The sequence below is a fragment of the Gordonia sesuvii genome, from assembly GCF_036350415.1.
GTDB classification, from domain to species: Bacteria; Actinomycetota; Actinomycetes; order Mycobacteriales; family Mycobacteriaceae; genus Gordonia; species Gordonia sesuvii.
In genome coordinates this window covers 1-41,445 of sequence record NZ_JAZDUF010000013.1, presented here as the reverse complement: position 1 = coordinate 41,445, position 41,445 = coordinate 1, and the positions used below count along the sequence as shown (strand labels likewise).

The 41,445-nt window shown below is 67.1% G+C and carries 42 protein-coding genes, 1 tRNA gene and 2 rRNA genes; 14 read left to right on the top strand and 31 right to left on the bottom strand.

Features of this window, described 5'->3' with window-relative positions; translation table 11 throughout:
* Nucleotides 1-240: 240 nt before the first annotated feature.
* On the bottom strand, nucleotides 241-1,068 hold the full coding sequence (locus VZC37_RS24570) for a shikimate 5-dehydrogenase (protein WP_330437409.1): 828 nt from the start codon (nucleotides 1,066-1,068) through the stop codon (nucleotides 241-243).
* A gap of 67 nt (nucleotides 1,069-1,135) precedes the next feature.
* Here VZC37_RS24570 and VZC37_RS24565 point away from each other — a divergent pair, with 67 nt between their 5' ends.
* Both VZC37_RS24565 and VZC37_RS24560 read left to right on the top strand, forming a co-directional pair.
* Complete coding sequence (locus VZC37_RS24565; RefSeq protein WP_431309493.1) at nucleotides 1,136-1,525, top strand: SRPBCC family protein; 390 nt, start codon at nucleotides 1,136-1,138, stop codon at nucleotides 1,523-1,525.
* A 139-nt stretch (nucleotides 1,526-1,664) separates the two neighbouring features.
* On the top strand, nucleotides 1,665-3,002 hold the full coding sequence (locus VZC37_RS24560; protein ID WP_330437407.1) for a glycoside hydrolase family 183 protein: 1,338 nt from the start codon (nucleotides 1,665-1,667) through the stop codon (nucleotides 3,000-3,002).
* A gap of 9 nt (nucleotides 3,003-3,011) precedes the next feature.
* On the opposite strand, the gene VZC37_RS24555 is transcribed toward VZC37_RS24560, so the two are convergent.
* Complete coding sequence (locus VZC37_RS24555) at nucleotides 3,012-5,381, bottom strand: Tex family protein (protein ID WP_330437406.1); 2,370 nt, start codon at nucleotides 5,379-5,381, stop codon at nucleotides 3,012-3,014.
* Nucleotides 5,382-5,537: 156 nt separating this feature from the next.
* Here VZC37_RS24555 and VZC37_RS24550 point away from each other — a divergent pair, with 156 nt between their 5' ends.
* Entirely contained in the window at nucleotides 5,538-7,157 is a 1,620-nt protein-coding gene (locus VZC37_RS24550; RefSeq protein ID WP_330437405.1) for an FAD-dependent monooxygenase, read from the top strand.
* A gap of 35 nt (nucleotides 7,158-7,192) precedes the next feature.
* Here VZC37_RS24550 and VZC37_RS24545 read toward each other — a convergent pair whose 3' ends face one another.
* From VZC37_RS24545 to VZC37_RS24535, 3 genes are read right to left on the bottom strand one after another with little or no spacing between them, the layout of a single operon-like run.
* A complete protein-coding gene (locus VZC37_RS24545; RefSeq protein WP_330437404.1) occupies nucleotides 7,193-7,387 on the bottom strand; it encodes an AMP-binding enzyme in 195 nt (64 codons plus the stop codon).
* Nucleotides 7,388-7,434: 47 nt separating this feature from the next.
* The gene (locus tag VZC37_RS24540; protein ID WP_330437403.1) at nucleotides 7,435-8,229 is read right to left on the bottom strand and encodes a hypothetical protein; all 795 of its coding nucleotides are present in this window, start codon (nucleotides 8,227-8,229) and stop codon (nucleotides 7,435-7,437) included.
* A 54-nt stretch (nucleotides 8,230-8,283) separates the two neighbouring features.
* Nucleotides 8,284-9,270 carry an Acg family FMN-binding oxidoreductase gene (locus VZC37_RS24535; RefSeq protein WP_330437402.1) on the bottom strand — a complete coding sequence of 329 codons (987 nt, stop codon included), beginning with the start codon at nucleotides 9,268-9,270 and terminating at the stop codon, nucleotides 8,284-8,286.
* A gap of 305 nt (nucleotides 9,271-9,575) precedes the next feature.
* Between VZC37_RS24535 and VZC37_RS24530 the strand changes: the two genes are divergently transcribed.
* The 3 genes from VZC37_RS24530 (at nucleotide 9,576) to VZC37_RS24520 (ending at nucleotide 10,925) form a co-directional block, all read left to right on the top strand.
* On the top strand, nucleotides 9,576-10,148 hold the full coding sequence (locus VZC37_RS24530) for a recombinase family protein (RefSeq protein ID WP_330437401.1): 573 nt from the start codon (nucleotides 9,576-9,578) through the stop codon (nucleotides 10,146-10,148).
* The gene (locus VZC37_RS24525; protein WP_330437400.1) at nucleotides 10,145-10,357 is read left to right on the top strand and encodes a hypothetical protein; all 213 of its coding nucleotides are present in this window, start codon (nucleotides 10,145-10,147) and stop codon (nucleotides 10,355-10,357) included. The genes VZC37_RS24530 and VZC37_RS24525 overlap by 4 nt, the downstream gene beginning before the upstream one ends.
* Nucleotides 10,358-10,433: 76 nt before the next feature.
* Nucleotides 10,434-10,925, top strand: coding sequence for a GNAT family N-acetyltransferase (locus VZC37_RS24520; protein WP_330437399.1), 492 nt, complete (start codon nucleotides 10,434-10,436; stop codon nucleotides 10,923-10,925).
* 13 nt (nucleotides 10,926-10,938) lie between these two features.
* Here VZC37_RS24520 and VZC37_RS24515 read toward each other — a convergent pair whose 3' ends face one another.
* Nucleotides 10,939-11,094 carry a DivIVA domain-containing protein gene (locus VZC37_RS24515; protein WP_330437398.1) on the bottom strand — a complete coding sequence of 52 codons (156 nt, stop codon included), beginning with the start codon at nucleotides 11,092-11,094 and terminating at the stop codon, nucleotides 10,939-10,941.
* A 40-nt stretch (nucleotides 11,095-11,134) separates the two neighbouring features.
* Nucleotides 11,135-12,265 (bottom strand): epoxide hydrolase family protein, encoded by a 1,131-nt coding sequence (locus VZC37_RS24510; protein ID WP_330437397.1) that lies wholly within the window; start codon nucleotides 12,263-12,265, stop codon nucleotides 11,135-11,137.
* 68 nt (nucleotides 12,266-12,333) lie between these two features.
* On the opposite strand from VZC37_RS24510, the gene VZC37_RS24505 reads away from it, so the two are divergent.
* The 3 genes from VZC37_RS24505 (at nucleotide 12,334) to ppsA (ending at nucleotide 16,635) form a co-directional block, all read left to right on the top strand.
* Complete coding sequence (locus VZC37_RS24505) at nucleotides 12,334-13,299, top strand: helix-turn-helix transcriptional regulator (RefSeq protein ID WP_330437396.1); 966 nt, start codon at nucleotides 12,334-12,336, stop codon at nucleotides 13,297-13,299.
* Nucleotides 13,300-13,402: 103 nt separating this feature from the next.
* A complete protein-coding gene (locus VZC37_RS24500; RefSeq protein ID WP_330437395.1) occupies nucleotides 13,403-14,242 on the top strand; it encodes a pyruvate, water dikinase regulatory protein in 840 nt (279 codons plus the stop codon).
* 11 nt (nucleotides 14,243-14,253) lie between these two features.
* Entirely contained in the window at nucleotides 14,254-16,635 is a 2,382-nt protein-coding gene (gene ppsA, locus VZC37_RS24495; RefSeq protein WP_330437394.1) for a phosphoenolpyruvate synthase, read from the top strand.
* A gap of 58 nt (nucleotides 16,636-16,693) precedes the next feature.
* Here the strand turns inward: ppsA and VZC37_RS24490 are convergent, their stop codons facing one another.
* From VZC37_RS24490 to VZC37_RS24480, 3 genes are all read right to left on the bottom strand, one after another.
* Nucleotides 16,694-17,560 (bottom strand): alpha/beta fold hydrolase, encoded by an 867-nt coding sequence (locus VZC37_RS24490; RefSeq protein WP_330437393.1) that lies wholly within the window; start codon nucleotides 17,558-17,560, stop codon nucleotides 16,694-16,696.
* Between the two features lie 84 nt (nucleotides 17,561-17,644).
* Nucleotides 17,645-18,067: a nitroreductase family deazaflavin-dependent oxidoreductase gene (locus VZC37_RS24485; RefSeq protein ID WP_330437392.1), complete on the bottom strand. Its 423-nt coding sequence runs from the start codon at nucleotides 18,065-18,067 to the stop codon at nucleotides 17,645-17,647.
* Nucleotides 18,068-18,134: 67 nt separating this feature from the next.
* The gene (locus VZC37_RS24480; protein ID WP_330437391.1) at nucleotides 18,135-18,767 is read right to left on the bottom strand and encodes a class I SAM-dependent methyltransferase; all 633 of its coding nucleotides are present in this window, start codon (nucleotides 18,765-18,767) and stop codon (nucleotides 18,135-18,137) included.
* A gap of 158 nt (nucleotides 18,768-18,925) precedes the next feature.
* Here VZC37_RS24480 and VZC37_RS24475 point away from each other — a divergent pair, with 158 nt between their 5' ends.
* The 4 genes from VZC37_RS24475 (at nucleotide 18,926) to VZC37_RS24460 (ending at nucleotide 21,183) form a co-directional block, all read left to right on the top strand.
* Nucleotides 18,926-19,180 (top strand): FitA-like ribbon-helix-helix domain-containing protein, encoded by a 255-nt coding sequence (locus tag VZC37_RS24475; RefSeq protein WP_330437390.1) that lies wholly within the window; start codon nucleotides 18,926-18,928, stop codon nucleotides 19,178-19,180.
* Nucleotides 19,177-19,590, top strand: a complete 414-nt coding sequence (locus VZC37_RS24470; RefSeq protein ID WP_330437389.1) for a type II toxin-antitoxin system VapC family toxin — start codon at nucleotides 19,177-19,179, stop codon at nucleotides 19,588-19,590. The genes VZC37_RS24475 and VZC37_RS24470 overlap by 4 nt, the downstream gene beginning before the upstream one ends.
* Nucleotides 19,591-19,957: 367 nt before the next feature.
* Complete coding sequence (locus VZC37_RS24465) at nucleotides 19,958-20,248, top strand: transposase (RefSeq protein WP_330437388.1); 291 nt, start codon at nucleotides 19,958-19,960, stop codon at nucleotides 20,246-20,248.
* A complete protein-coding gene (locus tag VZC37_RS24460; RefSeq protein ID WP_330437387.1) occupies nucleotides 20,245-21,183 on the top strand; it encodes an IS3 family transposase in 939 nt (312 codons plus the stop codon). Before VZC37_RS24465 ends, VZC37_RS24460 begins: the two co-directional genes overlap by 4 nt.
* A 145-nt stretch (nucleotides 21,184-21,328) precedes the next feature.
* Here the strand turns inward: VZC37_RS24460 and VZC37_RS24455 are convergent, their stop codons facing one another.
* Complete coding sequence (locus tag VZC37_RS24455; RefSeq protein WP_330437386.1) at nucleotides 21,329-21,874, bottom strand: hypothetical protein; 546 nt, start codon at nucleotides 21,872-21,874, stop codon at nucleotides 21,329-21,331.
* Between the two features lie 243 nt (nucleotides 21,875-22,117).
* Between VZC37_RS24455 and VZC37_RS24450 the strand changes: the two genes are divergently transcribed.
* Nucleotides 22,118-22,330 (top strand): tyrosine-type recombinase/integrase, encoded by a 213-nt coding sequence (locus VZC37_RS24450; protein WP_330437385.1) that lies wholly within the window; start codon nucleotides 22,118-22,120, stop codon nucleotides 22,328-22,330.
* A 274-nt stretch (nucleotides 22,331-22,604) separates the two neighbouring features.
* Here the strand turns inward: VZC37_RS24450 and VZC37_RS24445 are convergent.
* The 20 genes from VZC37_RS24445 to VZC37_RS24350 all read right to left on the bottom strand — a co-directional run.
* Nucleotides 22,605-22,678, bottom strand: a tRNA-Pro gene (locus VZC37_RS24445).
* Between the two features lie 75 nt (nucleotides 22,679-22,753).
* Complete coding sequence (locus VZC37_RS24440; RefSeq protein WP_330437384.1) at nucleotides 22,754-23,017, bottom strand: GlsB/YeaQ/YmgE family stress response membrane protein; 264 nt, start codon at nucleotides 23,015-23,017, stop codon at nucleotides 22,754-22,756.
* Nucleotides 23,018-23,059: 42 nt separating this feature from the next.
* Entirely contained in the window at nucleotides 23,060-24,502 is a 1,443-nt protein-coding gene (gene der, locus VZC37_RS24435; protein WP_330437383.1) for a ribosome biogenesis GTPase Der, read from the bottom strand.
* Complete coding sequence (gene cmk, locus VZC37_RS24430; protein WP_330437382.1) at nucleotides 24,499-25,197, bottom strand: (d)CMP kinase; 699 nt, start codon at nucleotides 25,195-25,197, stop codon at nucleotides 24,499-24,501. The genes der and cmk overlap by 4 nt, the downstream gene beginning before the upstream one ends.
* Nucleotides 25,194-26,198 carry a pseudouridine synthase gene (locus VZC37_RS24425; protein WP_330437381.1) on the bottom strand — a complete coding sequence of 335 codons (1,005 nt, stop codon included), beginning with the start codon at nucleotides 26,196-26,198 and terminating at the stop codon, nucleotides 25,194-25,196. The genes cmk and VZC37_RS24425 overlap by 4 nt, the downstream gene beginning before the upstream one ends.
* Before the next feature lies 1 nt (nucleotide 26,199).
* Nucleotides 26,200-26,940, bottom strand: a complete 741-nt coding sequence (gene scpB / locus VZC37_RS24420; RefSeq protein WP_431309492.1) for an SMC-Scp complex subunit ScpB — start codon at nucleotides 26,938-26,940, stop codon at nucleotides 26,200-26,202.
* Nucleotides 26,937-27,806 carry a segregation and condensation protein A gene (locus VZC37_RS24415; protein ID WP_330437380.1) on the bottom strand — a complete coding sequence of 290 codons (870 nt, stop codon included), beginning with the start codon at nucleotides 27,804-27,806 and terminating at the stop codon, nucleotides 26,937-26,939. Before VZC37_RS24415 ends, scpB begins: the two co-directional genes overlap by 4 nt.
* Complete coding sequence (locus VZC37_RS24410; protein ID WP_330437379.1) at nucleotides 27,803-28,741, bottom strand: ParA family protein; 939 nt, start codon at nucleotides 28,739-28,741, stop codon at nucleotides 27,803-27,805. The genes VZC37_RS24415 and VZC37_RS24410 overlap by 4 nt, the downstream gene beginning before the upstream one ends.
* 119 nt (nucleotides 28,742-28,860) lie before the next feature.
* Nucleotides 28,861-29,787 carry a site-specific tyrosine recombinase XerD gene (xerD, locus tag VZC37_RS24405; RefSeq protein WP_330437378.1) on the bottom strand — a complete coding sequence of 309 codons (927 nt, stop codon included), beginning with the start codon at nucleotides 29,785-29,787 and terminating at the stop codon, nucleotides 28,861-28,863.
* A gap of 11 nt (nucleotides 29,788-29,798) precedes the next feature.
* Entirely contained in the window at nucleotides 29,799-30,455 is a 657-nt protein-coding gene (locus tag VZC37_RS24400; protein WP_330437377.1) for an NUDIX hydrolase, read from the bottom strand.
* The gene (gene pyrG, locus VZC37_RS24395; RefSeq protein WP_330437376.1) at nucleotides 30,452-32,203 is read right to left on the bottom strand and encodes a CTP synthase; all 1,752 of its coding nucleotides are present in this window, start codon (nucleotides 32,201-32,203) and stop codon (nucleotides 30,452-30,454) included. Before pyrG ends, VZC37_RS24400 begins: the two co-directional genes overlap by 4 nt.
* A gap of 165 nt (nucleotides 32,204-32,368) precedes the next feature.
* Nucleotides 32,369-33,304, bottom strand: a complete 936-nt coding sequence (locus VZC37_RS24390; protein ID WP_330437375.1) for a copper transporter — start codon at nucleotides 33,302-33,304, stop codon at nucleotides 32,369-32,371.
* 3 nt (nucleotides 33,305-33,307) lie between these two features.
* A complete protein-coding gene (gene steA / locus VZC37_RS24385; RefSeq protein WP_330437374.1) occupies nucleotides 33,308-34,495 on the bottom strand; it encodes a putative cytokinetic ring protein SteA in 1,188 nt (395 codons plus the stop codon).
* 108 nt (nucleotides 34,496-34,603) lie between these two features.
* Nucleotides 34,604-36,385 carry a DNA repair protein RecN gene (gene recN / locus VZC37_RS24380; protein WP_330437373.1) on the bottom strand — a complete coding sequence of 594 codons (1,782 nt, stop codon included), beginning with the start codon at nucleotides 36,383-36,385 and terminating at the stop codon, nucleotides 34,604-34,606.
* 2 nt (nucleotides 36,386-36,387) lie between these two features.
* Nucleotides 36,388-37,401 (bottom strand): NAD kinase, encoded by a 1,014-nt coding sequence (locus VZC37_RS24375; protein WP_330437372.1) that lies wholly within the window; start codon nucleotides 37,399-37,401, stop codon nucleotides 36,388-36,390.
* 17 nt (nucleotides 37,402-37,418) lie between these two features.
* Nucleotides 37,419-38,354: a TlyA family RNA methyltransferase gene (locus VZC37_RS24370; protein WP_330437371.1), complete on the bottom strand. Its 936-nt coding sequence runs from the start codon at nucleotides 38,352-38,354 to the stop codon at nucleotides 37,419-37,421.
* 13 nt (nucleotides 38,355-38,367) lie between these two features.
* Nucleotides 38,368-38,682, bottom strand: coding sequence for a hypothetical protein (locus VZC37_RS24365; protein ID WP_330437370.1), 315 nt, complete (start codon nucleotides 38,680-38,682; stop codon nucleotides 38,368-38,370).
* A 13-nt stretch (nucleotides 38,683-38,695) separates the two neighbouring features.
* The gene (locus tag VZC37_RS24360; RefSeq protein ID WP_431309491.1) at nucleotides 38,696-40,837 is read right to left on the bottom strand and encodes an HAD-IIA family hydrolase; all 2,142 of its coding nucleotides are present in this window, start codon (nucleotides 40,835-40,837) and stop codon (nucleotides 38,696-38,698) included.
* 155 nt (nucleotides 40,838-40,992) lie between these two features.
* Nucleotides 40,993-41,109: ribosomal RNA gene (gene rrf / locus VZC37_RS24355) — 5S ribosomal RNA — on the bottom strand.
* A gap of 103 nt (nucleotides 41,110-41,212) precedes the next feature.
* Nucleotides 41,213-41,445 (bottom strand): 23S ribosomal RNA (locus VZC37_RS24350); the annotation flags it as partial.

Genomic DNA, 41,445 nt, shown 5'->3' with positions numbered 1-41,445 from the left:
GCCACGACTCAACCCTCTACTCTGAGACACGGACATCCTTCTTTCTGTGCATTGGGACACCAAGCCCGTCAACCACAGCAAGAAGGATGTCCCTCCAGCAACAACCTCCACGCCCTATTACTAGGAGCCCGCGAACGAAGTGAGCGTGCGTCACGAAGGGCAACCCTTCGTGACACTCGGCTAGCGCCTCGTTCCTCAGGGACCGGGGTGACAGACCCGGGCGACAGCCGATCTCGCTCATCAGGGCCCGGGGGGAACGTCCCTCGAGAACTCGGAAGCCCGCGCCACCTGCTCGGGGGTGATCACAACGCCGGTGTATCTCTCGAACTGCCGGGCCGCCTGCAGCGCGATCACCTCAGCACCCGTGATGACCCGTTTGTCCATCTCGCGGCCCACACGGATCAGGGGCGTCTCCGCCGGGAATGCGACGACGTCGAACACGACCTCGGCGGCATCGACCTGTGCGTCGTCGAACGACAGCGCGTCCTCATCGGCACCTCGCATGCCCAGCGGCGTCACATTCACCAGGACCGACGTCCCGGGTTCCGGATCGCCGGTGACGTGGGTGTAGCCGTACTTCTCCGCCAGCGCAGCCCCGGCCATCTCGTTGCGGGCGATCACCGTCACGTCGTCGAATCCGGCTCCGCGGAAAGCCGCGACGACCGCTTTGGCCATGCCCCCGGAGCCCCGGATCGCCACCGACGCGGCGTTGTCGAGCTCGTGCGTCGCGATCAGTGCCGCCACCGCCTCGTAGTCGGTGTTGGATGCCGTCAGTCGCCCGTCGTCGTTCACGATGGTGTTGACCGATTCGATCGCCGAGGCGGACTCCTCCATCTCGTCGACGAGCGGAATCACCGCTTCCTTGAACGGCATCGAGACCGAACAGCCCCGGATGCCCAGCGCCCGCACACCACGGATCGCCCCCTCGATGTCGTCGGTGGTGAAGGCCTTGTAGACGAAGTTCAGCCCCAACTCGTCATACAGGTAGTTGTGGAATCGGGTCCCGATGTTCGACGGTCGGGCCGCGAGCGAGATGCACAGCGTCATGTCCTTGTTCAGGATCGGCATGAGGTCAACTCTAACGCGTGCCCCACAGGCGGTCGCTCGAGAACGGTAGCCTCGGGCGATGGGTGAGATGCGCAGCCGACATATATCTGTGGTGATCCCGGCGGCGCCGTCCGTGGTGTACGAATACGCCTCGGCTCCAGAGAATCTCCCGGCATGGGCGGCGGGGCTGGCATCGGGTGTCACCCGCGACGGCGACTCCCTGATCACCCAGTCGCCGATGGGCGAGGTCCGCGTTCGATTCGCGCCTGCGAACGCGTTCGGGATACTCGACCACGCCGTGACCCTCCCGGACGGCACCGTCGTCGACAACCCGCTGAGGGTGATCGCGCATCCGGACGGTGCCGAAGTCGTGTTCACCGTCCGTCAGCGTGACCTCTCCGACGACGCGTTCGACGCCGACTGCGCGGCGGTACAACGGGACCTGGAGACCTTGCGCAACGCGGTCATCGGCCGCTGACGACCACCGCTCACCCGCGACCGGTGAGACCAGATCGTGACCGCGGCCGACTTCGGTTCGCGCGAACCATCAGTCACAATGACCTCACCAGTCACATGCGTCACACCACCACTTCGGAGGTACCGTGCGGGGTCGTCTCATGCGTACTGCCCGACTCACCCTTGTCGGTGTCGTCGGGCTCTCGGCCTGCGTGCTCGGCACGACGCTCGGTGCAGGCGTGGCAGCGGCGGCGCCCTGCGGCAACGGCGGATTCGGGTCGAGTGTGCCCGACACCGGATCACTGGGTTCGAGCGGTTCGCTCGGTTCGACGGGCTCGACCGGTTCACTCGGCAGTTCCGGAGTCCCCAACATCGGCCCGCAGGGACCGTTGCCACCGTACTTCGGGGTCAGCACCCGCTCGGTCGCCTGGGTCACCGGCCCGCTGAGCCCGAACCGGACGTTCAGCCGCTTCGGTATCAGCGGCACCGACCTCGGCGTGAGCTGGGACAACGGGCGCGGACAGACGCTGATGGCATTCGGCGACACGTTCGGAGACTGCAACGCCCTCGGTCAGCAGTGGCGGCACAACGTCTTGCTGCGCACGAATGACGACCGTCTGGCCGACGGTATCCGGGTACCCGACGGGGTGGTCGGCGACCCCTCGTCCGGCACCGTGATCGCTCCGGGCGAGCCGAACTACGCGCAGGAACTCATTCCCTCGGTGGGCATCTCCGCCATCGAGGTGACGACGATCCCGACCGCCGCGATGTCGCTGCCACGGGGCGACGGATTCCGGCAGTACATCAACTACATGTCGGTGCGATCCTGGGGGTCGGCCGGCAACTGGATCACCAACTTCTCCGCGATCGCCCATTCCGACGACAACGGCCAGACGTGGCAGACCGACCAGAACACCATCCGCATCAACTCACCGATCTCGCTGGCTCTGCCCGCGGCGCTGCCCGATGTCGAGTACAACAACGGCAAGTTCCAGCAGAACGCCTACGTCCGCGGGCGGCCGGACATGGCCGATCAGCGCGACTACGTCTACCAGTTCGGCACACCCAACGGCAGGTTCGGGGCCGCGTTCCTCGCCCGCTTCAGACCGGCCGACATCCTCGACCTCGACCGCTACGAGTACTGGGGAGGCGAGGCGCTCGGTTGGGTCGGCCTGGCCGAGATGCCCGATGTCGAGTCGCGCGTCGTGCAGCAACCGGTCACCGAGCTGTCGGTCGCGTGGAGCCCCTATCTGGACAAGTACGTGATGCTCGACGGCGACAACGGAATCCGGATGCGCACCGCCGATCGACCCGAAGGACCGTGGAGCGCACCCCGATACCTGGTCGTGCCCAACACCATCGTCGTCTACGGCCCGATGATGTTGCCGAACTCCCCCGCACTGCAGGGCGACTCCCCCGAGCTCTACTTCAACGCGTCACGGTGGAGCGACTACAACGTGATGCTGCTGCGTTCCGATCTCAGCCGGGTGCCGCGCTAACGGGACCCGTCACCGCCCGAAGCCGGCGTCGCGCAGCGCCTGCGCCATCGAACCGTTCGGCCGGCTTCGGCTGCCCTGGCCCGACTGGCGGCCGCGTTTGGTCGACCGGTTGCCACGCGCATCGTCGCGCGGCGCGCGGCTGGTTCGCTTGTCCCCGTTCTTCTTCGACGCCGAACGCTTGGCGTCGGCGCCCGGCTCGTCATCGAGTCGCAGGGTCAGTCCGATGCGCTTGCGGTCGACGTCGACATCGATCACCTTGACCCGGACCACCTGCCCCGACCGGACCACCTCATGCGGATCGGACACGAACTTGTCCGACATCGCCGAGACGTGGACCAGTCCGTCCTGGTGCACACCGACGTCGACGAAGGCCCCGAACGCGGCGACATTCGTCACGACACCCTCGAGGATCATCCCCGGCTTCAGGTCGGCCACCTTCTCCACCCCGGCCGCGAAGGTCGCGGTCTCGAACGCGGGACGCGGATCGCGGCCCGGCTTCTCGAGTTCGGCGAGGATGTCGGTGACGGTCGGGACACCGAAGCGATCATCGGCGAAGTCCGCCGGACGCAAACCCCGCAGGGACGTGGCGTCACCGATCAGCTCCGTGATCGCCAATCCCGACCGGTCGAGGATCCGCCGCACCACCGGATAGGCCTCGGGGTGTACACCCGAGGCGTCCAGTGGGTCGTCGCCACCACGTATCCGGAGGAATCCGGCGCACTGCTCGAAGGCCTTCGGTCCCAGGCGGGGTACGTCGAGAAGCCCGGTACGGCTGCGGAACGGCCCGGTGCTGTCGCGGTGGGCGACGATCGCCGCGGCGAGCGCGGGGGTCACCCCCGACACCCGGGACAGCAACGGCACCGACGCCGTGTTCAGGTCCACGCCCACCGCGTTCACCGCATCCTCGACGACCGCATCCAGACTGCGGGCGAGAGTCCCCGCGGTGACGTCGTGCTGGTACTGGCCGACGCCGATGGACTTGGGATCGATCTTCACCAGTTCGGCCAACGGATCCTGGAGCCGCCGGGCGATGGACACGGCGCCGCGCAACGACACGTCGAGCTGCGGGAGTTCCTTCGACGCGTATTCCGAGGCCGAGTACACCGACGCCCCGGCTTCGCTCACGACCGCCTTGGCGGGCGCCCGCGCGCCGGCCTTACGGATCTCACCGATCAACTCCGTTGCCAGCGCGTCGGTCTCGCGTGACGCCGTACCGTTGCCGATGGCGACCAGTTCCACGTCGTGGCGCGTGATGAGAGCACCCAGCGTGGCCTTGGCCTGGTCCCATTGCTTCTGTGGTTGGTGCGGGTAGACGGCGCACGTGTCGAGCACCTTGCCGGTGCCGTCGACCACCGCGACCTTCACCCCGGTGCGGAATCCGGGGTCCAGACCGAGGGTGGGGCGGGTCCCGGCCGGAGCCGCGAGCAACAGGTCCTTGAGGTTCGTCGCGAACACGGCGACCGCGTCGGCCTCGGCGCGCCGCCGGAGGGCGACGCGCGCCTCGATCGACGCCGACACCATCAGCTTGGTGCGCCACGCCCACCGGGCGGTGGTGGCCAGCCACGGCGTCGCGGCACCGGAATGTGCGGCGTCGATGCCGAGTGTGGCCGCGACCATCGCCTCGTAGGCCTCGTCGTCGCCGCCGTCGAGGGTCAGCGTGAGCGCCTCCTCCTTCTCTCCGCGCAGCACGGCGAGCACCCGGTGCGACGGCATCGAGTCCAACGGTTCGGTGAAGTCGAAGTAGTCGCGGAACTTCTGTGCGGCGGGCGACGCCGCCGCGGCCTCCGAACGTGGGGCCGTGCGGACCGATCCGTCCGTCCAGAACTTCTCGCGGATGGCCCCCACCAGTTCGGCGTCCTCGGAGGCCCGTTCGATGATGATCTGGCGCGCGCCGTCGAGGGCGGCGGTCGCGTCGGCCACCTGGTCGTTCACGAACTCCCCGGCCGCCTCGTCGGGCACGAGGCCCGGATCGGCGAGCAGCCGATCCGCGAGCGGCTCGAGCCCGGCTTCGCGGGCGATCTGCGCCTTGGTGCGGCGTTTGGGTTTGTACGGCAGGTAGATGTCCTCGACGCGGGCCTTGGTGTCGGCGGTCATCAGGGCCGCACGCAGCTCGTCGGTGAGTTTCCCCTGCTCGTCGATCGATGCGAGGACGGCCTCGCGGCGCTCGTCGAGTTCGCGCAGGTAGCGCAGGCGCTCGTCGAGGGTACGCAGCTGAGCGTCGTCGAGGCTGCCGGTGACCTCTTTGCGATAACGCGCGATGAACGGCACGGTCGAACCGTCGTCGAGCAGGCGCACGGCCGCGGCGACCTGCCCCTCCCCGACCGACAACTCCTCGGCGAGGCGTGCGTTGACGGACTTCACTGCTGGGCTCGCATTCACCCGGAGGACCCTACCGAAGTCTGCCGACACGTCCCGGAGGCAGCACCGACGGGTGTCGAACGACCCCACCGGAGCCGGTCTGACGAAGTCCACACGCCGCATGACCTGCGCAGCGATAATCGACAGGTACACCAGGGCCTGCCGAGAGGTGTGACGATGAACGACGTCGATGTACTCATAGCGGGCGCCGGACCCATCGGCCTCACCGCCGCAATCGAACTGCGACGACACGGTGTGCGGATCCGGATCGTGGACCCACTCGTGGAGCCTCCCCAGTACGCGAAGGCCGTCGGCATCCAGCCGCGGACACTCGAGATCTTCGAGGGCATGGGAGTGCTGCGTCAGGTCCTGGACGCGGGGCTCGAGATGCGCGGTCAACTCATGTACGTCAACGGCACCGAGGTCGCCCGCATCGACCTGGAGATGCCCGCCGATGTCCCGTTCCGGTTTCATTGCCTCCCGCAGTATGCGACCGAACGGATTCTCGCCGAGCGCCTCGACGATCTCGGCACCACCGTCGACCGCGGCACCCGACTCCTCGGCTTCGACCACGACGCCGACGGGGTGACCGCCACGCTCGACGGCCCGCAGGGTGAGGAGACGATCCGCTGCGGCTATCTGGTCGGCTGCGATGGTGCGCACAGCACCGTTCGCAAGGGACTGGGCCTCACGTTCGAGGGTGCCGCGTTCGAGGAGCAGTACATGCTCGGCGACGTCGCGGTGGACTGGTCAGCGCCGCGGGGCTACAGCATCCGGTCGACGCATCAGACCGACGGCGTCACCGATGATGGGCTGGTGTGCATCCCGCTTCCGGGGCACCGGCGGTATCGGATGTCGATGGTGGTACCCGACGAATTGGCGTCCGCACCGTCGACGGCATCGGGCGACGGTGTCGCGCACGGCTTCGAAGGCACCCGCAAACCCGGGCTCGAACACATCCAGGCGGTCGTCGATCGACTCGCCCCCGAGCCTGCCACGGTCTCCGACCTCCGGTGGTCATCGGTTTTCCGTATCAGCCACCGCATCGTCGACTCCTATTCGCGGGGCCGGGTTTTCGTCGCCGGCGATGCCGCACACATTCATCCGCCGACGGGCGCCCAGGGCATGAACACCGGCATCCAGGACGCGCACAACCTGGCGTGGAAGCTCGCGCTCGCGGTCGACGGCCTCGCCGCCGACGATCTGCTCGCGACGTACGACGCCGAACGGCGTCCGGTCGGTGAAGAGGTCGTGGGCCGCACGGTACGCAACGCCCGGGAGGGCGTCGGCGCCGACTCGTCGGATCCGTCCTACGTCATGCGCCGCGAGGGTCAGCTGCTGATCAGCTACGCGGACAGTCCGATCGTGGCCGCGCCGAGCGATTCCGGCGGGCCACAGCCCGGTGAACGGGCACCCGATGCGAGCGGCCTGACCCGCGAGGTGATCAGCTTCGACATCCGCCTGTATTCGCTGTTGGATCGGCGTGATCACACTGCGGTGCTGTACGCCGACGCCGACGCCGGTCCGGCGGAGGTCGTCGAATTCGAGGATCTCGCCGACCGACTACGGCAGGCCGGACGAGATCGGGTGGGCGTCTATATGGTCGCCTCACCCGAGGCGCAGGTCGGGTCGACCGCGTTGCCGTTGATCCGTGACAGCGCCGGCCTGTTCGCCGCCGGGTATGTGCCGGCCAGCTCGTCGATCTTCATCGTTCGGCCGGACGGCTACCTCGGGTATCGGGGCCCGACGGCCGACGCCGCGTCGGCGCTCGACCATCTGGCCCTGACGTTTCGCTGACACTGCCGGCGACAACGGCCGTGCGTCGTCCGGAGTCAGGCGCGGACCACCTCGGAGATCATGTCGCGCACCGTTCCCTTGACGACCTTTCCGACACTGTTGCGCGGCAACGCATCCACCACGTGGATCTCTCGCGGCACCTTGTAGCGCGCCAGTCGTGACCGGCAGAACGTCTCCATTTCCGCGGCATCCAGTGAGGCTGTGCGGTCGCACGGCACTTGTGCCCTCATGTGGGCGAACGCACACATGGGCCCGAGTCGGAACAGCGGACCGTCGGTCAGTCCGACGCTGGACGTGTGACGTCGTCAGCTCCCCCGGTACGGCGCAACCGGTCCAGGAGGTCGTCGAAGTCCGTGACGGACCCGAGGTCCGATGTCCGCCGCGGAGACGACGCGAGGTCGACATCCGATGACGCGTCGACTGAGGCCACCGCTCTGATCAGTCCCGCCGTGGCCGCGAACAGGTCTGCCCCGGGTCCGCCGACCTGCTGGTAGGTCTGGAGCAGCTGGTCCTCCGGCTCAAGTTCTCGTACCTCGGCCGCGCCGTTGACCTTGGCGACCAGGCTCACACCATCGGCAGTCAGATTCACCGTGCGGCCGAGCCAGTGCGAGGCGTCCTTCCCGATAAACGACGAGGCCGCACCCGTCGCGCCGGCCACGAGTTTCACCGCGTCGTCGAAGCCGAGATCGTGACCCGCCTGCCTTTTCGCGTAGGAATCGTGTGCGGCTGTGCCGGTTCGGATCACCAGCGCGACCCCGCCGACGACGTGGCGATAATCCGGGATCGCTGTCGCGAGCAGCTTCTCGGCGAAGGTCACGACCGGGTTCACCAGTGGGGCGAGCTCCGCGTGGTCTCGCGGCCGCACGACCAGATCACGCCGGTTATCCGGCTGTTCGATGATGACGGCGGGATTGTCCACGGTGGTGTCGCGCAACTGTTCGTCGAGGGATCGCGACGGACGCACGGTCGACTGGATGTACATGGCCCTCCTGGCATCCCACGTCGGCGCAGCAGCGTCGCCGGTCCGCATCGGCCCCGCTCGGCAGGTCATCGCAATTGTGGCGACCTGCATCGAGCCGACGCAAGTGCCGGCTCGACTCATGTCACCGCGGGGTGGTGAACTCTCCTACCGGGCGTCGTCGACGAGGGTGTCCTCGATCGGACGCCGCGGCGAGAGGGGCAGCTCCGGCGCGCCGGCCATCGGCCGACCCACCCGCAGGATGATCTGCGGGAAGTCGTTGCCGTCGAGCACGGTCTCTCTGATCTCGTCGCGAAACTCCGCGATTTCCAGCGGCTCGGTCACCGGACACGTCGCCAATCCCGAACGCGTTGCCGCGAGCAGTATCTCGCTTGTGGCCTGTCCGGCCCGCAACTGCGCCGCGCGGTCGTCGAGTGCCGATGCGATCACGATCAGGTCACCTGTCGCGCCGTTCGACGCCTCGACGTCCGACGCGCCTCCCGCAAAGGCGCGGGCGGGCAACTCCGCGTCCGGGGCGGACCGCACGACGCTGGGCCCCGGGACTCCTTCGTCGGATGACCGCAATCCACTCCAGGCGGCGAGTTCGATCTGATAGGCCGCGTCCTCCGCGTGAACAGCGGCCGCGCGGTGTGCCGCCCCCGTCAGACATGCCCGCCGGGCCTCATCGGTCACCCGAATCGCCGACACATCGTGGTGTGCGGCCCGCGCGATCAGATCGGCCACCAGATCGCTCGCCACTGGCCGGTTGTCGTATCCACGCCGGTCGGTGCGACGCACGCCGATCGCCTCGGCCAGCGATCTCTCGTCCTCGGTCGGCGCATGGAGCGTCGCGAAGGTGACCCGGGCGATGTGCCGAGGATCGAAAGTCCTGGGGAACGGGCGAATATCTGCTCGTCTCCCCTCGAGTGCCAGTGCGAGTTGCAGATGGTGCAGAGCGGCACCGAGACCGACGGTGGCATCCCGACCATCCGGATCAGCGTGGCGCAGTGCGACGTCGGTCTCGATGAACAGGTCCACCGCACTGTCGGTTCGACGCCACAGCCACGGCTGAGTGTTGTGCGCCGACGGAGCACGGTTCGCGATGGTTATTGCCCGCGTGAGCATGTCGGCATTGGTCGCCGCCGATTGCGCCATTCTGATCATCACCTTTGACGAGTTCACCGTCCACCCTTCCATGTCACACGCCCACGAAACAGGGACTTTCGGCATGTTCTCGGCCCAGCCGACAAGGGGCGCGATTCTCACATTTCCTACCATCTCGAAACACGAGTGGACCTGATAACGAGATGATCTCTGCACGTATGGGCCGCCACTTCGCGGCACTATGGACTACATCGATCTCGATATCTCACAACTCGCTGGCGATCGGGCACCATATTTCGCGACATTATGAGATATCCTGGCCGCATGGAAGCGCAGTTCCGGTCGGCGATGCCGACATGATGCTCGGCTACGCCCGTGCCGGCACGGAGACCCGATCGGTCGAGAACCAGATCGATGCTCTGACCGGAGCCGGGGTCGATCCCGAGCGGATCTACAGCGACGTGTCCACCGAGAGCGCGGCCGCGCACGAGCGTCCGGGATTGGCTGCCCTGCTGGGTTATGCACGACCGGGCGACACCACCGTCGTCGTCGGGATCGACCGACTCGGCCGCACCACCCCCGAGGTGCTGGCGACAGCGCGTGATCTCGCCACCAGACAGATCGGCCTGCGGTCATTGCGCGAAGGTCTGGACACCGACGACACAGCCGGCGCGATGATCGTCGGAGTGCTCGCGTCGCTCGCCGAACTGGACCGGGAAATCGGGCAGTCGCGGCGCAGGTCCGCCACCGCCTCCCGCGAGACCACCACCATGCCCGTGGGGCGCCCCCGGGCGCTCGACGGAGACCAGGTCGCGATTGCGGAACGGATGCGCGCCGACGGCCTACCGGTTCCCTCCATCGCCGCAGCCCTGGGAGTCAGTCGTGCGACGCTCTATCGCACACTCGCCGAAAGGCGTTCGGCCCGTTGATCATCGCCGACACCCACCTCGACATCGATCTGTTCCGGCGGGGCTTCGACGACGCCAACGCGCAACTCGACGCGTTCCCGCCGGCGTGGGCCCGGCATCACGCGTCCACGATCATGGCGAACAAGCGCGACACCGATGACGCCCAGCCGAGCTACACCCGTGGCTACCGCGCGGCGTTGTACGGCTACCTTCGCCACTCATCCGTGTGAGCCACACACGGTATCCGCGTGGGCCGATGCGAACCATGTTTCTTTCAGCAATGAGACTTGTGTCTACCGTGGAGCCGTGACCACCAGCGATGCCGACGCGCGTCTGGCCACGACAGCCGACGTGGCGGACCTGGCCGCGCTCCTCGACGCGTTCAATCGCGAATACGACGAGCCGACGCCGGGTCCGGCGCTTCTCTCGCGCCGATTGGCCGACCTGCTCGGCACCGAATCGACGTTCGCCGTGGTGTCGGGGTCCCCGCTCGCGGCCTTCGGGCTCGTCACGATCCGAACCAACGTCTGGGTCACCGGCGGCATCGCGCTCCTGGACGAGCTGTACACCGTTCCCGGCAAACGCGGCCGGGGTCTCGGCAGCGCCATCGTCGAACTGGCGGTCCTCGAGGCCGCACGACGTGGCGCGGGCGAGTTCGAGATCGAGGTGGACGAGCCCGACGTCGACGCGCATCGGTTCTATGCCAGGCACGGCTTCCCGGTGCGTGATCCGGCCACCGGCGATCGAGCGTTCGTGCTACGCAAGCAGATCGGTGACGTCACCCCGGGTGCGCACTGACGGCGCTGGCTCGTCAGTTACGTTCGTAGCGCTCCAGCCTCGCGTACAGCTCGCGCATCGTGGCCTCGACATCATCGAGGAACGAGTCGACCTGGTCTTCGTTGTATCCGCGTCGGCCGATCGGTGGTCGGCCGAACGCGACATTGTGAACATCATCGGGGGTGAGCATGCACACATTGTGGCAAACGGGCTGTCGCCCACCCGAGCACTCATCGCCGTCCCGCGAAGAACTCCCGGATGTCACCGGCGACCAGGTCGGGCCGCTCGAGCGCGGCGAAATGCCCACCCTCGTCGAACCGACTCCAGTGCACGATGTTCGAGTTGTCACGTTCGGCGAAGACTCGGATCGTCTGGAAGTCGCTGGCGAACACCGCAACACCGGTGGGTGCGGCGTTCACCTGCGGCTCGGCCGACGCCCGCGCGTTCTCGAGGTAGCTGCGGCTCATCCCGGACGCGGCATTGGCGAACCAGTTGACGCTGACTTCGAGCAGGATCGTCTGCAGCGGGACCAGTGAGGTCCCGTTGCCGAACGAGTTGAACAGCTCGCTATAGGCGAGCAACCCGACCGGCGAGTCGCTGAGACCCACCGCGACGGTCTGGGGCCGGGAGGCGTTCATCGTGTTGTAGCCCCCGACGGCCTGGAACCACTGCATGTGTTCGAGACCGGCGTAGTCCGCCGGCTCGAGCTTCTCGAACTCGTCCGGATCGCCGGAGGGAAACGAGAACAGTTGCAGAACATGTAGTCCCAGAAAGCCTTCAGGGTTGAGAAGACCGAGTTCGCGAGCGATGAGCGCGCCGTTGTCGGATCCGTGGATTCCGTAGTTCTCGTAGCCCAGGCCGCGCATCAGGGTGTCGTAGGCGGCGGCCACCCGGGCTGTGGTCCATCCGGCGGCGACCGGCTGCGAGTACCCGAATCCTGGGGCGTCGGGAATCACGACGTCGAACGCGTCCTCGGCACGACCGCCATGGGCGACCGGGTCGACGAGAAAGTCGATCATGTCGAGATAGTCGACGCTCGAGCCGGGATAAGTGTGCGCCAGCAATAGCGGGGTGGCGTCCGGCTCGGCGGAACGGACATGGATGAAATGAATGGCCTGCCCGTCGATCTCGGTGACGAAGTGCGGGACCGCGTTGATCCGGGATTCCGCTGCGGCCCAGTCGAAGTCGCGCCAGGCATCGACGGCCTCGCGCAGGTAGTCATTCGGGGTTCCCGCGTCCCAGTCGTCGGTCGGTGACGGTTGGGGCAGGCGGGTACGGGCAAGGCGATCGTCGAGGTCGGCGATTTCGGCATCCGAGACGGACACGGTGAACGGTTGGACGGTGTGCGTTGTTGTGGTCATGTCACGACGGTATTCCTCAATTAGGTAGGATCTGTTCCTAATAACGGACCGACTTGTGAGGACTTGCGATGGCCGATCCCACCGCGCGCCTGCTCGGACTCCTCGCCGTGCTCCAGACCCACCGTGAGTGCTCGGGCCGCGAACTCGCCGACCGTCTCGGTGTCTCGTCCCGCACGATCCGTCATGACGTGGACCGACTTCGCGAGTTGGGGTATCCCGTCGACGCGACCCGGGGCGCCGCCGGCGGTTATCGGCTCGGCTCCGGAGGCAGGCTGCCACCGCTGCTCCTCGACGACGAGGAGGCCGTCGCGGTCACCGTCGGACTACGCGCAGCCGTGGGGATCGCGGGGGTCGAAGAGGCCGGGACCCGAGCTCTCGCAAAACTGGAGCAGGTTCTCCCCACCCGGCTGCGGCCCACCATCGACGCGATCCGTTCGAGCGTGGAGCACGGACCGGAGAACACCGGCACCGACGCCCCCGACCCGCACGTCCAGACATCGGTCCTGCAGGCCATCGCCGCGGCCATCCGCGACGTCGAATGGCTGCGCTTCGACTACGATGACCAACCCCGGCTGGTCGAGCCCTACCGCCTTCTGTGCTGGCAGCGCCGCTGGTATCTGATCGCCCGGGACCCGCGCGCGGACACCTGGACGACGTATCGAATCGACCGGATGGACCTACGGATGCCGACGCGACGCCGCTTCGACCCTCAGCCGCTGCCCGGCGGGGACTACACGGCTTTCGCGATGCGCACCATCGCTGAGAGCGGCTGGAACGTGCATGCGCGTCTTCGTGTCGACGCCCCCGCCGAGGAGGTCCTGGCGCGGATCAACCCGGCCGTCGGAGCCGTCGAACCCATCGACGAGCACCACTGTGTCCTGGTCACCGGCGCCGACAGCCTCGACACCGTCGCCGTGTACATCGGCATGCTGATGATGGATTTCACGGTGGAGTCCCCCGCCGAAATCATCCCCCGCCTCCAGCTCATCTCGGCGCGATATGCGAGAGCAGTCGCCGGGTCCGCACCGCCGTGAACGACTCACCAACAGCTGGTAAAGCGACCTGCCCGACAGCCGACGAAACGCCTGCGCAACGATAGAGGGCACAACGTGACGTCGGCCGATGGGAAATGACCGAGTGAGTGAGACGTATGCCGGTGACCTGATCCCGGTCTTCTTCCTCTCCGACAGCACCGGTATCAGCGCCGAGACCATGGGCAACGCTCTGTTACTGCACTTTCCCGATCATCGGTTCGACCGGACGCTGATCCCGTTCATCACCACCGCCGACGACGCCCGTCAAGTCGTGCGGAGGATCGATGCGGCCGTTGACCGCGGGATGACACCGCTTGTCTTCGTCACGGCTGCACTCGACGACGTGCGCCTCGAGCTGCAACAGACCCGGGCACCTCTGATCGATTTCTTCGACATGCACATGCAGCAGGTCGAGGCGATCCTGGGAACGCGGGGCGCCCGGACACCGGCCCGCCTGCACGGTGTCGGCGACGTCAAGCGCTACAACGCCCGAATGCAGGCCGTGGAATACGCCATCGAACACGACGACGGCCAGAGTGTGCGCACGTTGGACAAGGCCGACGTCATCTTGGTGGCGCCGTCGCGATGTGGCAAGACTCCCACGACCATGTACCTCGCGTTGCAGCACGGCCTGCGGGTCGCGAACTATCCGCTCGTCGACGAGGATCTCGTCAGCACCGATCTGCCGCGCCCGATCCGGCACCTGCAGGACCGGTGCTTCGGGATCATCACGACCGCGGCCCGCCTCAGCGCGGTCCGGACGGAGCGTCGCCCGGATTCGACATACGCGTCGCTGCGGCAGTGCACCTACGAACTCAAACGTGCCGAGGAGCTGTACCGCACGCACGACCTACCTGTCATCGACTCGTCGGCGAAGTCCGTCGAGGAGATGTCCACCCTCATCCTGCAGGTGCTCGCCCGCAGGCCCCACCCTGACAACTGAGGAGTCAGTTCATGAACAGCAATGTCCGGTGGTTCGCCGACCTCGGCCTCGCCGACCTCGAGCAGGTCGGCGGGAAGAACGCATCTCTCGGCGAGATGGTCCGCAATCTGACCGACGTCGGGGTCCGGGTCCCCAATGGGTTCGCGACCACCGCCGACGCCTACCGGCGGTTCGTGAACCAACCCGATGCCGAGGGCACCAGCCTGGCCGACCGCATCAGCGCGCGTCTGGCCGGCCTCGACACCGACGACGTGCAGGCACTTGCCGCGACCGGTAAGGAGATCCGGGCGGCGGTGATGGATCAGCCGTTCCCCGCCGACCTCGAGGACGACATCCGGACCGCGTTCGCCGAGTTGTCGGGCGGATCGGACGAGGCGTCGTTCGCGGTGCGATCGAGCGCGACCGCCGAGGACCTGCCGGACGCATCGTTCGCCGGTCAGCAGGAGACGTTCCTCAACGTCCGCGGGATCGACGCGATCCTGCAGGCGATGCGCGAAGTGTTCGCATCGCTCTACAACGACCGCGCGATCGCCTACCGCGTGCACCACGAGTTCGAGCACGACGCGGTCGCCCTGTCGGCGGGCGTGCAGCAGATGGTGCGGTCCGACATCGGCACGTCGGGCGTCATGTTCACCATCGACACCGAGTCGGGTTTCGCCGACGCCGTGTTCGTGACGTCCTCCTACGGGCTGGGTGAAGCGGTCGTCCAGGGCGCGGTGAACCCCGACGAGTTCTACGTCTACAAGCCGGCCTTGCGCGCCGGCCGGCCGGCCGTACTCAAGCGCGGTATCGGATCGAAGGCCACCAAGATGATCTACACCGACGATCGTTCGGTGGGCCGGACGACCGAGTTCGTCGATGTGGACGCCGCCGATCGCCGCGTACTCAGCCTCACCGACGCAGAGGTCGAGGCGCTCGCCCGCCAGGCGTTGCTGATCGAGGAACACTACGGGCGCCCGATGGATATCGAGTGGGGCAAGGACGGCGTCGACGGCGAGCTCTACATCCTGCAGGCGCGCCCGGAGACGGTCCAGTCGCGGGCGGCGGTGACGGGCCAGCAGCGCTTCCGGCTCAACGAGTCCGGCAATGTCCTCGTCGAAGGCCGGGCCATCGGCGCGCGCATCGGCGCCGGCGCAGTCCGGGTGCTGGAGTCGGTGGAACAGATGCACGAGTTCCAGGCCGGCGAGGTACTCGTCGCGGACATGACCGACCCCGACTGGGAGCCGATCATGAAGCGCGCCAGCGCCATTGTGACCAACCGCGGCGGACGGACCTGTCACGCCGCGATCATCGCCCGTGAGCTCGGCATCCCGGCGGTCGTCGGATCCGGCGGCGCCACGCGGTCACTCGAGGCCGGCCGCGAGGTAACCGTCTCGTGTGCCGAAGGCGACACCGGGTACGTGTACGACGGATTGCTCGACTTCGACGTCACCGAATCGTCGATCGAGGCGATGCCCGAGATCAGCACGAAGATCATGATGAACGTCGGCACGCCCGAGCAGGCGTTCGCGTTCTCCCGGCTGCCGAACAACGGCGTCGGGCTGGCCCGCCTGGAGTTCGTGATCAACCGCCAGATCGGGATCCACCCCAAGGCCCTGCTCGATTTCGAGACCCTCGACGGCCCCCTCAAGGAGCAGATCGGTGAGGCGATCGCCGCGTATCCCAGTGCCCGCGAGTTCTTCGTCGACCGGGTGGCCGAGGGTGTCGCGACGATCGCCGCGGCGTTCGCACCTCACCCGGTGATCGTGCGCATGTCGGACTTCAAGTCCAACGAGTACGCGAAGCTGGTCGGCGGCGACCTCTACGAGCCCGACGAGGAGAACCCGATGATCGGCTACCGCGGTGCGTCCCGGTACCTGTCGAAGGACTTCGCCGACTGTTTCGCCATGGAGTGTGCGGCCCTGAAGTACGTCCGCGACGAGATGGGTCTGACCAACGTCAAGATCATGATCCCGTTCGTTCGCACACTCGCCGAGGCCGAAGGTGTGATCTCACTGCTCGCCTCGCACGGCCTGCGCCGCGGCGAGAACGGGCTCGAAGTGATCATGATGTGCGAGGTGCCGTCGAACGCGGTCATCGCCGACGCCTTCCTCGATCATTTCGACGGCTTCTCCATCGGCTCCAACGACATGACGCAGCTGACCCTCGGCCTCGACCGCGATTCCGCCCTCGTCGCCGACGGGTTCGACGAACGCGACCCGGCCGTGAAACACATGCTCGCCGCGGCGATCTCGGCCTGCAAGGCGCGCGGCAAGTACGTCGGTATCTGTGGGCAGGGCCCGAGCGATCATGTCGACCTCGCCGAATGGCTCCTCGAGCAGGGCATCGAATCCATGTCGCTGAATCCGGACACCGTGGTCGACACCTGGCAACGGTTGGCCGAGCTCGGCTGATCGGCCTCGTGCAGAAGTGACCCCGTCCCCCGGACGGGGTCACTTCGCGCATCGACGGTCAGCGGTCGAGAATGCGATGCAGCGCCTCGGCGAACGCCTCGGGTTCGCCCATCTGGCCGTATTCGCCGCCGAGGAATCCGGCGTGATCGCCCGGCACGGTCACATGCTCGAAGTCTCCGGCCGCGGCGAGTGCCCGCGCCCCGCGAGCGGCGAACTGTTCGCCGGATCCCGCTCCGGTGGCCACCATGATTCGGGTCTCTGACGCTGCGAGTGCCGCGAGGTCGTGACGGAACGGGGTGCAAGTCCGCATGTTCAATCCCAGAAGCGGATTGGCGCGCGAGCCGTCGTCATCGCCGGACATACCGAACATCGCCGGGTCGGGTGCCGGACCGGAGAGGTAGTCGTCGGGCAGCGGTCCTTGTTGGGAGACAAGCGCGATGAACTTCGCCATCGCGTGACCCTCACCCAGCTTCTGGTAGGTGTCGTAGATGTCGGCGACCACCGCGTCGATGACCTCGCGGTCCTCGACGAACTGCGAGGCCGGCGGCTCGTGCGCGACCAAGACACGCACGTCGGGCCGGCACGCGGCAAGCCAGGCAAGGGCATTCACCGCTCCCCCGCTGGTCGCGAAGACGTCAACCTGCCCGACATCGCTCGCGGCGAGCACCGCCTGTAGGTCGGCGGCATGTATCCCGGGGTCGATCTCGATGGTCGGGTCGTCGACCGCGCTGCGGCCCGCTCCGCGTGGGTCGTACGTGACGACCGTACGGTCGGTGAAGTGGCCCCGGAGGGTTCCGAACGCCTCGGCTTCCATCGGCGAGCCGAAGATGACGAGAGGTGTCCGGTCGCCTCCGGCGGCATGGACGTCATACGTGATGGTCGCGCCGGGGACGGCGATCGAGCGGGTGTCGACGGTGGTGGTCATCGGTTCATCTCCTGGTGTCGGAAATCCTGACCTGTAGACCACCCGAGCGCCACGAATTCATCGCAGCCTGCCGCCGGCGTCAGTTCACTCGAGTACGAACACCGGAATCTGTCGATCGGTCTTGGTCTGGTACTCGGCGTACTGCGGGAACGCGGCCACCGACAGGTCCCACCAGTGCTCACGCTCCTCGCCCTCGAGCTCACGGGCGGTCAGTTCTCGGACCGACGTGCCATCCTGCACCGAGATCTGCGGATGTGCCTTGACGTTGAAGTACCACGACGGGTGTCCGGGTGCCCCGCCCTTGGAGGCGACCATCGCGTACTTGCCGTTCTCCTCGACCCGCATCAACGGCACGTAGCGCTTCTTGCCCGACTTGGCCCCGGTGGTGGTGAACAGGACGATCGGGCGGCCCATCACCTGGACGCCGTCGGTCGTGCCTTGCTCCAGGATCTTCTCGGTCTGGTCACGCACCCACCCCTCGGGGCTGAGTTCTGGTTGATCGCTCATGTAGCTAAGCAACGTCTTCGTGGCCCGCGCCATTCCGCGGCGGCGCTACCCCACGGACGGCATCGAGTCAGCGCGGAGAGTGTCGCAGCACGGCGACCAAGAAGTCGGACTCCGGCGTGAAGGGCCGGACATCCCAGGCCGACAACAGCAACTCGCTCACCAGTCCCCCTGCGGCAGCATCGGCGAGGAAGTCGTCGAACGGATAGCCTCGGCCTGCGCCGAAGCCGACCACCACGCGCCCGTCGGGAGCGAGGTGCTCGGTGAATCGCGCGAGAACCGTCCGCCGGTCATCGGGATCGAGGAAGGTGACCACATTGCCTGCACTGACGATCATGTCGAACGCGGCGTCGATCCCCTCACCACGCAAGTCGAGTTCCGCCAGGTCGCCGACGAGCCACGTGGGACCCGGGTAATCGGATCCGGCAGCCTCGATCAGAACAGGATCAATATCGACACCCACGACCGAATGCCCTGCAGCGGAAAGGAACCCGCCAAGCCGTCCCGCTCCACACCCCGCGTCCAGGACATGCGCTCCGCGGTCGACCATCGCGTCGATCAGCCTGGCTTCACCGTCGATGTCCTGGCCGCGTGCCGCCAGGTCACGGAAGCGTTCACGGTAGCGGTGCGAATGTCCGGGGTCGGCCGCGATGATCTCCAGCCACGTGGACGGTCGGGAGTTCCCCGGGGTTGACGCCGTCACGGTGCAACTCCGGACGCGTCGCGGAGATCATCTGATCTGATCATCTGCCCATTCTGGCAAATCCCCTTTGGTCACGGACTCGCCATCGAACCCGGCAGCCGGTGACATCAATCGGAGCCCGTTGCTAGCATCGATATCAACAAGGGAGGATGATAGCGATGAAGAACGTGACGGTCCGAAATCTCAGCGACGAAGTGCACCGGGCGATCCGTATCCGCGCCGCGGAACACGGCCGTAGCACCGAGGCCGAGATACGGGCGATCCTCACCGACGCCGTGCAACCACCCGGCCGAATCAAGCTCGGCACGCAGCTGGCCGAGATTTGGGCGACCGAACCCTTCACCGAGGAAGAGCACGCCCAGCTGGACAACCGCGACCGTACGCATCACGAACCCATGGAGTTCGGCGAGTGATCATCCTCGACACCAACGTCGTCAGCGAACCCATGCGTCGCCGCCCGGAGCAGCGGGTTCTCGATTGGCTCGACATGCAGAATCTCGAGACCCTGTACCTGACCACGGTGACCGTCGGTGAACTGCGATATGGCCTGTCCGTCCTACCCACCGGCCGCCGCCGCGACGGACTCAGCGAACGACTGGAGCACACACTGTCGCTCTTCGCCGGCCGCATCCTGTCCTACGATCTCGACGCTACCGCCCACTACGCCCGCCTGATGTCCGTCGCTCGCGCCGCCGGAAGCGCGATAGCTACCGCCGACGGCATGATCGCCGCCAACGCAGCCGCCGCCGGGTTCGCTGTCGCCACCCGCGACACCACCCCGTTCCAGGCCTCTGGAGTCCCCACCATCGACCCATGGCAATAGCCTGACCCGGCCGCGGTGGACCACATGTGCCACCGCGTTCATTGGGCTTCCCGCGCAAACGATGCTGTGAACGAGATTCCCCGACAACACTATTCGACGGGTGATCTGACCCGAGTGGGCCTGGGCGGGAAGGTCCGCAATCGATCATGAGGGATGTTCCATGGGCTGGGATAACGCGCTCGGCTCCATCGGGTCTGCCCCAATGGACTTCTGCTGCCGTGTCTCGGTTCATCCACCCATCAACAATGACCAGCACATAAGTGCTGGTCATAGAGTCGGGCTGACAGGATTTGAACCTGCGACCACTTGACCCCAGGTATTGTGAGGTTCCCCCCGAACCGTAGAGGCATCGATAATGAGGAGCACGATGCCAGAGAAGCGCAAGAAGTACGACCGGGAGTTCCGGGATGGGGCGGTCCGGATCGTCGAAGAGACAGGTAAGCCGATTGCCCAGGTCGCCCGAGATCTGGGGATCAACGAGGGCACGCTGGGTAACTGGGTCAACCGGGCGCGCGCCGAGCGTGAGGGCCGCGGCGAGATGACCCCTGATGACGCCGCAGAGCTCAAACGGCTGCGTGATGAGGTCGCCGAGCTGCGGATGGAGCGTGATGTCCTCAAGCGATCGGTGGTCCTGTGGGTCAAGGAGGCGACGAAGTGAGTGTGGCACGCTTCGTCGCCGACCAGAGGACCATCTATCGGGTGCCACACGCGGTGACCTGTCGGCTGCTCGAGATCAGCCAGGCGTGGTTCTACAAGTGGCACAAGCGAGCGCAATCGCCAGGTGCGGCAACGGGTTTACACACTACGCGCGACTACCGTCGAGACACCATCGACCGAGCGGTGAAAGTAGCCTTCGACAAGGCCCGCGGGCTGCATGGGTCACCACGCCTGCATGCGGATCTACGTGCTGACGGATGGACGGTGTCGGAGAAGACCGTGGCCGAGTCGATGTGTCGCCAAGGCCTGGTGGCGCGGCGGATCCGTCGTCGTAACGGGCTGACCCGGCAGGACAAGACCGCGCCCAAGTTCCCCGATTTGTTGTGTCGTGATTTCACCGCGCAGAGCCCTGATCAGCGGTGGGTCGGCGACATCACCGAGATTCCGACCGCGGTCGGCAAGCTGTATCTGGCCACGGTCATCGACCTCTACAGCCGCCGGCTGCTCGGTGCGGCCACCAGCCGGCACCCCGATGCGGTGTTGGCGGGTGCGGCCATCGAGATGGCGGTCGCCACGCGGGGCGGTAAGCAGGCGATATGGCGTGATGAGGATGCGCAGAAGCTGATTTTCCACACCGATCGCGGGTCGACGTATACCGCGAAGAGGTTCACCAGGCTGTGCCGGCGGATGGGTATCCGGCAATCGATGGGGCGTGTCGGATCATGTTTCGACAACGCCGCCGCAGAGGCGTTCTTCTCATCGCTAGAGTGGGAAGTGTTGTCACGCAACGAGTTCGACACTATCATGCAGGCACAGGCAGTGGTGTTGGACTGGTGCTACGGCTTCTACAATCACCAACGCCGCCACAGCGCGATCGGGATGGTGAGCCCGGTCGACTACGAGAACGCCGCACGCACCGAACCCAAAGCCGCATAGAGGAGTCCTCCACGATTCCGGGGGAACCACATTGAGAGTATGTACATCGAGGCAGGTCAACGTTCATCCGCGACCCCACCGAGCAACCCCGAACTTCAGCGGGTGGGCGTACGAATGGGCGTACGTCGCCGCTGTGTTCGATCGACTAGCGCCGACTTGGTTCGAGGGCTTGGGCGACAACGAGCAGTATTCCGATCAGGACAAGTCCCATGAACGTCCCGAACGCCATCGGAACCCACGCAGCGACACGGTGAAGCGCGTCCACAATCCATGCGATCAAAGCCGGTACGCCGACGACACCCCCGATCGCCGCAACCACCCGCCAGTTCGATACATCGAGTCGGTCCGCGATGTACAGGGCAACTCCCATTAGCACGACCACGACCACCAACGCCCAGAAGAACGATCGGTTCCAACTGGTCGCGTGCCGCAGCACGGTATACAGCGACTGTCCGTACCAGAGCAATCCCCACACCACCCCGATGAATGTCGCAACAGCGATTACCGCGCCCAGCGCCAGTTCAAGCCACCCCGGCAATTCGAGGTTGTCAGCGATGCCGACGACCAGCGCCGCGACGAGAGCAACGCCCAAGGCGACCAGCGCCGGAATCAGCGCTGCCCCAAGCAAGTGGAGCCAGAAGTCACCGGCTTCCCAGTCGGATAGGTGATCCACTTCAGCATTGGTATTCATGGTGACGAGGGTCGCATGGCCCACTGACAGTTCTCGGATCATCAAAGGCGCTGTCAGTGCGCTATGCCAGACTCGGACTATGGACGACGACATCGCATTCGACTATGGCCAGATGCGCCACTGAAACCTGGGCCGCCCGTTCATCACGCGCTGCAATGGCGAGGAGGTTACCTACCCCGCGAGTGCTGGCTGGCGCGAGCAAGAAGACGGTCGTTTACGGGTGGGCGGGCCGGTCACCAGGACATGGGGCTGACCACCCAACTGGGCACGATGGTGGACCCCCAGAACCTGCTCCGTGTCGTGGAAGTCTCGGCGACAGCGGCGGGCTTTGAAGACGTGGGCGCTCACACCCTGCGACCCAGTGCCGCGACCGCATGGCTGGAGGCGAGCGTACACATCAAGGCGGTGGCCGATCTGGTGGGTCACGGATCCATCAGTGTGACCGGCGATCTGTAGGGCCACACGACGCCAGAGCAGGCGAAGAACGCGGTGGCAATGCTGGCCGCACGGCTCAGTCAGCCGCCCTCAGTCCGGCGACGGGGTTTCTCCGGAAGCGCTGCGCCATCGTCCTGGAAGAAAACCGCTACGCCGAAGGCCACAGTCCACCTGACGCCCCACCAAGCAACTTTCAACGGGTAGCCCATCGTGCAGCCCAATGGGCGTGTTCGATGGGCGCATGAGCAGGGCAAAGGGGCGGCTTCCGTTTTCAGAAACCGCCCCTGACCTGCGGTCGGGCTGACAGGATTTGAACCTGCGACCACCTGACCCCCAGTCAGGTGCGCTACCAAACTGCGCCACAGCCCGTTGCCCCGCGAACGAGGCCTTGATGACATTAGCCGACGACGGGTGTTCCGATCCAATCGCCTGGTCAGGCCAGGGTCAGTTGGCGGCCGAACGACCCTTGTAGAACATCCAGCCTGCGGTGATCAGGATGGCACCCACGATCGAGCCGATGATGCCGCTCGCGCGGAACTCCAGGCCGTCGCCAGAGAGCAGGCTGATCAGCAGACCACCGACGAAGGAGCCGACGAGCCCAGCCACGATTGCCAGAGTCCAGTCGATCCCCTTGGCGCCCTTGCCGAGGACGAGTTGCGCTCCCGCGCCGATCAGCATTCCGAACAGGATGATTCCGATGATGAGCACGAGTGGCAGTATCGCATGACGAACCACTCGCGCCGCACATGGTCAGCGTTTGCGGCGTTGCTCCCGTTTGTCGCGCACCCGCACGTTGATCCGCACCGGCGAACCGTCGAATTCGAACTCCTCACGCAGGCGGCGTTCCAGGAACCGGCGGTAGCCCGCTTCCAGGAATCCGGTGGTGAAGAGAACGAAAGTCGGCGGCCTGGTTGCGGCCTGGGTGGCGAACATGACCCGCGGCTGTCGACCGCCACGAAGCGGCGGTGGTGTCGCGGCGATGACCTCTTTGAGCCAGTTGTTCAGCCGGCCGGTGGGGATCCGCTTGTCCCATGACTCCAGGGCCCCGTCGAGTGCCGGTACCAGTTTCTGCACCGCCCGCCCGGTCGTGGCGGAGATGTTGACGCGGCGCGCCCATGGCACCCGCGCCAACTCGCGGTCGATCTCCTTGTCCAGCTGGTAGCGACGATCCTCGTCCACCAGGTCCCACTTGTTGAACGCGATGACCAGCGCACGGCCGCTCTCGATCACCATCGTCAGCACCCGCAGATCCTGCTCGGTGATCGGATCGGAGGCGTCGATCAGCAGAATCGCCACCTCCGCGGCCTCCAGCGCCGAGCGCGTCCGCAGCGAGGCGTAGTACTCGTGTCCGCTGGCCGTTCGCACCTTGCGGCGCAAACCGGCGGTGTCCACGAATTGCCATGTGCTGCCGCCGAGTTCGACGAGTTCGTCGACTGGGTCCACGGTGGTTCCGGCGACATTGTCGACCACGGAACGCTGTGATCCCGCGAGCTTGTTCAACAGCGAACTCTTGCCGACATTCGGTTTCCCGACGAGTGCGACGCGTCGCGGGCCGCCGAGCGACGGTGCCTCGCGGGGGGTTTCGGGCAGCACGTCGAGGATCACGTCGAGCAGATCACCCGCGCCGCGGCCGTGCGCCGCCGACACCGGATGGGGTTCGCCGAGTCCCAACGACCACAGTGTCGCGACCTCGGCCTCGGCCCGCTCGCTGTCGACCTTGTTGGCGGCGACCACGACGGGGGTCTTGGACCGGCGCAGCACACGGGCGACGGCCTCCTCGGTGGCCGTCGCTCCGACCGTGGCGTCGACGACCAGAACGATGGCGTCTGCGGACTGCATCGCGAACTCGGCCTGCGCGGCGACCGCCTGCTGCAGCCCCTTGGCGTCCGGCTCCCATCCACCGGTATCGACGACGGTGAATCGTCGCCCAGACCAGCTCGCGGCATAGGACACCCGGTCCCGGGTCACGCCGGGAATGTCTTCGACGACCGCCTCCCGGCGGCCGAGAATACGGTTGACCAGGGTCGACTTGCCGACGTTCGGGCGCCCGACGATGGCGACAACGGGAACCGGGGTCGCATCGATCGGCAGGCCGTCGACGTCGACACCGGACACCTCCCACTCCGACTCATCCGACCACGTCCCGTCGCCGGGCTGCGCGAGATCCTCTCCCGCTGAACCGTGTTCGCTCACGACTGCACTCCGATCCGATCGCGGACCAGGTCGTCGAGGGTGTCGATCACCTGGTCGAGGGTCAGGTCGCTCGTGTCGACGAGGACCGCGTCGGAGGCCGGGCGAAGCGGTGACACCGTCCGGGTGGAGTCGAGGTGATCACGGCGGTTCACCCCGGCCAGCACCTCGTCGAGGACGCTGTCGCGGCCGGCCGCCAGATTCTGCCGGTGCCGTCGGGCCGCTCGGGCCTCCGGTGTGGCGGTGAGGAAGATCTTGAGATCGGCGTCCGGGAACACGACCGTGCCGATGTCGCGACCCTCCACCACGACGAACGACCCGTCGGCCTCCCGACGTTGTACCGCGACGAGTTTGCTGCGGACCTCGGGTACCGCGGAGACCGCCGACACCGCATCGGTGACGGCGTCGGTGCGGATGGCCACCGAGACGTCGACGCCGTCGAGGTAGGTCCTGGACCCGGTTTCGGCCACGTCGAGTCGGATGTCGGCCGCGTCCACGACGGTGCCGATCGACGCGGCATCCTGCAGTGGCACACCGGCATTCAGTACCGCGAGGGTTGCCGCCCGGTACATCGCGCCGGTATCGAGGAACTGCGCGCCCACGCGGTCGGCGAGGATCTTCGACACGGTCGACTTCCCGGTTCCGGCCGGTCCGTCGATCGCGATGACCCGGGGACCGTTCGAGTTCGGCGTGGTCACAGGTTCACCGCCTTGTACAGCGCACCGATCTCGTTCTTGTTGAGCACGCGGAGACTGCCCGGGCGCTGGTCGCCGAGCGCGACCGTGCCGATGTGGGTGCGCACCAGTCCGGTGACCGGGAATCCGACTTCTTCCATGAGGCGACGTACGATCCGGTTCCGTCCCTCGTGCAGGACGATGCGGACCAGCGACTGGCCCTCGTGGACCTCGACCGGGGTGAACCCGTCGACCACGACCGGGCCGTCCTCGAGTTCGATGCCGGCACGCAGAGTGCGGCCCAGCGAGCGCGGCACTTCCCCACGGACGGTGGCGAGGTAAGTCTTGGGGACCTCATAGGAGGGGTGCATCAACCGGTGGGCGAGTTCGCCGTCGTTGGTGAGCAGCAACAGCCCCTCGGTGTCCGCGTCGAGTCGTCCGACGTGGAAGAGGCGCTGTCCGGCCATGACCCGCTCGGCGACGATGTCACCCACACACGGGCGACCCTGATCGTCGGCCATCGTGGACTGCCATCCTTTGGGCTTGTTGAGCGCCAGATACTGCTTGTCCTCGTCGATCACCACACGGGCTCCGTCGACGCGGATGATGGCGGTGTCGGGGTCGATCCGCAGGCCCTGCTCGGTGACGATTTCGCCGTCGACCTCGACCCGTCCCGCGGCGATCAGTTCCTCGGCTCCGCGTCGGGACGCGACACCCGCGGCGGCCAGCACCTTCTGCAGACGCACGCCGTCGGCGACGTAGGTCGCACCCGACTCGTCGTCGCGCCATCCGGCGTCAGCGTCGGGCCGCTGGTGGCGTGCCGGCTTGGCGTTGTTCAGCCGCACCTTGCCCGACGACACGTCGGGCTTCGACGAGCCCTTGCGGTGCGGTTTCTTGGACGAGGTGCCGGCGACCCTCGGGTTCGCCTTGTCTCCGGTCTTGCGGGTGTTCTTGCCGGTGCTCTGCGCCCGTGCCTGCTTCTTGCGGCGCGGACCCGGTGTGCCGTCTCGGCCAGCGGATGCCATGTCATCGTTCCTGATCGTCGGTGCCGGAGTCGGGCGCGTCCGCGTCCGACCCGGATGAATCGTTCCCTGTCGAGTCTGACCGGTGACCGCCGAGTTTGGCGAATCGTGGATCAGACGAGATCTCGTCGTCGAGGTCGTCGATGAGGTCGACATCCGGCAGCAGCGGTGCCAGATCGGGCAGTTCGTCGAGGGATGCCAGGCCGAGCCGTTCGAGGAACAGTTCGGTCGTGGCGTACGTGATGGCGCTGGTCTGCGGGTCGGCCCCGACCTCGTTGATCAGCCCACGTGCGACCAGGGTGCGGATGACCCCGTCGACGTTGACGCCGCGGATGGCACTGACCCTCGCCCGTGTGACCGGCTGACGGTAGGCGATCACGGCCAGTGTCTCCAGCGCCGCCCTGGTCAGCTTGGACCGGGCCCCGTCGAGCAGCAGTCGCTCTACGTAGGGCGCGTAGTCGGCGCGGGTGTAGTAGCGCCACCCGTCGCCGGCATATCGCAGGTCCATCCCGCTTTCGGCGGCGGTGAGCTCCTCGGACATGCGACTGACCATGGCCCGTACTCGCGCGGAGTCCTCGCCCACGGCCGAGGCGAGTTCGTCGACGGTCACCGGCGTGTCGACGACCAGCAGTACCGCTTCGAGGGCCGAACGCAGGTGTCGGTCGTCGAGTGTCGGCTCGGGCTCGACGTCGAACATCGTGGCTTCGGGCGCAGTGTCCGTCGCGGAATCGGCCTGATCGCTCATCCGTAGTCCTCCGCCTTGTTCATGTCCAGGTCGTCCACCGTGCGGTCACCGGTCCAGGTAACCCTTAGGTCACCGAGCGCCTCGGGCTGCTCGAATGCGACCGCTCGCTCGCGGTACAACTCCAACAGTCCCAGGAAACTTCCGACGACTTCCAGCCCGGAGGCGCATCCGAGGGTCAACTCGTGAAACGAGAGCCACACGCCGGGCCGCGCGGTGAGCAGGCCGGCAATGCGCTCGGCCTGCGCCGGCACGGACACACTGTGCATGTCGTGCAGGTGGTCGAGTCCGACCGTGGGCACCGGCCGCGGTGTCATCGCGGTTGCGGCAACGCTCGCGAATCCTGCCGCGTCGACGCCGAGGGTCACCTCGGGAAGGAGGTCCTCGAACTGCTTCTCCAACGACACCGCACGCGGATAGCGTTGCAGGGCAGCTGCTTCGAGCTCGCCGAACAGGGCGGCCACCTGCTTGTAGGCGCGGTACTGGAGGAGCCGGGCGAACAGCAGGTCCCGCGCCTCCAGCAGTGCCAGGTCCTCGGGATCGTCGACTTCCCCCGACGGCAGCAGTCGGGCCGCCTTCAGGTCGAGCAGCGTGGCCGCGACGACGAGGAACTCGGTGGTCTGTTCGAGTCCGACCTCGGCACCCAGATCACGGGTGTAGGCGATGAAGTCGTCGGTCACCTCGTGCAGCGCCACCTCGGTGACGTCGAGTCGATGCTGGCTGATCAGGTTGAGCAGCAGATCGAACGGGCCCTCGAAGTTCGGCAGTCGCACCTGAAAGCCGGTCGGCTTGTCCGGCTCCACCTCACCTGTCTCGGTGTGAGCCGTGGTGGGCGCGACCGCTGCGCCCCCGGCCGGACCGTCGGTCATGCCGACGTGGCGTCGCGAGCGATCACCTCGCGCGCGAGCGCACGATATGCCTTCGCGCCCGCGGACTTCGGCGCCCACGACGTGATCGGCTCACCGGCCACACTGGTCTCGGGGAACCGCACGGTACGACTGATGACGGTGTCGTACACGGCGTCGCCGAACACCTCGACGACCCGCGCCATCACCTCACGAGAATGCAGGGTGCGCGCATCGAACATGGTGACGAGGATGCCGCCGAGGGTCAGTCTCGGGTTGAGCCGGTCACGAACCTTGTCGACGGTGTCGGTCAGCAACGCGAGTCCGCGCAGACTGAAGTACTCGCACTCCATGGGGATGACCACGGTGTCGGCACAGGCCAGCGCGTTCACGGTGAGCAGACCCAGCGACGGCTGGCAGTCGATGAGCACGAAGTCGTACCGGTCGAGCACGGGATGCAGCGCCCGGGCCAGCGACTGCTCACGCCCCACCTCGGTGACGAGCTGGATCTCGGCCGCCGACAGGTCGATGTTGCTGGGCAGCAGATCGAGTCCGTCGATCCGGGTCCGCATCAACACCTCGTCGGTGGCCGCCTGCGGCGGTACCAGCAGGTTGTAGACAGTCTGTTCCAGATCGTGATGCGGCACACCCAGTCCGGCCGACAACGCGCCCTGTGGGTCGAGGTCGACGAGCAGGACACGGCGGCCGTACTCGGCGAGGGCAGCACCCAGATTGATGGTCGACGTCGTCTTGCCCACGCCGCCCTTCTGGTTGCACACGGCGACCACGGTGGCCGGGCCGTGGCGGTCGAGCGGTCGGGGTTCGGGAATCTCCCGGTAGGGACGACCGGTGGGTCCGATCTCGTTCTCGTGGTGATCGTCGTCGTCCGTGTCGTGGGACTGCGCGACCGGTATCCGATATTGCTCGTCGGCAGACCGCGGTGGCCCCGGGGTGCTCACGTGTCCGCCGCTCCCTTCGCTCGTCCCGCTCGTGAATTGCTGGTCCCAGAGTAGTGGGTGACCTGCCGGATCCTGCGACGCATCGCCGATGTGGAACAGGCCTTCCTGCCAGACGGGGTTCACCGCGCGCGCGGGTGGGCCGTGGCGTACACCTCACGCATCGTGTTGACGGTGACCAGCGTGTAGACCTGCGTGGTGGTCACCGACGCGTGCCCGAGCAACTCCTGCACCACCCGGACGTCGGCGCCACCGTCGAGAAGGTGCGTGGCGAAACTGTGCCGCAAGGTGTGCGGAGACACCGCCTTGTCGAGCCCGGCACGGCGCGCTGCGTCGACGAGCACCTGCCACGCGCTCTGCCGCGACAACCGTCCGCCGCGGGCGTTGAGGAACAGCGCCGGCTCGGCCCGCCTGACCAGAGCCGGTCGACCACGCACGAGGTAGGCCTCGATCGCAGCGATCGCCGGCCCGCCCACCGGGACCACACGCTCCTTGCCGCCCTTGCCGCGGAGGCGGACCGCCCGGGCGTCGGTGTCGAAGTCGTCGATGTCGAGGGAGATCGCCTCGGTGATCCGGGCACCACAGCTGTAGAGGAGTTCGAGCAGCGCACGGTCCCGCAGTCCTCGGGGATGCTCGTCGGTCCCGGCGGACTCCAGGATCGCCAGGACCTCGTCGATCGGCAGCGACTTGGGGAGGCGGCGGGCCGGTCGCGGCGGCCGCACCTCGTGCGCGACGTCGGCGGCGACGACGCCCTCGGCGGCCGCGAACTTGTGAAACCCCCTGACCGACACCAACGTTCGCGCGATCGAGCTGTCTGCCAGCGGGGCCAGACCGGCATCGGAGTCACCGCGTCGGAGTTCGACCAGGAACTCCCGCACGTCGTCGGTGGTGACCTCGTCGAGGCCCCCGATGGACCGCGCGACCAGATACTGTTCGTATCTCCCCAGGTCGCGACGGTAGGAGTTCACGGTGTTGGTCGCCGCCCCGCGCTCGACGGTCAGGTGGTCGAGATAGCGGGTGACCTGGTCGGCAACGGTCTCGGTCGGCACAGCGGTACTGCTCACCGTGTCGGCCGCCGCGCACGCAGCGCCGTCGGCTCATCCGGCCAGGGTGCCGTGACGGGCCGCAGGCCCCCGTCGCGCGCGTCCGACGCGGCGACGGCCAGGATGCCCGCGACACTCGTCGCATTGACGATCTCGCCGGCGAGGACACGGGCGACGGCGTCGTCGAGGGTCACCCATTCGACGGCCATGTCGGCTTCCTCGTCGTGGCGTTCGGCGGAGTCGAGCACGTGGAGTCCTTCGGCGAGGTACAGGCGCAACGCCTCGTCGGTGAATCCTGGCGACAGGGCGAGGTCCACCAGGACATGCCAGTCGTCGGCGGCGAGATCGACTTCCTCGGCGAGTTCGCGCTGCGCGGCGTCGAGGGCGGATTCGTCGGGTCCGGCGTCGAGCAACCCGGCGGGAAGTTCCAGGAGACGTCTCCGGAGTGGGTGACGGTACTGGCGCACCATCGCGATCCGACCCTCGTCGTCACGGGCGACGACCGCTACCGCACCGTAGTGCTCCACGACCTCCCGCTCAGCAACCCGACCGCCGGGCATCGCGACGTCGTCGATGCGCAGGGTGATGATCGCTCCGTCGTAGACCGTCCGCGTGTCCTGTACCGCGAAGTCGTGGCTGCCCGGCCCGTCACCGCCGCGAACCGCGCCGGTCAAGCGTCGGCTTCCACGTCGTCGGCCCCGTGCGCCCCGTCGTGACCGTGGGAGCCGTCTCCGCCCTCGGTCGGACTGTCGTAGTCGCCGATGTCCACCGGGAGCCGTTCCTCGGCCTTGTACTTCAGCGCGGCCTCGATGAACGTCCGGAACAGCGGATGCGGTCGGGTGGGGCGACTCTTCAGTTCGGGGTGCGCCTGCGTGGCGACCAGGAACGGATGGATCGACCGTGGGTACTCGACGAACTCGACGAGATGCCCGTCCGGGGAGGTGCCGGAAAACACCAGGCCCGACGACGCGATCTTGTCCCGGTAGGCGTTGTTCACCTCATAGCGGTGCCGATGACGCTCGGAGACGTCCGTGCTGCCGTAGGACCTCGCGACGACGCTGCCGGCCTCCAGTTTCGCCGGGTACGCCCCCAGTCGCATCGTGCCGCCGAGGTCGGCCTCACCGGCGACCGCCTGCGCCTGATCGGCCATCGTCGAGATCACCGGATACGGGGTGTCCGGGTCGAACTCGGTGGAGCTCGCGTCGTCGAGACCGGCCGATCGCGCCGCCTCGATCACCACACATTGCAGGCCGAGGCACAGGCCGAGCAGCGGGATCCCACGCTTGCGCGCGTACGAGATCGCACCGACCTTGCCCTCGATGCCACGGATACCGAAGCCGCCGGGGATCAGTACGGCGTGTACATCGCCGAGTGCCGCCTGCGCACCCTCCGGGGTGCTGCATTCGTCCGACGGCACCCATTTGATGTCGGTCCGCGCCTTCCAGGCGAACCCGCCGGCCCGGATGGCCTCGGTGACCGACAGATAGGCGTCGGGAAGGTCGACGTACTTGCCGACCAGCGCGACCGTCACCGTCTCACGCGGGTCGTGCACCCGGCGCAGCAGTTCGCCCCACTCGGTCCAGTCGACGTCGCGGAACGGCAGCCCCAGTTTGCGGACCACGTAGGCGTCGAGCTGTTCGCGGTGCAGAACCTTCGGGATGTCGTAGATCGACGGCGCGTCCGGGGTGGAGATCACGCCCTCGATCTCGACGTCGCACATCAGGGCGATCTTCTTCTTGAGACCCTCCGGCACCTCTCGGTCGCACCGCAGGATCAGGGCGTCGGGCTGGATGCCGACGTTGCGCAGCGCGGCGACCGAATGCTGGGTGGGTTTGGTCTTGAGTTCCCCGGATGGGGCGAGGTACGGGACCAACGACACGTGCAGGAAGAAGACGTTGTCGCGACCGACGTCGTGGCGGATCTGTCGGGCCGCCTCGATGAACGGTTGCGACTCGATGTCGCCGACGGTGCCGCCGATCTCGGTGATCACCACATCCGGGGCCTCGCCGTCCTCACCGGGCTCCCGCATCGCGAGCACCCGGGCCTTCAGTTCGTCGGTGATGTGCGGGATCACCTGCACCGTCTCACCGAGGTACTCGCCGCGCCGCTCCTTGGCGATGACCGTCGAATAGACCTGTCCGGTGGTGACATTCGCCGACTGCGAGAGGTTGCGGTCCAGGAACCGCTCATAGTGTCCGACGTCGAGGTCGGTTTCGGCACCGTCCTCGGTGACGAAGACCTCGCCGTGCTGGAACGGATTCATCGTGCCCGGGTCCACGTTCAGATACGGGTCGAGCTTCTGCATCGTGACTCGTAGGCCACGAGCGGTGAGTAATTGTCCGAGACTCGATGCGGTCAGTCCCTTGCCCAGGGACGACGCGACACCGCCCGTCACGAAGATGTGTTTGGTGCCATCGTGCATGTGGCGAAGTGGTCGCAAAACCCGTCTCCCGTCGGCCGATCCAGGCCAGAAAACCCTGATTACCTACGGGACTCCAGGGTAACACCTCCCCGGCCGATCGACTGCCGCCACACCGCGCGGCTGTGCACGCGGTCCGGCGCGCAGCCGAGAAGTGTGTCTCACCGATCAGGCGGCGGGACCGGGTCCGGCGCCGACGGTGATCGCCTGTGCGCCCGCCCCCGTCCCGTACGCGCCGGTCTGGCCCTCGGCCTCCTCGGCGAGAGTGAGCACGGTGGTGATCAGGCCGGTCTGTTGATCGACGTTGTCCACCGTCGACACCGCATTTCCCAGCGCGGGGTCCGACCGCACCACCGCGATGGGAGATCCCCCGCTCGCCGAGCCCGATCGACCCACGAGGACGCCGCCCTGGGCACGCGCGGCCATCGCCGCCGCGAGTCGCGCCATCAGCTGTCCACGCGCACCGGCATCGTCACCGAGGGAGTCACCGGTGACCACCACCACCAGGTCGGCAGCCGAGACCGCGTTGTCCGCCGCGGCGACGAAGCCGCCTTCGCGCAGGGCCTCGAGGCCGAGGCGGATGTCGCCGGGGGCGGCCGAGGCCTGCCCCTCGGGGCTCAGCAGCAACGCACCGAGGAGATCGCCGGCACGGCCGCCGGAATCGGTCAGCTCGGCACGCAACGTGGTGCCGGCCGGGATCGTCTGGTCGACGATGGTGCGCAGTTGCTCGGCGTTCTCGTCGGCGACGAGGTCGTCGGTCAGTGCGACCTGGCCGGCGAACCGGGCCCCTGCCGTCGACAACGACTCCTTGACCGCGTCGACATCGGTCTCGGCGGCGTTGGGCGATGTCACCACCAGCACGGACTGGCCGCGCAGCGCTCCGGTGATCAGTCGCGGTGCGATCGCCGCGTCGAAACTGTTGGCGGCGTTGAGTTGCTCGTTGAGTTGATCCCGCTCGGTCTCCAGGTCACCGATCCGGTCGCGTGAAGCGCCGGTGAGCGAGTTGACCCGGTCCCCGACGAAACCCGACCCGAGGAACAGCCCGAGCGCCAGCGCCAGGAACACCGCGACGAGCGAGATCGCATGTTGCCGGAGAGAGATCATCGGTTACCTGTTCCACACTCCCTGGGCCCAGTCGACGGCCTGGTGATACTGCGCGACCGACCAGTCGATGACCTCGGGGCCCATGTTGGACAGCATGACCGCCGCGATGACCGCGATGAGGGCGGCCAGGATGACGCACGCGATGGCGGCACCGGACACCCGGCTGCGGTAGAGGGTGGCGACCGCCTTGGCGTCGACCAGCTTGGGACCGACCTTGAGGCGGGTCAGGAACGTCGACGGGTTGCTCTCGCGGCGGGAGCGATCGAAGAAGTCGTCGAGCGTTCCGCCGTAGCCGACCGTGACGATGAGGTCGGCGCCGTGGTAGTCGGTGAGCAGCAACGCGAGGTCGGCGGCACTGCCCGCCGCCGGGAACGTGGTGGCACCGATGCCCAGATCCTGAATCCGGGCCAGGCCGCGCGCGTGACCGTCGGTGTCCGCCGGAAGCACCAGTTGCGCACCTGATTTGAGGGTCGCGGTCTTCATCTCGTCCGGGTCGCCGACGATGAGCGACGGCTTGTGCCCGGCCTTCATGAGGGTGTCGGCACCCGCCCCGACACCGACGATCACCGGTGAGTACTCCTTGATGAACGGCTTCAGTGCCCGCAGATCCGCTTCACGATCGGGTCCGTCGGCGACGACGACCACGTGCCGGCCGGCGAGGTTCACGTCGACGTCCGGTACGCCGACCCCGTCGATCAGCAACGGCGACTCGCTGCGGATGAACTCGATCGTGTTGCCGGAGAACGCTTCCAGATGGTCGACGAGACCGGTTTTGGCCTCGATCATCTTGTCGGCGATGTCGTGCTCGGCGAGTTCGGTGCCGAGCGCGAGGCGTCGTTCACCGACGTAGAGCCGGTCGTTGTCGATGCGCAGCTTCGCGCCGTCTTTCACCCGCTTGAACACCTCGTCGCCGACGTTGTCCAGCAACGCGATCCCGGAGGCGACCAGCACCTCGGGCCCCAGGTTGGGATAGCGTCCCGAGATCGACGGCGACGCGTTGACGACCGCCACGACGTTGGCGGCCACCAACGCGTCCGCGGTGACACGGTCGAGGTCGATCTCGTCGAGGATGGCGATGTCGCCCGGCCCGACCCGGTCGAGCAATCGCCGAGTGTTCTTGTCGATCCTGGCGATTCCGGTGACGCCAGGCAGTTCGGTGGTCGTGCGGGCGAGCAGAGCAGGCATCTTCATGACGCCCATGATCGACACGGGACCCGGAGATTTCCGGGAGGCGCGCCGCAACAACTGCAACTTTTGTCACACGAGTAACACACTCACCCGTGTCACCCGTCGCTGGGGTCAACCGTCAGACGCCGGGTCCCTCTCCGCTTCTGCGGTGGCAAGCAACTCCTCGGCGTGGGCGCGACCGGTGTCGGAATCACCGAGGCCGGCGAGCATGCGTGCGAGTTCGGCGACGCGCTCGTCGCGATCGAGCGTGCGGACAGTGCTCTTGTGCGGACGGTTCTTGCCGCTGCCCGACGTCTTGCCGATCACGAGGTGGTTGTCGGCGAAAGCCGCGACCTGGGGTAGGTGGGTCACCACGATCACCTGATGGGCGCGCGCGAGACGCGCGAGGCGGCGGCCGATCTCGACTGCGGCGCGACCGCCCACGCCAGCATCGACCTCGTCGAACACCATCACCGAACCACTCGTCGGCGCGGCGAGCACGACCTCCATCGCGAGCATGAGTCGGGACAGCTCACCACCGGAGGCCGACCGGGCGATCGGCAGCGGCGTGGCCCCCTTGTGGGCGAGAAGTGCGAACTCGACACGATCGACCCCCGACGACCCGGCGTGCGCACGCACCCCGTCGAGGTCGATCGCGAGGCGGTCGTCGTCCGCCGCGGCTTCGATACCGACATCCACGGACAGGGCCGCATCGCCCATCGCGAGTCCGCCCAGTTCGCTCGACACCTTGGTCGCCATCGACTTGGCGGCGGTGCGACGTCGGCGCCGGAGTTTGGATGCCGCTTCGGTCACCTTGTCCCGGGCGGCAGCAGCGGCTGCTTCGAGTTCTTCGATCGACTGCTGTGGGTCGTCGATCTCGGCGAGTCGCGCACGGGCGGTGTCCCGCCAGGCGATCACACCGTCGATGTCGGGAGCGTACTTGCGTACCAGGGCCTTCAGGTCCGCCTGACGCGTCAGCATCTTGTCGAGTTCCTCGGCGTCGGCCGGGAGATCGGCCAGGAATCCGGACAGTTCGTCGCCGACATCGGTGATCACCGTCAGCGCCTCGCCGACCCTCGGCAACAGGGCGCGCAGCGAATCGTCTCCGCTGGATTCGAGGATGCTGCGCACCTGTCCCAGACCGTCGATGACCGATCCCTCGTCGCCGGCGACGAGTTCATGGGACTGCGAACCTGCGGTGCGGATGCTCTCCAGGTCGGTCAGACGCCGGATGGTCGCGGCCAGATCCTCGTCCTCGCCGGGTTGTGGATCGACCGCGGAGATCTCGTCGACTCCGAACCGCAGCCGGTCCGCCTCTTGGGCCAGTTCCCGCTCGTCGGTGCGGCGGGCGTCGAGGTCGTCGAGAACGGCGATCCATTCGTCGCGCGCCGCGCGGTAGGCCTCGATCGCCGTCGCCGCCGACGACCCGGCGAACGCATCGAGCGCGGCCCGCTGGTGCTCGGGCTTCATCAGCCGCAGCTGGTCGTTCTGTCCGTGGATGGTGAGCAGGTGATTGGTGAGCCGTCCCATCACGCCGACGGGTACCGATCGGCCGCCGAGATGAGCACGGGAGCGCCCATCGGCACCGACCGACCGGATCGCGATGACGGTGCCGTCCTCGTCGACCTCGGCGCCCGACGCCTCGAGGATCTCGCCGACGACGGGGTCGGTGACCGGTTGATCCGCGGCGGACTCGGCAGGTGCGAGCCGGAATCGGCCCTCGACGGTCGCTTTCGTATCCCCGGACCGGACCCGGGACGCGTCGGCGCGCGCCCCGGACAGCAGGTGCAGGCTCGTCACGATCATGGTCTTGCCCGCGCCCGTCTCACCGGTGAGAGCGGTGAATCCGGGATGGAATCGTGCCGACGCCCGCTCGATGACGCCGAGTCCCTCGATCGACAGTTCTTCCAACATCGTCAGGTCTGCCTCCCCCGCCAGCCCGTCACCGGTAGGTCGAATTTGGTCACCAGTCGGTCGGTGAACGGTTCAGCGTCGATTCGTACCCACAGCACCGATCGGTCACTTCGGACCACCTCCACCCGGGCACCGGCCGAGACATCGATCCGACGTCTCCCGTCACACAACGCCACAGCGGCGCGGCCGCGTTTGTCGATCTCCACCGCCACACGTGAGAGCGGACTGGTCACCAGCGGGCGCGCGAACAACGCGTGGGCATTGCTCGGGACCACCAGGATGGCCTCGAGATCCGGCCACATCACCGGTCCGCCCGCGGAGAACGCGTACGCCGTCGAACCGGTCGGCGTCGACACCAGCACGCCGTCGGCCCCGAACGCGGACACCGGCCGGCCGTCGACCTCGGTGACCACCTCGAGGACGCCCTTGTTCTGGGCGTTGAGGATGGCGATCTCGTTCAATGCCCAGGTACGTGCGACGGGGTTGTCGGGCCGGGCGGGGTCGATGACCGTCACATCGAGGGTCATTCGCGGCTCGACCCGATAGTCACCGGCGATGAGCTGCTGCATGACGGCGTCGACTCGATTGGCTTCCGCTTCGGCGAGGAACCCGATGTGTCCGAGGTTGATGCCGATGAGCGGGACCTGCGCCGGATAGGCCAGTTCGGCGGCGCGAAGGAAGGTGCCGTCACCACCGAGCACGATGACGAGTTCGCACCCCTCGGCCGACGCCGGCTCGGGCGAGGCCAGCTGCACGGCGGCACCCAGATCGCGCAGATGTTCGGTGTCGACCGGATGGCTCACCGGGCGCGCCCGTCCGGTCGGGCCCTCGTCGGACTCCGTGGCAACCGTGTCACGGGTTTTCGTGTCGTAGTCGACCACCCGGAGCCGTACACCGGCCGCAGCGCAATACCGCGCGATGGAGTCCATCGTCTGCGTGACGACTTCTCGACCGGTATGAGCGACCACCAGGAACTCCCGATGCTCCCCCGGACCGGCGACCTCGTCATTGGCCACTGTGGTCCCTTCGTCTGTCAGCGGGGCCCGTCTTCGACGGCCCGTGTGATCATCGCGACCAATTCCGGGTCGTCGGATGCCCCGGAGTCGCCGGCGACGACGTCGTCATCCGGCGCCTCATCTGCTCGATCTCCGACCCTATCCGGCACCCCGGGATCCGTGCCGGGCCGGTTCGGGTCCGGAATGGCGCCGCGGTGGTCCGCGTGGTCCCGACGCAGCCACAGAAAGTACTCGACGTTGCCCGACGGTCCCGGTAAGGGGCTGGCGATCGCGCCCAGCGTCGACAATCCGAGTTGCCGCGCAGTCCGCGCCACTCCCAGGACCGCATCGACCCGCTGCGCCGGATCGCGCACCACACCGCCCGAGCCGACGCGGTCCTTGCCCACTTCGAATTGCGGCTTGACCATCGGGATCAGGTCACCACCGAGTCGCACCGCGCCGGCGAGCGCCGGCAGCACCAGCCCGAGGGAGATGAACGACAGGTCTGCGACGACGAGGTCCACCCGGCCGCCGATGTCGTCGGCTCGCAGGTGCCGCACATTGGTGCGGTCGTGAATGCTCACCCGCGGATCGTTCTGCAAGCGCCACACCAGCTGGCCGTACCCGACGTCGACCGCGACCACCTGCGCAGCCCCCCGGCGCAGGAGGACGTCGGTGAACCCGCCGGTGGATGCTCCGGCATCCAGGCATCGCCTGCCGTCCACGGCGAGACCCGACGCCTCGAATGCGTCCAACGCGCCGAGCAGCTTGTGCGCGCCGCGCGACGCCCACTCCTCGCCGACGGTCTCTGCCACCACGATCGGGGTGTCGCGAGCGACGTTGGTGGCGGGTTTGGCGGCGACGACACCGTTGACCTTGACGAGGCCGTCGGCGATCAGGCCGCGTGCATGTTCGCGGGATCTCGCCAGGTGGCGACGGACGAGTTCGGCGTCGAGTCGCGCGCGTGGGGCCACGGTCAGCCCCGCGTCATCGTGGGTCGACGTCGTCGAGAGCCGCCGTCAGCACCTCGTGCGCACGTTCGAGCAGTTCGGTCTGGCGGCCCAAGGCCGCAAGGTCGAACGATCCCCCGGTGGTCTGTCGGATATCGTCCACCTGCTCGAGCAGGTCCGACACCGACCTGGTCACGGACGCGGGGTCGACGTCGCTGCCCGGTTCGTCCGCGTCCTGCGTGCCGGACGTTCCGATCGCACCGGGCATCATGTGAGGCCCCGGACGCGGTGGGACCGTTGTCGTACCGGACTGCGAGGCGGCAGTCGGCGCAGGATTCTCGGATTCGCTCATGACCTCATCAACGCTAGCGCACCGGGATGATGCCGACCGACTCCAAAACGCGCACGACGTCGGGATTCGGGCTGGTCACAGTGATGTCCGTGTCGTCGAGCGCACCGGAGTCGGCGGCTGCCCAGACCGCCGCGGCCAGCGCGGGCACCACCGTTTCCGGGCGTGCCGGCCCGTCGGTCCGAATGGTCGCGGCCGATCCGTCCAGCTCGACATCCCAGCCGTCATGGGGTCCGATGCGCACGGCGTTCGCCCCCGCGTGCAAGCCGGTCAGATCGCCGATGACGTACGTGGGACGTTGCTCGGGCGGAGCGACGAGCAGGTCCATCGCCGAGCTGACACCGGTGAGCACCAGCACGCTGTCCAGCCCGACCGCGTGTGCACCTTCGATGTCGGTGTCCAGGCGGTCGCCGACCACCAGTGGTCGCGACGCACGACTGCGCGCGATCGCGTCGGCCATCAACGGTGCCGCCGGCTTGCCCGCGACGAGGGGCTCCTTGCCGGTGGCATTGGCCACCGCGGCCACCATCGACCCGTTGCCGACGAGCTTGCCCCGCTCGGACGGCAGGGTCGCGTCGGTGTTGCAGGCGATCCACAAGGCCCCGTTACCGATTGCCAACGCGGCCTCACACAGTTCGGCCCAGCCCGTTTCCGGTGAGTGCCCCTGGATCACCGCTGCGGGACGATCGTCGGCGCTACGGGTCACCGCGATGCCGACTTCGCGCACTTCTTGCGCGAGCCCATCGGTCCCGATGACCAGCGCACGCGATCCCGGATCGAGATGCTCCGCCAGCAACCGGGCAGCCGACTGGGCACTGGTGATCACTTGCTCCGCGGTCGCCGTGAAACCCCTCTCGGTGAGATGGGTGACCACGTCGGCGGGACGGCGACTGGCGTTGTTGGTGACGAAGTACCGTGCGGTGTCGATGTTCTCGAGGGTGTCCAGAGCACCGGGCAACGCCCGATGGCCCGCGAAGACCGTCCCGTCCAGGTCGAGCAGCAGCGCGTCATAGCGCGAGGCGAGTGTCTCCACCGGCCGGTCGACGACGACTGATGCGCCGGAGTCGGTGCCGACTTCAGCAGCCTCCGCCACCTCTGCGGGCAGGGTCGTCGGCGCCGCCGCGTCCGGGGCGGGCGGCGCTGCCACGACCGTGTCAGGTGCGGCAGACTCAGCGGCAATGACATCAGCAGGACCGGCATCAGGAACGGCATCACTGACCACACTGTCGGCCGCGTCATCGCCGAGTGAGTCGTGCTCTGGCCGCTCAGCCTGGGAGGCCGTCTCCGCCGCCTCGGGGTCGGTGAGATCCACGAGCCGCAGCTCAGCGTCGGTGACATCCTCGACGTCGGCCGCTGCGGCGTTCATGAACCACGTGACCGCGTCGTCCACGCGCCCTGCTGCGTGCAGAGCAGAGGCGTACGCGTAGTACAGGCGCGCCACCGGGGTGCCGCTGCGCCCCGGCGACAGATCGCCGGTTTGCAGTGTCACCACCGCCTTCTCGGGTTCGCCCAGGTCGATCCGCGCACCGGACTCGACGATCCGCATCTCGGTGGCATCATCGCCCTCGAGTTTGCGTGCGTCGTCGCTGCGTGCGATCTCGATTGCCCGTTCGGGGCGTCCGAGCCCGCGTTCCGCGTCCGCGATGAGCGGCAACAATCCGGGGTTGCCGGTGATGCGCCGGGCGGCTCGCAGTTCCGACACGGCCTCCTGCCACTCACCCGCGCTGTAGGCGGCGATGCCCAGGGTCTCGCGGACGAGCCCGACACGGCCGGCGCGACGACGCGCCGCACGGGCATGCTCGAGGGCTGTTGCCGGATCGTCTTCCAGCAGTCGGGTCACCATGACGAGGTGTCGAGCGACATTCTCCGCATTGGTCTTGTCGAGCGTCAGAAGATCCCGCCTGACCTCGGTATCGAGGTCAGATGCGGCGACGTCGTCGGGGAGCAGCGGCTCGTCGGGACGACCTGCCGAACCCGTTCCGCGGGACGGTCGTTGGGGACGCCCCGCCCTCGGGGCGCTGCTATTTGGTCGGCCGTCGCGTCGAGCACCGCCGGCGCGACGGGGTTCACCGTCTCTGCGGGATGTATTCGTACGACGCGACGAGTCGTCCCTGCGCGGGCCACCATCTCGTCGCTCGAACCGGTCGCGGTCACTCATAGCAGCCAATCTATGCCTTGATGTGCGGTGGCGGTCGATGAACGCATCGCCGCATCGGGTCGAGTCGCCGACCAAACGCCGGCAGGAACTCACGAAGACACGCCAACGGCCCTGTACTCGAATAGCTTCGAATACAGGGCCGTTGCTCAAGTTGTGTTCGGCGGTGTCCTACTCTCCCACACTGGTTAGGGTGCAGTACCATTGGCGCTGGAGGGCTTAGCTTCCGGGTTCGGAATGGAGCCGGGCGTTTCCCCTCCGCTATGGCCGCCGAAACTTTGTGAAACCCACACACAACGGGTTTGTTTGTTGTGTGTTGTTTCAGAAGATGCATAGTGGATGCGAGCAGAGCTCTATATTTTTTTGGTGTTGGGTGTTGTTGGTAAGTCCTCGGCCGATTAGTACCAGTCACCTGAACCCATTACTGGGCGTACAGTTCTGGCCTATCAACCCCATGGTCTGTAGGGGGCCTTAACCACTCGAAGGTGGTGAGAAACCTCATCTTGGAACAGGCTTCCCGCTTAGATGCTTTCAGCGGTTATCCCTTCCGAACGTAGCTAACCAGCAGTGCACCTGGCGGTACAACTGGCACACCAGAGGTTCGTCCGTCC

What these genes read in the sequence shown, in the direction of transcription:
- VZC37_RS24570 (WP_330437409.1), bottom strand. Translation starts at nt 1,068, where the DNA reads ATGCCGATCCTGAACAAGGACATGACGCTGTGCATCTCGCTCGCGGCC.
- recN (WP_330437373.1), bottom strand. Translation starts at nt 36,385, where the DNA reads ATGTTGGAAGAACTGTCGATCGAGGGACTCGGCGTCATCGAGCGGGCG.
- VZC37_RS24425 (WP_330437381.1), bottom strand. Translation starts at nt 26,198, where the DNA reads ATGGCATCCGCTGGCCGAGACGGCACACCGGGTCCGCGCCGCAAGAAG.
- VZC37_RS24530 (WP_330437401.1), top strand. Translation starts at nt 9,576, where the DNA reads ATGATGCTCGGCTACGCCCGTGCCGGCACGGAGACCCGATCGGTCGAG.
- steA (WP_330437374.1), bottom strand. Translation starts at nt 34,495, where the DNA reads ATGAAGATGCCTGCTCTGCTCGCCCGCACGACCACCGAACTGCCTGGC.
- VZC37_RS24365 (WP_330437370.1), bottom strand. Translation starts at nt 38,682, where the DNA reads ATGAGCGAATCCGAGAATCCTGCGCCGACTGCCGCCTCGCAGTCCGGT.
- VZC37_RS24505 (WP_330437396.1), top strand. Translation starts at nt 12,334, where the DNA reads ATGGCCGATCCCACCGCGCGCCTGCTCGGACTCCTCGCCGTGCTCCAG.
- VZC37_RS24545 (WP_330437404.1), bottom strand. Translation starts at nt 7,387, where the DNA reads ATGAGGGCACAAGTGCCGTGCGACCGCACAGCCTCACTGGATGCCGCG.
- VZC37_RS24550 (WP_330437405.1), top strand. Translation starts at nt 5,538, where the DNA reads ATGAACGACGTCGATGTACTCATAGCGGGCGCCGGACCCATCGGCCTC.
- VZC37_RS24490 (WP_330437393.1), bottom strand. Translation starts at nt 17,560, where the DNA reads ATGACCACCACCGTCGACACCCGCTCGATCGCCGTCCCCGGCGCGACC.
- VZC37_RS24390 (WP_330437375.1), bottom strand. Translation starts at nt 33,304, where the DNA reads ATGATCTCTCTCCGGCAACATGCGATCTCGCTCGTCGCGGTGTTCCTG.
- VZC37_RS24360 (WP_431309491.1), bottom strand. Translation starts at nt 40,837, where the DNA reads ATGAGTGACCGCGACCGGTTCGAGCGACGAGATGGTGGCCCGCGCAGG.
- ppsA (WP_330437394.1), top strand. Translation starts at nt 14,254, where the DNA reads ATGAACAGCAATGTCCGGTGGTTCGCCGACCTCGGCCTCGCCGACCTC.
- VZC37_RS24455 (WP_330437386.1), bottom strand. Translation starts at nt 21,874, where the DNA reads ATGAATACCAATGCTGAAGTGGATCACCTATCCGACTGGGAAGCCGGT.
- VZC37_RS24560 (WP_330437407.1), top strand. Translation starts at nt 1,665, where the DNA reads ATGCGTACTGCCCGACTCACCCTTGTCGGTGTCGTCGGGCTCTCGGCC.
- VZC37_RS24515 (WP_330437398.1), bottom strand. Translation starts at nt 11,094, where the DNA reads ATGCTCACCCCCGATGATGTTCACAATGTCGCGTTCGGCCGACCACCG.
- VZC37_RS24535 (WP_330437402.1), bottom strand. Translation starts at nt 9,270, where the DNA reads ATGGCGCAATCGGCGGCGACCAATGCCGACATGCTCACGCGGGCAATA.
- VZC37_RS24485 (WP_330437392.1), bottom strand. Translation starts at nt 18,067, where the DNA reads ATGAGCGATCAACCAGAACTCAGCCCCGAGGGGTGGGTGCGTGACCAG.
- VZC37_RS24510 (WP_330437397.1), bottom strand. Translation starts at nt 12,265, where the DNA reads ATGACCACAACAACGCACACCGTCCAACCGTTCACCGTGTCCGTCTCG.
- VZC37_RS24540 (WP_330437403.1), bottom strand. Translation starts at nt 8,229, where the DNA reads ATGCAGGTCGCCACAATTGCGATGACCTGCCGAGCGGGGCCGATGCGG.
- VZC37_RS24415 (WP_330437380.1), bottom strand. Translation starts at nt 27,806, where the DNA reads ATGACCGACGGTCCGGCCGGGGGCGCAGCGGTCGCGCCCACCACGGCT.
- VZC37_RS24465 (WP_330437388.1), top strand. Translation starts at nt 19,958, where the DNA reads ATGCCAGAGAAGCGCAAGAAGTACGACCGGGAGTTCCGGGATGGGGCG.
- VZC37_RS24450 (WP_330437385.1), top strand. Translation starts at nt 22,118, where the DNA reads ATGGGGCTGACCACCCAACTGGGCACGATGGTGGACCCCCAGAACCTG.
- pyrG (WP_330437376.1), bottom strand. Translation starts at nt 32,203, where the DNA reads ATGCACGATGGCACCAAACACATCTTCGTGACGGGCGGTGTCGCGTCG.
- VZC37_RS24565 (WP_431309493.1), top strand. Translation starts at nt 1,136, where the DNA reads ATGCGCAGCCGACATATATCTGTGGTGATCCCGGCGGCGCCGTCCGTG.
- VZC37_RS24475 (WP_330437390.1), top strand. Translation starts at nt 18,926, where the DNA reads ATGAAGAACGTGACGGTCCGAAATCTCAGCGACGAAGTGCACCGGGCG.
- scpB (WP_431309492.1), bottom strand. Translation starts at nt 26,940, where the DNA reads ATGAGCGATCAGGCCGATTCCGCGACGGACACTGCGCCCGAAGCCACG.